Origin of the sequence: Rhodococcus sp. H29-C3 (genome assembly GCF_030063405.1) — a bacterium.
GTDB lineage: Bacteria > Actinomycetota > Actinomycetes > Mycobacteriales > Mycobacteriaceae > Rhodococcoides.
In genome coordinates this window covers 115209-172075 of the sequence record NZ_JASITC010000006.1, presented here as the reverse complement: position 1 = coordinate 172075, position 56867 = coordinate 115209, and the positions used below count along the sequence as shown (strand labels likewise).

General features: G+C 62.0%; 53 protein-coding genes, 1 pseudogene and 1 riboswitch (2 of these 55 cut by a window edge). Of the genes and pseudogenes, 28 read left to right on the top strand and 26 right to left on the bottom strand.

Features of this window, described 5'->3' with window-relative positions; genetic code table 11:
- The 3 genes from QMK32_RS15995 to QMK32_RS15985 all read left to right on the top strand — a co-directional run.
- Positions 1–527, top strand: partial view of an NADPH-dependent F420 reductase gene (locus tag QMK32_RS15995; RefSeq protein WP_283476058.1) — the 3' portion only. 190 nt of this gene lie to the left of the window's left edge; only the last 527 of its 717 coding nucleotides appear in the window; the start codon falls outside the window, past its left edge; the stop codon is at positions 525–527.
- A gap of 68 nt (positions 528–595) precedes the next feature.
- The gene (locus QMK32_RS15990; RefSeq protein ID WP_283476056.1) at positions 596–1894 is read left to right on the top strand and encodes an ATP-binding protein; all 1299 of its coding nucleotides are present in this window, start codon (positions 596–598) and stop codon (positions 1892–1894) included.
- Positions 1891–2538 (top strand): response regulator, encoded by a 648-nt coding sequence (locus QMK32_RS15985; RefSeq protein ID WP_283476054.1) that lies wholly within the window; start codon positions 1891–1893, stop codon positions 2536–2538. Before QMK32_RS15990 ends, QMK32_RS15985 begins: the two co-directional genes overlap by 4 nt.
- Before the next feature lie 7 nt (positions 2539–2545).
- Here QMK32_RS15985 and QMK32_RS15980 read toward each other — a convergent pair whose 3' ends face one another.
- Positions 2546–3763, bottom strand: coding sequence for a serine/threonine-protein kinase (locus QMK32_RS15980; protein WP_269303045.1), 1218 nt, complete (start codon positions 3761–3763; stop codon positions 2546–2548).
- Positions 3764–4076: 313 nt separating this feature from the next.
- Between QMK32_RS15980 and imuA' the strand changes: the two genes are divergently transcribed.
- Genes imuA' through QMK32_RS15960 form a run of 4 tightly spaced genes read left to right on the top strand, consistent with a single transcriptional unit; the run spans position 4077 to position 7762 of the window.
- Positions 4077–4877 (top strand): DnaE2-dependent mutagenesis accessory factor ImuA', encoded by an 801-nt coding sequence (gene imuA', locus QMK32_RS15975; protein WP_283476149.1) that lies wholly within the window; start codon positions 4077–4079, stop codon positions 4875–4877.
- Positions 4874–6427, top strand: a complete 1554-nt coding sequence (locus QMK32_RS15970) for a DNA polymerase Y family protein (protein WP_283476052.1) — start codon at positions 4874–4876, stop codon at positions 6425–6427. The genes imuA' and QMK32_RS15970 overlap by 4 nt, the downstream gene beginning before the upstream one ends.
- A 31-nt stretch (positions 6428–6458) precedes the next feature.
- Positions 6459–7217, top strand: a complete 759-nt coding sequence (locus QMK32_RS15965) for an alpha/beta fold hydrolase (protein ID WP_502943638.1) — start codon at positions 6459–6461, stop codon at positions 7215–7217.
- A gap of 23 nt (positions 7218–7240) precedes the next feature.
- Positions 7241–7762, top strand: a complete 522-nt coding sequence (locus QMK32_RS15960; protein ID WP_283476050.1) for a hypothetical protein — start codon at positions 7241–7243, stop codon at positions 7760–7762.
- Here QMK32_RS15960 and QMK32_RS15955 read toward each other — a convergent pair.
- Together QMK32_RS15955 and QMK32_RS15950 are read right to left on the bottom strand one after the other, a co-directional pair.
- Positions 7753–9750: an SDR family oxidoreductase gene (locus QMK32_RS15955; RefSeq protein WP_283476048.1), complete on the bottom strand. Its 1998-nt coding sequence runs from the start codon at positions 9748–9750 to the stop codon at positions 7753–7755. The two genes, QMK32_RS15960 and QMK32_RS15955, sit on opposite strands and share 10 nt — an antisense overlap.
- Before the next feature lie 72 nt (positions 9751–9822).
- Entirely contained in the window at positions 9823–11952 is a 2130-nt protein-coding gene (locus QMK32_RS15950) for an MMPL family transporter (RefSeq protein ID WP_283476047.1), read from the bottom strand.
- 127 nt (positions 11953–12079) lie between these two features.
- On the opposite strand from QMK32_RS15950, the gene QMK32_RS15945 reads away from it, so the two are divergent.
- Both QMK32_RS15945 and QMK32_RS15940 read left to right on the top strand, forming a co-directional pair.
- Positions 12080–15364: an error-prone DNA polymerase gene (locus tag QMK32_RS15945; RefSeq protein WP_283476045.1), complete on the top strand. Its 3285-nt coding sequence runs from the start codon at positions 12080–12082 to the stop codon at positions 15362–15364.
- A gap of 51 nt (positions 15365–15415) precedes the next feature.
- A complete protein-coding gene (locus QMK32_RS15940; RefSeq protein ID WP_283476043.1) occupies positions 15416–15934 on the top strand; it encodes a metallophosphoesterase family protein in 519 nt (172 codons plus the stop codon).
- Here QMK32_RS15940 and QMK32_RS15935 read toward each other — a convergent pair.
- The 3 genes from QMK32_RS15935 to QMK32_RS15925 all read right to left on the bottom strand — a co-directional run bounded on the left by QMK32_RS15935 (position 15920) and on the right by QMK32_RS15925 (position 19340).
- Positions 15920–16867, bottom strand: a complete 948-nt coding sequence (locus tag QMK32_RS15935) for a HAMP domain-containing protein (RefSeq protein WP_269303068.1) — start codon at positions 16865–16867, stop codon at positions 15920–15922. The genes QMK32_RS15940 and QMK32_RS15935 overlap by 15 nt on opposite strands.
- A 94-nt stretch (positions 16868–16961) precedes the next feature.
- Positions 16962–18740, bottom strand: a complete 1779-nt coding sequence (ctaD, locus tag QMK32_RS15930; RefSeq protein ID WP_283476041.1) for an aa3-type cytochrome oxidase subunit I — start codon at positions 18738–18740, stop codon at positions 16962–16964.
- A 123-nt stretch (positions 18741–18863) separates the two neighbouring features.
- On the bottom strand, positions 18864–19340 hold the full coding sequence (locus tag QMK32_RS15925) for a DUF6764 family protein (protein WP_283476147.1): 477 nt from the start codon (positions 19338–19340) through the stop codon (positions 18864–18866).
- A 500-nt stretch (positions 19341–19840) separates the two neighbouring features.
- On the opposite strand from QMK32_RS15925, the pseudogene QMK32_RS15920 reads away from it, so the two are divergent.
- Positions 19841–20038 (top strand): annotated as a pseudogene (locus QMK32_RS15920) (DUF4349 domain-containing protein); the annotation flags it as partial.
- 206 nt (positions 20039–20244) lie between these two features.
- Here QMK32_RS15920 and QMK32_RS15915 read toward each other — a convergent pair.
- Complete coding sequence (locus QMK32_RS15915) at positions 20245–20709, bottom strand: tRNA (cytidine(34)-2'-O)-methyltransferase (RefSeq protein WP_283476039.1); 465 nt, start codon at positions 20707–20709, stop codon at positions 20245–20247.
- Between the two features lie 34 nt (positions 20710–20743).
- Between QMK32_RS15915 and QMK32_RS15910 the strand changes: the two genes are divergently transcribed.
- The 3 genes from QMK32_RS15910 to QMK32_RS15900 are packed head-to-tail and all read left to right on the top strand — an operon-like array spanning position 20744 to position 22558.
- Positions 20744–21352, top strand: coding sequence for a pentapeptide repeat-containing protein (locus tag QMK32_RS15910; protein WP_283476037.1), 609 nt, complete (start codon positions 20744–20746; stop codon positions 21350–21352).
- A 54-nt stretch (positions 21353–21406) separates the two neighbouring features.
- Positions 21407–22276, top strand: a complete 870-nt coding sequence (locus QMK32_RS15905; RefSeq protein WP_283476035.1) for a bifunctional methylenetetrahydrofolate dehydrogenase/methenyltetrahydrofolate cyclohydrolase — start codon at positions 21407–21409, stop codon at positions 22274–22276.
- Positions 22277–22282: 6 nt separating this feature from the next.
- Positions 22283–22558, top strand: a complete 276-nt coding sequence (locus QMK32_RS15900; RefSeq protein ID WP_283476034.1) for a DUF3017 domain-containing protein — start codon at positions 22283–22285, stop codon at positions 22556–22558.
- A gap of 20 nt (positions 22559–22578) precedes the next feature.
- On the opposite strand, the gene metX is transcribed toward QMK32_RS15900, so the two are convergent.
- Together metX and QMK32_RS15890 are read right to left on the bottom strand one after the other, a co-directional pair.
- Complete coding sequence (gene metX / locus QMK32_RS15895) at positions 22579–23733, bottom strand: homoserine O-acetyltransferase MetX (RefSeq protein WP_283476033.1); 1155 nt, start codon at positions 23731–23733, stop codon at positions 22579–22581.
- The gene (locus QMK32_RS15890; protein WP_283476032.1) at positions 23730–25067 is read right to left on the bottom strand and encodes a bifunctional o-acetylhomoserine/o-acetylserine sulfhydrylase; all 1338 of its coding nucleotides are present in this window, start codon (positions 25065–25067) and stop codon (positions 23730–23732) included. Before QMK32_RS15890 ends, metX begins: the two co-directional genes overlap by 4 nt.
- Positions 25068–25226: 159 nt before the next feature.
- A riboswitch (SAM riboswitch) is annotated at positions 25227–25353 on the bottom strand.
- Between the two features lie 345 nt (positions 25354–25698).
- Between QMK32_RS15890 and QMK32_RS15885 the strand changes: the two genes are divergently transcribed.
- From QMK32_RS15885 to QMK32_RS15865, 5 genes are all read left to right on the top strand, one after another.
- Positions 25699–26922, top strand: coding sequence for an NADP-dependent isocitrate dehydrogenase (locus tag QMK32_RS15885; RefSeq protein WP_283476031.1), 1224 nt, complete (start codon positions 25699–25701; stop codon positions 26920–26922).
- 174 nt (positions 26923–27096) lie between these two features.
- Positions 27097–28359, top strand: a complete 1263-nt coding sequence (locus tag QMK32_RS15880) for an MFS transporter (RefSeq protein WP_502943636.1) — start codon at positions 27097–27099, stop codon at positions 28357–28359.
- A gap of 101 nt (positions 28360–28460) precedes the next feature.
- Positions 28461–29135, top strand: a complete 675-nt coding sequence (locus tag QMK32_RS15875) for a response regulator transcription factor (protein WP_283476030.1) — start codon at positions 28461–28463, stop codon at positions 29133–29135.
- Entirely contained in the window at positions 29132–30133 is a 1002-nt protein-coding gene (locus tag QMK32_RS15870) for a HAMP domain-containing sensor histidine kinase (RefSeq protein ID WP_283476029.1), read from the top strand. Before QMK32_RS15875 ends, QMK32_RS15870 begins: the two co-directional genes overlap by 4 nt.
- 53 nt (positions 30134–30186) lie before the next feature.
- Positions 30187–31692 (top strand): DUF4153 domain-containing protein, encoded by a 1506-nt coding sequence (locus QMK32_RS15865; protein WP_283476027.1) that lies wholly within the window; start codon positions 30187–30189, stop codon positions 31690–31692.
- A 268-nt stretch (positions 31693–31960) separates the two neighbouring features.
- Here QMK32_RS15865 and QMK32_RS15860 read toward each other — a convergent pair whose 3' ends face one another.
- Together QMK32_RS15860 and QMK32_RS15855 are read right to left on the bottom strand one after the other, a co-directional pair.
- Positions 31961–32245 carry a hypothetical protein gene (locus QMK32_RS15860; protein WP_283476026.1) on the bottom strand — a complete coding sequence of 95 codons (285 nt, stop codon included), beginning with the start codon at positions 32243–32245 and terminating at the stop codon, positions 31961–31963.
- A 276-nt stretch (positions 32246–32521) separates the two neighbouring features.
- A complete protein-coding gene (locus QMK32_RS15855) occupies positions 32522–32863 on the bottom strand; it encodes a DUF2200 domain-containing protein (protein ID WP_283476025.1) in 342 nt (113 codons plus the stop codon).
- A 125-nt stretch (positions 32864–32988) separates the two neighbouring features.
- Here QMK32_RS15855 and QMK32_RS15850 point away from each other — a divergent pair, with 125 nt between their 5' ends.
- The 6 genes from QMK32_RS15850 to yhjD all read left to right on the top strand — a co-directional run bounded on the left by QMK32_RS15850 (position 32989) and on the right by yhjD (position 38350).
- Positions 32989–33276, top strand: a complete 288-nt coding sequence (locus QMK32_RS15850; protein WP_283476024.1) for a DUF6412 domain-containing protein — start codon at positions 32989–32991, stop codon at positions 33274–33276.
- Positions 33277–33337: 61 nt separating this feature from the next.
- Positions 33338–33964 (top strand): ABC transporter ATP-binding protein, encoded by a 627-nt coding sequence (locus tag QMK32_RS15845; RefSeq protein WP_283476023.1) that lies wholly within the window; start codon positions 33338–33340, stop codon positions 33962–33964.
- Positions 33952–35334: a DUF6297 family protein gene (locus tag QMK32_RS15840; RefSeq protein WP_283476022.1), complete on the top strand. Its 1383-nt coding sequence runs from the start codon at positions 33952–33954 to the stop codon at positions 35332–35334. The genes QMK32_RS15845 and QMK32_RS15840 overlap by 13 nt, the downstream gene beginning before the upstream one ends.
- 113 nt (positions 35335–35447) lie before the next feature.
- Positions 35448–36194, top strand: coding sequence for an exodeoxyribonuclease III (locus QMK32_RS15835; RefSeq protein WP_502943647.1), 747 nt, complete (start codon positions 35448–35450; stop codon positions 36192–36194).
- A gap of 45 nt (positions 36195–36239) precedes the next feature.
- Positions 36240–37280 (top strand): tryptophan--tRNA ligase, encoded by a 1041-nt coding sequence (gene trpS, locus QMK32_RS15830; RefSeq protein WP_283476020.1) that lies wholly within the window; start codon positions 36240–36242, stop codon positions 37278–37280.
- A 41-nt stretch (positions 37281–37321) separates the two neighbouring features.
- Positions 37322–38350: an inner membrane protein YhjD gene (yhjD, locus tag QMK32_RS15825; RefSeq protein ID WP_283476019.1), complete on the top strand. Its 1029-nt coding sequence runs from the start codon at positions 37322–37324 to the stop codon at positions 38348–38350.
- Positions 38351–38359: 9 nt separating this feature from the next.
- Here the strand turns inward: yhjD and QMK32_RS15820 are convergent, their stop codons facing one another.
- The 6 genes from QMK32_RS15820 to QMK32_RS15795 form a co-directional block, all read right to left on the bottom strand.
- Entirely contained in the window at positions 38360–39661 is a 1302-nt protein-coding gene (locus tag QMK32_RS15820) for a D-alanyl-D-alanine carboxypeptidase family protein (RefSeq protein ID WP_283476018.1), read from the bottom strand.
- 90 nt (positions 39662–39751) lie between these two features.
- Positions 39752–41704 carry a 3D-(3,5/4)-trihydroxycyclohexane-1,2-dione acylhydrolase (decyclizing) gene (iolD, locus tag QMK32_RS15815; protein ID WP_283476144.1) on the bottom strand — a complete coding sequence of 651 codons (1953 nt, stop codon included), beginning with the start codon at positions 41702–41704 and terminating at the stop codon, positions 39752–39754.
- Between the two features lie 2 nt (positions 41705–41706).
- Entirely contained in the window at positions 41707–42603 is an 897-nt protein-coding gene (iolB, locus tag QMK32_RS15810; RefSeq protein ID WP_283476016.1) for a 5-deoxy-glucuronate isomerase, read from the bottom strand.
- An 88-nt stretch (positions 42604–42691) separates the two neighbouring features.
- Entirely contained in the window at positions 42692–43681 is a 990-nt protein-coding gene (gene iolC / locus QMK32_RS15805; RefSeq protein WP_283476014.1) for a 5-dehydro-2-deoxygluconokinase, read from the bottom strand.
- Positions 43678–44598: a sugar phosphate isomerase/epimerase family protein gene (locus tag QMK32_RS15800; protein WP_283476143.1), complete on the bottom strand. Its 921-nt coding sequence runs from the start codon at positions 44596–44598 to the stop codon at positions 43678–43680. Before QMK32_RS15800 ends, iolC begins: the two co-directional genes overlap by 4 nt.
- Before the next feature lie 11 nt (positions 44599–44609).
- Positions 44610–45617 carry a Gfo/Idh/MocA family protein gene (locus tag QMK32_RS15795; protein WP_283476012.1) on the bottom strand — a complete coding sequence of 336 codons (1008 nt, stop codon included), beginning with the start codon at positions 45615–45617 and terminating at the stop codon, positions 44610–44612.
- Between the two features lie 230 nt (positions 45618–45847).
- Between QMK32_RS15795 and QMK32_RS15790 the strand changes: the two genes are divergently transcribed.
- Positions 45848–47053 carry an acyl-CoA dehydrogenase family protein gene (locus tag QMK32_RS15790; RefSeq protein ID WP_283476010.1) on the top strand — a complete coding sequence of 402 codons (1206 nt, stop codon included), beginning with the start codon at positions 45848–45850 and terminating at the stop codon, positions 47051–47053.
- 71 nt (positions 47054–47124) lie between these two features.
- Here QMK32_RS15790 and QMK32_RS15785 read toward each other — a convergent pair whose 3' ends face one another.
- From QMK32_RS15785 to sdhC, 4 genes are read right to left on the bottom strand one after another with little or no spacing between them, the layout of a single operon-like run.
- Positions 47125–47904 carry a succinate dehydrogenase iron-sulfur subunit gene (locus tag QMK32_RS15785; RefSeq protein ID WP_269303113.1) on the bottom strand — a complete coding sequence of 260 codons (780 nt, stop codon included), beginning with the start codon at positions 47902–47904 and terminating at the stop codon, positions 47125–47127.
- 1 nt (position 47905) lies between these two features.
- Positions 47906–49657 carry a succinate dehydrogenase flavoprotein subunit gene (gene sdhA, locus QMK32_RS15780; RefSeq protein WP_269303114.1) on the bottom strand — a complete coding sequence of 584 codons (1752 nt, stop codon included), beginning with the start codon at positions 49655–49657 and terminating at the stop codon, positions 47906–47908.
- A gap of 16 nt (positions 49658–49673) precedes the next feature.
- Positions 49674–50129: a succinate dehydrogenase hydrophobic membrane anchor subunit gene (locus QMK32_RS15775; RefSeq protein WP_283476005.1), complete on the bottom strand. Its 456-nt coding sequence runs from the start codon at positions 50127–50129 to the stop codon at positions 49674–49676.
- Entirely contained in the window at positions 50129–50539 is a 411-nt protein-coding gene (gene sdhC, locus QMK32_RS15770) for a succinate dehydrogenase, cytochrome b556 subunit (protein WP_283476004.1), read from the bottom strand. Before sdhC ends, QMK32_RS15775 begins: the two co-directional genes overlap by 1 nt.
- Before the next feature lie 262 nt (positions 50540–50801).
- Here sdhC and QMK32_RS15765 point away from each other — a divergent pair, with 262 nt between their 5' ends.
- The 3 genes from QMK32_RS15765 (at position 50802) to QMK32_RS15755 (ending at position 53661) form a co-directional block, all read left to right on the top strand.
- Entirely contained in the window at positions 50802–51215 is a 414-nt protein-coding gene (locus tag QMK32_RS15765; protein ID WP_283476141.1) for a cytidine deaminase, read from the top strand.
- A complete protein-coding gene (locus QMK32_RS15760) occupies positions 51208–52491 on the top strand; it encodes a thymidine phosphorylase (protein WP_283476002.1) in 1284 nt (427 codons plus the stop codon). Before QMK32_RS15765 ends, QMK32_RS15760 begins: the two co-directional genes overlap by 8 nt.
- An 87-nt stretch (positions 52492–52578) precedes the next feature.
- Positions 52579–53661: an adenosine deaminase gene (locus QMK32_RS15755; protein WP_502943645.1), complete on the top strand. Its 1083-nt coding sequence runs from the start codon at positions 52579–52581 to the stop codon at positions 53659–53661.
- Between the two features lie 7 nt (positions 53662–53668).
- Here QMK32_RS15755 and QMK32_RS15750 read toward each other — a convergent pair whose 3' ends face one another.
- The 5 genes in view from QMK32_RS15750 to QMK32_RS15730 are tightly spaced (at most 15 nt apart) and all read right to left on the bottom strand, a layout consistent with a single transcriptional unit that may run on beyond the window.
- Positions 53669–54925, bottom strand: a complete 1257-nt coding sequence (locus QMK32_RS15750) for a SatS C-terminal domain-containing protein (RefSeq protein ID WP_283475998.1) — start codon at positions 54923–54925, stop codon at positions 53669–53671.
- Between the two features lie 15 nt (positions 54926–54940).
- Positions 54941–55246: a YbaB/EbfC family nucleoid-associated protein gene (locus tag QMK32_RS15745; RefSeq protein ID WP_283475996.1), complete on the bottom strand. Its 306-nt coding sequence runs from the start codon at positions 55244–55246 to the stop codon at positions 54941–54943.
- Entirely contained in the window at positions 55243–55566 is a 324-nt protein-coding gene (locus QMK32_RS15740) for a hypothetical protein (protein ID WP_283475994.1), read from the bottom strand. Before QMK32_RS15740 ends, QMK32_RS15745 begins: the two co-directional genes overlap by 4 nt.
- Positions 55563–56741, bottom strand: coding sequence for a C40 family peptidase (locus QMK32_RS15735; protein ID WP_283475992.1), 1179 nt, complete (start codon positions 56739–56741; stop codon positions 55563–55565). Before QMK32_RS15735 ends, QMK32_RS15740 begins: the two co-directional genes overlap by 4 nt.
- Positions 56738–56867, bottom strand: partial view of a type VII secretion target gene (locus tag QMK32_RS15730; protein ID WP_283475990.1) — the 3' portion only. The gene runs 170 nt beyond the window's last position; only the last 130 of its 300 coding nucleotides appear in the window; its start codon lies off the right edge, out of view; it ends in the stop codon at positions 56738–56740. Before QMK32_RS15730 ends, QMK32_RS15735 begins: the two co-directional genes overlap by 4 nt.

Below are 56867 nucleotides of genomic sequence, written 5' to 3'. Positions count from 1 at the left end.
GTTCCGAAGCGGCCTTCGATGCCGATCTGGTGATCGTGAGTATCCCGCAGAAGAACGTTCCCGACCTGCCCGCAGGCATCCTCGACGCCGCCAAAGACGGTGCCCCGATCATCGAGACCAACAACTACTACCCTCAGCAACGTGACGGCCTCATCGCCGACATCGAGAACGGCAAGCCGGAAAGCGTCTGGGTAGCAGAACATCTCGGCTCGCTCGGTGCCGATGTCATCAAGGTGTTCAACGGAATCTACTGGAAGCACCTACTGGAGAAGGGGCAGCCGAAGAGTACAGCCAGTCGGATCGCGCTCCCTGTTGCCGGTGCAGACGGACCCGGCAAGGCCTTGGTGTTCGACGTCGTCGATCAGCTGGGCTTCGACCCTGTCGACGGCGGCACGCTAGCGGATTCGTGGCGTCAGCAGCCCGGTACTCCCGTGTACGGAAAGGACTTCGATGCGGACGGCGTGAAGGTAGCGCTGGCGGAAGCCACAACGGATCGCGCACCGGAATGGCGCGCTGAATCTGCATAGAAAGATCTGCATAGAGATCAGGGGAGACCCTGATGCGCGGGATGGTCGTTTCGTGCCAGGATCGAATCGTGCACCCTGTCGACCCGCTCGCTTCCGCCAGAAGCTACGAACCCGCCAAGTTCCATCGGCGTGGCGGTGGACGCATAGTGGGCGGAGTCGCCGGCGGTGTTGCCGACCATCTCGGTGTGGACGTGTTCAAAGTCCGCGTTGCATTTGCATTGCTGGCGATCATGGCGGGGGCGGGAATCCTCGCGTACGGCCTCCTGTGGATTTTCAGTCCGGTCGGAACGGACGTGGATCGTCCGAGTAGCGCCGAACGACAGCGGGCTCTAGGGCTCGCCGCCATCGGGCTCGGTTTGGCTGCCGGGTTGGCGTGGCTGCTCGACGGAACTGCTGCGTCGGTCCTTGCCCCGATAGTGGTCGTCGTTGTCGGCGCAGCGCTGGTCTGGCGCGAATTCGATTCCGAGGGACCGCGTTCGATTCTCGGTATGCCGAAGAAGCCGACGGTGCTCAGTTGGGCACGTGTGGTCGGCGGCGCGACGCTGATCGTCCTCGGACTCGGTGTCGTCGTTTTGGCTCGGGTCGACTTGGCCTCGTTGCGTTCGTCGTTGCTGGCAGTGATCGTCACGCTGGTCGGTGCCGCGTTGTTGACGGTTCCGGTCTGGCTGCGAATGTGGCGGGCGCTGAACGCCGAGCGGTCTGCTCGCATCCGCAACGACGAGCGCGAAGAAATCGCTTCTCATCTGCACGACTCGGTGTTGCAGACGCTGGCGCTGATACAGAAGCAGTCCGATCATCCGCAGGAAGTAATGCGATTGGCACGCGGGCAGGAGCGTGAACTGCGCAAGTGGTTGTTCGAAGATCGCGACTCCGACCACACGAGCCTCGCCGAGGCATTGAAGACGATCTCGGGTGAGGTCGAGGACCAGTACGGCGTCACGGTGCGTCCCATCACCGTCGGCGATGTGCAGCTGGAGCTCGAAGATTCCGATTCCGGTTTGCCCCGAGAGCATTTCACCGCGCTGCTCGGCGCGACTCGCGAGGCGCTGGTCAATGCGGCGAAACATTCGGGCGAAATCAACATCGATTTGTTCGCCGAAACCGAGCCCCACCGAGTGACCGTGTTCGTTCGTGATCGCGGCAGCGGATTCGACGAGAACCTCGTACCGATGGGCCGTCAGGGACTCGCCAAGTCGATTCGGGGGAGAATCGAGCGACGCGGCGGCGAAGTCTCGATACGCTCCACTGTGGGAAAGGGAACCGAAGTTCGGATCTTGATGCCCCGCGAGCACACCTCGACGACTTCTCCGAACAACGACCGGACCGAGCCGACAAGCCAATCGATACCGCAGGAGCAGCCCAGGTGACCGACACCTTTCGTGTCTTTCTCGTCGACGATCATGCAGTTTTTCGTTCCGGAGTTCGCACCGAGTTGGGTCGCGAAAGTGACATCGAGGTCGTGGGGGAAGCGGGCGGAGTGGCCGACGCGGTTGCCGGTATCGAGTCGACGAAGCCCGATGTCGTGCTGCTCGACGTCCACATGCCCGACGGCGGCGGCGTCGCCGTTCTCGAACGCATCACCACCGGTCCTGTCTGTCTGGCGTTGTCGGTCTCCGACGCGGCCGAAGACGTCATCGCCGTCATCCGTGCAGGTGCGCGGGGTTACGTCACGAAGACGATCTCAGGGTCCGAACTCGCCGACGGGGTACGACGCGTTGCCGGTGGGGACGCCGTGTTCTCCCCGCGTCTCGCAGGCTTCGTGCTCGACTCGTTCACGGGTAAGTCGAATGTCCCCGAACCGCCACTCGATCCCGAACTCGATTCACTCACCCCTCGTGAACTCGAAGTTCTGCGTCTGCTTGCGCGCGGTTATACCTACCGTGAGATCGCCGAGGACCTGTTCATCTCGGTGAAGACCGTCGAGACGCATGCTTCGAACGTGCTACGTAAGACGCAGCAGTCCAATCGCAATGCGTTGACCAGGTGGGCTCACAAGCGTCGTATCGATTGATCATTTCTCAGAGTAGGGCGATGATCAGCACGATCACGAGTCCCACAGTGACGATCAGTGCAGCGAGGACGGCCTCGGGCGGGACGTCGATCCGGTCGTCGACTATGTGATCTATTCGATCGAGTACCACCTCGAGTGGATTCTTCTTCCGCGGAGGATCGAACGGTGGTGGAGCATACGGGGTCGGCGTCTCACCTTCGGTTCGATCGCTGAACCGAACGGCAGGAAGGCCGGCAATCGTGTTTCCGAATTCTCGCGAAGGGCGTCGCGATTCCGATACCGGGGTGGAGCGATGAGCCCAGGCCGGAACGACCCCGCTGGCCGATGTCACCGGGACTCCACGTAATTGGGTGATGTTTGCTCGGCCGCTGATCGCATGTCGAATGATCTCGTCGCGTGCCTGAGCCATGGTCGGTCTGCGAGCAGGATCGGGTTCGAGCATGTGCAGCAGTGGCTCGGTCAGGTCACCGCATCGAGTGGGCGGAATTATTTGGCCCCTGGCGACGCGATGCAGCAGTGCGATGGAGTCCTGGTCGATGTCGAACGGCGGTTTTCCTTCGATCGCGGTATAAAGCGTCGCCCCGAGAGAGAAGACGTCACTTGCTTCGGTGGGATCCTGTCCCCGGGCCACTTCTGGAGCGAAATAGGCAGGAGTTCCGGTGATGACACTCGAATCCGATTCCTCGACATCACCTTTGGCGCGCGAAATACCGAAGTCGCTGATCTTGACGACACCGAGGGTGCGTCCACGATCGGCGATCAGGATGTTGCCCGGTTTGATGTCGCGATGGACGATACCTGCCTCGTGTGCTTCGGTGAGTGCGTCGGCGACTTGAGCGCCGATCTGCGCAACTTCGTACGGTGGCAGTGTTTCGGCGGTGTTGAGTGCCTGCGCGAGGCTCCTCGACGGCATGTATTCCATCACGAGCCAGGGCTCGCCGTCTTCGATCGCGACGTCGTGCATGGAGATGGCGTGCAGACTCGACAATCGCGCTGCGATCCTGCCTTCACGCATGGCTCGATTGCGCACTTCGCGTGCGGCGCGATCACTGAGGCGTGCAGTGGACGTGACTTGTTTGACAGCCACTTTCCGGTCTAGCAGCGTGTCCTGAGCAAGCCAGACCGCGCCCATTCCGCCCCCACCCAGCTTGTACGCGAGTCGGTACCTGCCTGCGAGTAGGAAGTCGGGTCCGACGACCCTGACGGTGCGCTGCTTCTCGGTCACGATCACAGGTTAGTTGACTATCGACGTCCGTGCCGACAGCACTGTCGGCAGTCCGTTGTCGACCCCTCCACCTGGGCTTTCGCGTCCGTCTTGACGTGGATCGCCGCAGCGGCTTTACTGGATAGGAATTCGAAAATGTGTTCGAAGGGTAAGACTTCCCCGCTGCCCCGAGAGCTGGTTCGAGTGTACTTTTTTCGCCAATTTCCGGGGAGTACGCATGACTTTTTCTACCGGTGCTTCCATGAGTGCTACCGACTCCTCATCAGAGTTGTCCCAGTCTGAGGTGTCCCAGTCCGAAGCGTCCCTGACGGAAATGACGTTGTCCGAACGCGTCGAGCATCTGAGGCGACGCATGGCATCGGTTCCAGCACGTGGTGAGACCCGCTCCGTCAGGCAACCTATCGAACCCGTCATCCGGCCCCGCGTCGAGCCGGCAACATCCGCCCCGCGGGGGGTTGACCCTGTGCGAAGCAAAGCGGTACTGGCGGTCCCTCCTGCACTGGCGGCCATGCTTCCTTACGGCGGCTTGGCACGCGGGTCCGTCGCCGCGGTCTCGGGCGCAGGTTCGCTGCTGCTCGGCATGGTGGCGGCGGTCACCGCGTCGGGTGGGCATGTCGCAGTGGTGGGGCAACCGCGGTTCGGTTTGCTCGCAGCTGTCGAAATGGGTGCAGAACTACGGAGATTGGCCGTCGTACCCGATCCGGGGGATGACCCGGTCGAGGTAGCGGCAATTCTGTTGGACGGGCTCGATCTCGTCGTGCTCGGTCTCGGCGGTCGTTCGGTGCCTCCTTCGCGTGCGCGTGCGGTTGTCGCACGGGCGCGCAGCAAAGGGGCGACGCTTCTGGTCACCGACGGCCACTGGGACGGTGTGGAGTTACGTTTGGATGCGGAGGTGCGCAGCTACAACGGATTCGGCACCGGAGTTCGCTCGGGGCGTGGGCGTTTACGGAATCTACAGTTGGAGGTACGTGCGCAGGGCAAAGCGATGCGGCCGCGTAGTACGTGCTTCGATCTTCGTCTCGAGCGCGGCCGTATCGAATGGTCGGTCGCAGCGCAGGTAGACAGTACGACAGACAACGGAAGTACCGAGACGGATCTTGCGGTCCTGGCATGAGCCGCGTCGTAGCGCTGTGGTGTCCGGACTGGCCTGCCGTCGCAGCTGCGGCGGTGGCCGATCTGCCGGCGACTCATCCTGTGGTGGTCACCTCGGCCAATCGGGTGATTGCATGCTCGGCACCGGCACGGGCGGCAGGGGTCCGCCGAGGCTTACGTCGTCGTGAGGCACAGGCGCGATGTCCGGATGTGTATGTGGCGACGGCAGATTCGGATAGGGATGGGCGCTTGTTCGAGCCGGTCGCGGCGGCCATCGATGCTGTCGCGCCAGGTGTGGAGGTGTTGCGTCCGGGTTTGTTGATTCTGAGTGCGCGTGGGGTGAGCAGATATTTCGGGTCGGAGCACAAGGCTGCCGAAAGATTGATCGATCAGGCTTCGGGTGCGGGGGTTGAATGCCAGATCGGAATCGCCGACGAGTTGACGACGGCCGTCATTGCAGCTCGTCATGCTGCAGTCGTCCCTCGGGGCGGTGCTGCGCGTTTTCTCTCTCCACTCCCGGTTGCCGAGCTTGCAGCGGAGCCGAGCCTTGCCGCAGCGGACCGTGGAGAGTTGATAGACCTGTTGCGTCGCTTGGGTTTACGAACTATCGGTGATTTTGCGGCGCTCATGCCAGGGGAGGTGGCATCCCGGTTCGGGTCCGATGCGGTTCTCGCTCACCGCAGTGCGCGAGGTGAGCCGGAGCGTCCACCGTCGGCGCGTGCGTTGCCGCCCGATCTGAACGTGGAACACCGCTGCGACCCGCCCATCGATCGCGTCGACGCCGCTGCGTTCGCCGGCCGAGGTATGGCCGAAAAGCTACACCGCACGCTTGCCGCGGCGGCTGTGGCCTGCACCCGACTCCTCGTTCATGCATCCACCGGAAACGGTGAGAATCTGTCGCGTATCTGGCGGTGCGCCGAGCCGCTGACTCCGGAAGGAACCGCAGATCGGGTGCGGTGGCAATTGGACGGGTGGCTGACCGGGCGCAGCGAGAGTCGTCCGACGGCAGGAATCATTCTTCTGAGGCTCGAACCGGTAGAGGTCGTTGCGGCAGGTGAGCTGCAGCTGGGCTTGTGGGGAAGTGTCGGTGACGAGGACGAGCGTGCTCGGCGGGCGCTGGTACGAGTACAAGGTCTCCTCGGTGGTGATGCGGTCAAGGTAGGGGTACTCAGCGGGGGACGTGGGCCGGTGGAGCGAGTGACGCTTCGTTCGCTCGGCGATGAGCTGGTCCCGCTGCTCGATCCCGCTGCCCCGTGGCCGGGCAGGTTGCCACATCCAGCTCCTGCGGCAGTAATGCAGACACGCCCAGAGGTCGCTCTGGAAGACGGCGGCGGCAACGGTGTACACGTCACCGATCGAGGTGGTTTCGACACGGCACCCGTGGGGCTTCGGTGGGGTAGCAAGAGGTGGACCCTGCACGGGTGGGCCGGCCCGTGGTCCCTCGACGAGCGTTGGTGGGATCCGGTCGTGGGTAGCCTCGGTGCGCGTGTGCAGGTGCTTCTCGAGGAGAACCGCGCTCTGCTGTTGGTGTACGAGAGAAGTGTTTGGCGAGTCGAAGGCATCTACGAATAAGGTGGAAGAGAGCGCGGCTACTCTCGGGACTGTGAGTATCGACGTGGAATTACTCGATGTGTCCGGCGTCGACATCGCCTACCGAGATTTCGGTGGAGCCGATCCTGTTCCTACCGTGTTGGTGCACGGCATGGGCGGTGACAGCAGCACCTGGGACCGTTTCGCCGGCGTACTCACCAGTGCGGGTCGTCGGGTAGTCACGGTCGATCTGCGCGGACACGGACGCAGTGCACACGCCGACGACTACTCGTTCGATGCTTTCGGCGGCGATGTTGCGGCTGTGCTCGACCATCTCGGGCTGGCGCAGGTAGATCTGGTCGGGCATTCATTAGGCGCATACGCAGTGTCGGTGGTGGCGCAGCAGCGCCCCGCATCGGTTCGGTCCCTCGTAGTCGAGGAGATGCCTATTCCGATTCGGCCGGGAGATGCGCCACCGTCGCTCACCGGCCGCCTGCCCACCATCACCGAACTCTGGCACGCGGGTTCCAGCATCGTCAGGCATCCGCGCGCTGTCTTCGCATTCGACCGTTCGATGACCAAACCTGCTCTTGCTCAGTTTCGCCGACCCAACGCTCAGTGGTGGTCCCGGTTGCCGGACATCACTGCCTCGACACTCGTGCTTCGCGGTGGCCCGGGCGGGATGGTCGATGCCGACAGGCTCGCCATGCTCACCGGTGAGATCCGCTCGTGTCAGGTTGTGGCATTCGAGACCGGTCACAGCATCCATCGTGACGACTACCAGTCATTCGAGAGCGTCGTGCTCCCATTCCTGATGCGTGATCGAATCTGATTCTCGCGCTCTAGTATCTGCAGATGGCACTTACGGCGCAGGATCGTCCACTCATCGCTTGGACGATGATATTCGCTGTCTCTCAAGCCAATATCCTGCGTCTGTTGGGGCCTGCGGGCCCTCGGGTTCTACAGATTCAGACTGCATGGTCGGCACTCCGATACCGGCAGATCCTCGACAGCATGGACGCAGCCGCCACTGCTCGATTTCGGAGTCACTACTATCCCGATTTCGTCCATCCGGTGATCTATGCGATGGCTTTGCGTGCCGGGGCTTCGCGTCTGGGCGAACTCACCGACCTGACACCCGCCACGGCGAAGGCACTGGCCATAGCTCCGATTCTGTCCGCGGCGGGTGACTACGTCGAGAACGTCGCGGGTCTGTATCTGCTCGATCACCGCGAACAGATCACCGATTCGGAGGTTCGAGCCACGACAGCGGTCAGCGTGACCAAATGGGTACTGGCACTGGGGACTCTCGCGTACCTCGCCGGCGGGTTCGGTCGAGCAATGACAGCTGTGGGTAGAACTGGACATCACCAGTAGGTGCCCGGCACCAACCGGCCGAGTCGGCGCGCCAACTTGCCTACTCGTGCACTCGGACGGGACGGGTCGTGCGGTGGCGAGGTCAGCGGTACGAGTGAAGGCTGTGTAGGTGCAACCTCGCCTTTGGATGCAGCGGACTCCGGGAAACGACGGTAGAACTGATGCATCGTACGGTCCTTGCTTTTGGGTGTGAAGATGCTGCCGAATTGACCGAGAGTGCCCAGCGGGGTGTCGATGCGCTTCGGCTTTCGGGCGAGTGCCCGGATCACCATCGCTGCTGCCTTCTCCGGTGATACCACCGGGCCGGCATTGCCGGAACCTGTCGGGGTGATCATCGGGGTGGCCACCAGCGGCATGTGGATCGTAGTGAATGTTATTCCGTCGGATAGTGTCTCGGCTGCGGCGACGTCAGCGAAACCGTCGAGTGCGGCCTTGCTGGCTACGTAGGCGGCGAATCGAGGAGCGTGACCGAGCACTGCTGCGCTACTGACGTTGACGACGTGCCCGAAGCGGCGTTCGCGCATATGCGGAAGCAGTGCCAGGACGAGGCGAACAGCACCGAAGTAGTTGACGGCCATGGTGCGCTCGAAGTCGTGCAGTCGATCGGTCGAGCGGTACAACGATCGACGGATGGACCGTCCGGCGTTGTTGACCAGCATGTCCACGTGATCATGTTCGCTCAGAATGGTTTTCACGGTCTGTTCGACCGACTCGGTGTCGGTGATGTCGCAGGTGTACCCGAAGGCATCACCACCCCGAGCGCGAATGTTCGCCACGACGGAGTCGAGTTGTTCGGTACCGCGGGCAAGCAGAATGACGGTCGCACCTTTGCGTGCTGCCGCTTCGGCACTGGCCTTTCCGATGCCGGAGGATCCACCGGTGATGATGATGTGTCGTCCGAAAAGCGGGCCGCGAGCATCGTCGCGCCGCGCGCGGTTCGGGTCCAGGTGCGCGCGCCAGTGCTGCCACAGACGGTCGGCGTAGGTCGCCAGCGGTGGTGGGGTGATTCCGCTGCCCGACAGTGCTTTCTGGGTCGCTGCCGAGTCGAAGGTCGTCGGGAAGGTGAGATGTTCGAGCACTACAGGTGGTATGCCGAACCTGTCCAGGAGAGTGTTGCGGCCGGTGCGGACGATGTTGGTCTTCGGTGCTACGACGGCGGCAGCAACGGCTCCGGGAATGTCGATGACCTTCGCTCTCGAACCTGCGGCGTTGGAGAATGCGCGATATACCTCGTGCATCGACTGCGGTTGCGTGTTGACGAGGTGGAACACTCGTTGACCGTCCTGGCCACGATGGATCAATTCCACGATCGCAGCGGCGACGTAGTCGACCGGCACCAGATTGGTGGCCCCGATCTTCGGAACCGTGATGGGAAGCGCGGTAGGCAGTGTGGCCAACGCGGCGAAGAGGGGGAAGAAGAAGTACGGGCCGTCGATCTTGTCGATCGCCCCGGTTTCGGAGTGCCCCAGCACGACCGACGGTCGATAGACGCGCCAATCGACCGAGGATTCGCGCACGATCTTCTCGGATTGGAACTTGGTGCGGTGGTACGGGGTTGGGAAGCCCTGTCCTTTGTCGAAGTCCTCTTCGGTGAACGTGCCTGCGTAATCTCCGGCAACGGCGATCGAGGAGATGTGGTGCAACCGGGCTCCGGTCCGCTCGGCCAGTGCCACCACCGCGCGGGTGCCCTCGACGTTGGTCGATGCTTGTTCGTCACCGGCGGTCATGTCGTAGATGGCGCCCAGGTGAACTATGTGGTCGATGCCGTCCGGGATGGCATCCAATCCGAGATCGGGTTCGGTGAGATCGCCGATCAACGGGTGAATCCGGGTCTTGTCGGCGAGCATGTCGACCTGCCGTTCGAGTTTCCCGAGTGACTTCTGGCGAACCAATACGTGAATGTCGGCCGCTGGGTCGCGCTCGAGCAACAGCGGGATCAGATTTTGCCCGAGGAAACCCGTACCGCCGGTGACAATGTAGTTCGACATGGACACAACTTACTCCGAAGTAAGTTGACGGGCCAGGTCGGTGGAACCCGCCAGGGTGACCGGCGGCGGCGCTCAGTGACCGATACCCACTTTCTCGTGCACCTTCTTCATCCACGCCGGAGCCCACCAGTTCGCTTCACCCATCAACTTCACCAGCGAGGGGACGAGCAGCATGCGGATGATCGTGGCATCGACGATGAGCGCGAGAATCATGCCGAACCCCAGGAACCGCATGATCGACAATTCGGAGATGGTGAACGCGCCGGTGACGATGATGAGGATGAGCGCGGCCGCTGTCACGATTCTTCCGGTGCGCTGGGCGCCGATGACGACCGCCTCCTCTGTCGATGCCCCGCCTGTGCGCGCCTCGACCATGCGCGACATCAAGAACACTTCGTAGTCGGTCGACAGGCCGAAGACCACAGCGAGGATGAGGACCACGAAGGTCGCCTCCAGCGGCGCGGGCGTCACCCCGAGAAGATCTGCGCCATGTCCTTCCTGGAATACCCAGGTGAGCACTCCGAAGGTCGCGCCCAGGCTGAGTCCCGCCATGAGGACTGCCTTGATCGGCAACACGATCGATCCGAATGCCAGGAAAAGCAAAATGAGGGTCGAGACGACCATGATCGCAATCATGACCGGAAGCCACGCGGCGATCGCCGCATTGCCGTCGTCGACAAGTGCCCGTGCGCCTCCGACGAGCAGCTCGGTGCCATCCGGTGGTGTCATCGCGCGCAGCCCCGCCACCGCAGCACTGGCTGCATCGGCTTCGGTGCGCCCGTCGCTCGGTTCACTGAAGCTTGCTTCCAGAGCGACGACATCGTCTGTGGATCCGATGAACGACACTCGAGCGATGCCGTCGACGGATTCTGCTCGACGGGTGATGTCGGCTATCGGCGCGCCCTGCGGTTTGGATCCATCGAGGCCCCGGAGTACGACCGTTGCGCTCTCACCCGAAGATTGGAACTCGCTGCCGAGGGTTTCGACGGCGACGCGAGCGGGATCGTCCTTGGGGAGCGCGGTGTAGTCGACTTCGCCGAGTGCGACCTTCAGTATCGGCGCCGACAGTACGAGCAGTCCCGCAATGATCACTGCCGCTACGATTCCCGGCTTGCGCATCACTCGGGTCACGACGCCGCCCCAGAACTTCTGGGCGCGCGCCTCACCTCGATCCGACGCCGTTCTGCTCCACGTCAAAGAATTGATGCGTGGTCCGAGGATCGCCAGCAACGCGGGCACTGCTGTCAACGACAGGATTGCGGCGCTGGCTACAGCGGCCATGGCCCCGAAACCCAGCGACTTGATGACCGGTTGCGGGAAGACGAGCATGCCGGCAAAGGCGCAGATCAACAGCAAGCCCGAGAAGACGATCGTTCGGCCTGCCGTCAGAACTGTACGAATCGCTGCATCGGCCGGTGTCGCACCGTCGCGCATTTCTTCTCGATATCGACTGACGATGAACAGCCCGTAGTCGATGGCGAGCCCGAGACCCAGAAGCGACGCGACGTTGATGGAAAACGAGCTGACTTCCGTGAACGAGGTAAGAACACGCAGAATTGCCAACGCGCTCAGGACGCTCAGGATGCCGACGAAGACCGGGACCGCGGCGGCGACGACGCCACCGAAGATCACGATCAGCAGAACGAGCGTGATGGGGATGGCGATGGCTTCCGAGCGAACCAGATCTTCCTGGAGCGTCTGGCTGAAGGAGACTCCGACCACGGAACCACCGGCGAACTGGGAGGTGACGCCCGGTACCTCGAGCTGCGGTGGGATCTCTCCGAACGTGGCGAAGGTGATGCCGGAGTCGGGGCCGAAGGTGACCGTCGCGAGTGCCTTGGTTCCGTCTTTCGAGACCAGGAATTGCTTCGTCCCGGTATCGGCTGTCCAGTAGGAGGTGACGTTCTCGACTGCGTACTTGTTCTGGAAGCCGTCGAGAACCGAGGTGACATCCGGGGCGATGTCGTCGATGTTCTTGCCTTCGGGCGCGGTGTAGATGGCGACGATATCGGGGGTTTGCTGCCCCAATCCTGCGACGAGCTCCGATACCTCCGCAGCTTCACTACCGGGGTCTATGAAACCGCCCTCGCTGAGCTTGCCGAAGACGCCGAGTCCCCATATGCCGCTCAGTGCTACGACCACCACAGCGATGAAGAGCACCCATCGCTTGTGGGAGACGACGAACGAGGCCCAACGATTCACATTCTTCTCCGGCTCTTTCGGCTGCTGTATGTCACGGCGAGCCTAACTGCCTCGTGAGACAGATTGATTTGTGTCGTAGCCGCGGGGTCTAATGGAACATATGTTCGAACGAAAGTGAGGTGTCGGTATGGGATGGAACGACGGTCCGCCGACGTGGTCGGAAATGGAACGGGTGTTGTCCGGCCGTCCCTCGCATCCGAAGGTCGTGGACATCGTCGGAGACGGTGGTGACAGTCCTGCGTGGTCGCGCAAGCGGGTGGCCTACGAGAAGACGATATCGAAACCTGCAACGACCACGGCGTACGCGGAGCTACACGCACATTCGGCTTTCAGCTTTCTTGACGGTGCCAGCCAACCGGAGGAGATGGTCGAAGAAGCAGTACGGCTCGGGCTCGAAGCCGTCGCCATCACCGACCACGATGGCTTCTACGGTGTCGTGCGCTTCGCCGAAGCAGCAAAGGCGCTGGGCATCAAGACCATTTTCGGCGCCGAGTTGTCGTTGGACACGACGACGTCGAGGACAGGTGCGTTGGATCCGGAGGGCACTCATCTGCTGGTTCTCGCTCGTGGGCAAGAGGGGTACCGACGGTTGTCGCGTGAAATTGCCGCAGCTCACCTTGCCGGGGGAGTCAAAGGAAAGCCACGTTACGATTTCGACGCCCTGTCCGAGGCTGCGGGTGGGCATTGGCAGATTCTCACCGGATGTCGAAAAGGGCATGTTCGACGGGCGTTGGACGCCGGTGGCGTCGAGGCAGCCGGTGCGGCTCTGGCGGATCTGATCGAGAGATTCGGTGCCGACCGAGTGACCGTGGAACTGACTCATCACGGCATACCGGAAGACGACGAGCGCAACGATACGCTCGCCGAATTGGCACGGAGATTCGGTCTTCCGATCGTTGCTACGACTGCGGCGCACTATGCGACTCCGCGGAGCGGGCGTTTGGCCATGGCGATGGCAGCGGTGCGTGCACGGAGCGGTCTGGACGACGCCGCGGGGTGGTTGGCGCCCACGGGAGGTACGTATCTGCGATCCGGCGCGGAGATGGCTCGATTGTTCGAGCATCATCCCGGTGCGGTTCGTGGTGCCGTCGAACTGGGTCGAGAGTGTGCTTTCGATCTGCACCTGATCGCCCCACGACTACCGCCGTTCGACGTGCCTGCGGGCCACACCGAAGCCAGCTATCTACGTGCCCTTACCTTCGACGGTGCTGCGCGCAGATACGGCACGCCCAGTACGCACCCGGCCGCCTACGCGCAGCTCGAATACGAACTCGACATCATCGAGCGGTTGAACTTTCCTGGGTACTTCCTCGTGGTGCACGACATCGTGGACTTCTGCAAGACACACGACATTCTCTGTCAGGGAAGAGGTTCGGCAGCGAACTCGGCTGTCTGTTACGCCATCGGAATCACGAACGTCGATCCGGTGGCGAACAAACTTCTTTTCGAGCGTTTCCTTGCTCCGGAACGAGACGGCCCTCCGGATATCGATGTCGACATCGAGTCCGACCGGCGCGAGGAAGCTATTCAGCACGTGTACGAGAAATACGGGCGTGCGTACGCGGCGCAGGTGGCGAACGTGATCACGTACCGAGGTAAGTCCTCGGTACGTGACATGGCACGTGCTCTCGGGTTCTCGCAGGGGCAGCAGGATGCCTGGAGCAAACAGGTCACCCGGTGGTCGGGAGTCGGAGATCAGGCAGACAGTGGCATTCCGAAGTCTGTTCTCGAACTTGCCCAGCAGATCGAAGGCTTCCCCCGGCATCTGGGTATCCACTCGGGCGGAATGGTGATCTGCGATCGCCCCATTGCCGATGTCTGCCCTGTCGAATGGGCAACGATGGCCAATCGTAGTGTATTGCAATGGGACAAAGATGATTGTGCTGCAGTAGGTTTGGTGAAATTCGACATGCTCGGTCTCGGTATGTTGTCAGCGTTGCACTACATGATCGATCTTCTCGTCGAGCACAAAGGGCAACGCATCGACCTCGCGGACATCGATTTGAGTGAGAAAGCCGTCTACGACATGCTGCAGCGGGCCGATTCGATCGGCGTGTTCCAAGTGGAGTCGCGGGCCCAGATGGCGACGTTGCCGCGGTTGAAGCCGAGTGAGTTCTACGACCTGGTGGTCGAGGTCGCACTCATTCGACCGGGTCCGATCCAGGGTGGATCCGTTCATCCGTACATCAAGCGCCGCAACGGACTCGAACCCGTCACCTTCGATCACCCGTCGTTGAAGAAGGCTCTCGACCGCACCCTCGGAGTGCCACTCTTTCAGGAACAATTGATGCAGATGGCCATCGATGTGGCTGGATTCAGCGCTGCCGACGCCGATCAACTTCGTCGTGCGATGGGGTCGAAGCGTTCGCCGGAGAAGATGAACCTGCTACGTGATCGCTTCTACGACGGAATGCGAGACTTGCACGGCATCACCGGTGACACGGCCGATCGAATCTACGAGAAGCTTTCTGCCTTCGCCAATTTCGGTTTCCCCGAAAGTCATTCGCAGAGCTTTGCCTCGCTGGTCTTCTATTCGTCGTGGTTCAAGCTTCACCATCCTGCCGCGTTCTGCGCCGGTCTCCTGCGTGCACAACCGATGGGGTTCTACTCTCCGCAGTCTCTGGTGGCGGATGCTCGACGGCATGGAGTGCGTGTGCACGGTCCAGATGTCAATGCCAGTTCCTGGTACGCGGATCTCACTGCCGAGGGTCTCGAGATTCGGATGGGACTCGCTGACGTGAAGTACATCGGGCGGGATCTTGCCGAACGCATCGTCGACGCACGCAAAGCAGGCGGTCCGTTCGTGTCGTTCCTCGATCTCACGGGACGAGTCGAACTGTCCACTACGCAAGCGGAATCACTTGCTACCGCAGGAGCATTGGGGTGTTTCGGGATCACCCGTCGGGAAGCGCTCTGGGCGGCAGGCGCAGCAGCAAGGGAGAGGCCGCATCTACTTCCCGGGCTCGGTGCATCCACTCGTGCGCCGGTATTGCCTGGGATGAGCGATCTCGATATGGCTTCGGCGGACGTCTGGGCAACTGGAGTCTCACCCGATTCGTACCCGACTCAGTTCTTTCGCGAACAGCTCGATGCGCTGGGGGTGATTACGGCGAATCGTCTACTGCAAGTTCCCGACGGGGACCGGGTCCTGGTCGGTGGTGCCGTGACGCATCGGCAGCGCCCGGCTACGGCTGCCGGGGTCACGTTCGTCAATCTCGAAGACGAAACGGGGATGGTCAACGTGGTGTGCTCGGTGGGAGTATGGGCCAAATACCGGAAGTTGGCGCTGACGGCTCCGGCATTGCTTATCCGCGGGAAGGTCCAGAACGCCGAAGGAGCTGCGACGGTGGTGGCCGATCATCTGCAGCTCATGGACCTACGGGTGATGTCGAAATCTCGAGACTTTCGTTAGAGACCGGGCAGGATAATCTGACGCGATGACAGCACCTGCGTTCGGTGAGATGTGAAACTGCTTCTGCTCGCGGACACCCATGTCCCCACTCGGGCTCGGATGCTGCCCGGGCAAGTGTGGACCGCCATCGACGACGCCGATGTGGTGATTCATGCCGGCGACTGGGTAGATGTGACCATGTTCGGGGAGATTTCTGCCAGGTCGAAGAGGCCGATCTCGTGCTGGGGCAACAACGATGGTGACGACCTCCGTGCCCGGATGCCCGAATGCGCACGAGTTACATTGGACGGGGTTCGGATTGCCGTCGTTCATGAGACGGGCAGCTCAGCCGGACGCGAACAGCGGATGGCAGCGAAGTACCCGAGCATCGATGTTTTGGTGTTCGGACACAGTCATATTCCGTGGGACACCGTGACGGATACCGGTGTTCGGCTGCTCAACCCGGGCTCACCGACCGACAGACGTAGGCAGCCATTCTGCACCTATATGACAGCCGAAATCAACGACGGGATTTTGCACGACGTCGAACTGCATCGGCTCGAGCCACGCCTTCGATCACGCGCTCGCTGACTCGGGGACGTCGCGCGCCTGATCCACCAGGTCGTGCACCAATCGGATGATGACGTCCATGTCCGACATGACTCCGGTACGCAACTCATCCTGCTCGGCAGGGGACAGGGCCGGTCCATCGTGTCCGTCGAGGGCCATCAGGACATCGATCTTTCCCCGAAGCGTATGCAGGGGGCCCATCAGTTCCTCTGCCGCGTCGGTGATCAGACGGTTTTGACGCGCGCCGGATTGGGCCAGGGCAGCAAGCATGTCGTTGAAGCTCGTCGCCAGTGATGCAAGCTCGTCGTCACCGGTAACGGCGATCGGTTGCAAATCACCGGTGCGGGCTACCCGTTCGGTGGCGTTGCGCAAGCGTTTGACCGGACGCAGTCCGGTCCGAGCTACTGCTGTTCCGGCGATCCCGGCCAAGACGATGAGAAGGGTCCCGATCGCGACAAGCGCAAGCGTCAACTTGCCGAGTAACGGCGCGTTGGACTGTAACGACTCTGCCACCATGACCGTTTCGCCCGATACGGTCCGTTTGGCCGACAGCATGTACCCGCGCACCTCGCGGAGCGATTGATCGGTCGAGCCGGTTGCGACCGACTGTTCGGCGGCATCGAGAGTGCCGTCAGTATTGGTGAACGGCCGCGATTCTGCGGTGAAGGTCACGAGTTCGCCGTCCGAGGTCACCAACGCAACTTTGATCGCGGGCCCGTCGGTCGTGCCGACTCCGAACCCGAAGAAGGTCGAGGGAACTCCGGACGTGGCACTTGCGATGAGCGCATCGGCATTTCGAGACACTCGATCGGCTACCTGGGAGCGCAATGCTTGTTCGGTGACCAGGTAGATGGCCAGCGCGCTCACGGCAACCGCGAGTGCGGCCAGACTGATGATGAGAACTCGGATCCGGCTGTGGAGCGAGAAGTTCAATTGCCGACCCCGAGGTGCCATCGCCGAACAGACGATGCCGTAGGCAGTGAACGCGACATCGCTGAAGTATTACCTCCAGTGCTGAGAACTGTCTGAGAGCAACTCGCCGCGGAGATCAGTCCCCAGAATGCTCGTCTTCGCCCGTTGCGATAGGTGCGCGGCGGGCCTTTTCGAGGACCTCGGTGGTCTGTCCGCCGTGACTGCCCGGTCCGACATGAGCCTCGGCGCGCATTCGCTCCACCATGTGTGGGTAGTGGAGTTCGAACGCTGGACGCTCGGAACGTATTCGCGGCAGTTCCGTGAAGTTGTGCCGCGGCGGTGGGCACGATGTGGCCCACTCCAGCGAGTTGCCGTAACCCCACGGGTCGTCCACAGTGACCACCTCGCCGTAGCGATAGGACTTGAAGACGTTCCACACGAACGGCAGTGTCGAGGCTCCGAGAACGAACGCGCTGATCGTGGAGATGATGTTGAGTGTGGTGAATCCATCGGAAGAGAGATAGTCGGCGTAGCGACGCGGCATGCCCTCGGCGCCGAGCCAGTGCTGGACCAGGAAGGTGCCGTGGAAGCCGAGGAATGTCAGCCAGAAGTGCCACTTGCCCAATCTCTCGTCCATCATTCGGCCGGTCATCTTCGGAAACCAGAAGTAGATGCCCGAGAACGTTGCGAACACCACCGTGCCGAAGACCACGTAGTGGAAGTGCGCCACCAGGAAGTAGGTGTCGGTGACGTGGAAGTCGATCGGCGGGCTGGCAAGCAGCACTCCGGAGAGGCCGCCGAAGAGGAAGGTGATCAAGAAGCCGATAGCGAAGAGCATCGGGGTCTCCAACGTCACCTGACCTCGCCACATCGTGCCGATCCAGTTGAAGATCTTCACACCGGTCGGTATCGCGATCAAGAACGTCATGAACGAGAAGAACGGCAACAGCACCGCGCCCGTGGCGTACATGTGGTGAGCCCACACCGCTACCGAGAGGGCACCGATAGCGATCGTTGCGTAGATCAAGGTGGTGTATCCGAACATCGGCTTACGCGAGAAGACCGGAATGACCTCGGAAATGATGCCGAAGAACGGCAACGCGATGATGTACACCTCGGGGTGGCCGAAGAACCAGAACAAGTGCTGCCACAACAACACTCCACCGGTCGCCGGGTCGAACAGATGCGCACCGAGATGTCGATCGGCCGCTACCCCCAACAGTGCCGCCGTCAACAACGGGAAAGCAAGAAGAATCAGAATGCTGGTGACCAGGATGTTCCACGTGAAAATGGGCATCCGGAACATCGTCATACCCGGCGCTCGCAAGCAGATGACCGTTGTGATCATGTTGACAGCGCCGAGAATGGTGCCGAGACCGGCGATCGCGAGACCCATGATCCACAGATCTGCACCGACACCCGGCGAATACACCGCACTCGAAAGCGGGGTGTACGCGGTCCAACCGAAGTCAGCTGCACCACCGGGGGTGATGAAACCGGATGTAGCGATTATCGCGCCGAACAGGTAGAGCCAATACGAGAAGGCGTTCAACCGCGGGAACGCCACGTCCGGCGCACCGATCTGCAGCGGCAGGATGTAGTTGGCGAAGCCGAACACGATCGGCGTCGCATACAGCAGCAGCATGATCGTGCCGTGCATGGTGAACAGCTGGTTGTACTGCTCCGTCGAGAGGAATTGCAAGCCCGGCACCGCGAGCTCGGCACGAATGAGCAACGCCATCAAGCCGCCGATGAGGAAGAACGAGATGGAAGTCGCGATGTACATGATCCCCAACACCTTGGGATCTGTCGTCGTCACCGCCTTGTGAATGAATGAACCTTTCGGTCCCATCCGCGGCGGGAAAGGCCTCACCGCCTCCACAGTGCCAGTGGGCTTGGGCTCAACAGCGGTCACTGATCCTCCTGACGATGGAAGTGACCATAATCATAAACCGCTGGAGGGGGAGTTACTACCTTTTGTCGTAGATCAGGTCCGGCCCGAGCGCGCCTCGTGCGGGTGCACGAGGCGCGCCAAGGGTCAACTTCCGAGGATGCAGAACTGTCCGGAAGCGAGGTTCAACGCGAGAGACAGTGGCCCGACGCAGTCGACGCCGGCAGCTTCGGCGGTTGCACCGGAACCCCAACCGGCGATCGCGATGGTGGTCGAACCTGCGTCCGCCCAGGAATGTGCGATGCCGCCGCCGATTGCGCCCGCGTAGGACGTGCCGCCCGCGCGTGACGCGCCGAGGGCCGTTCCGAATCCTGTCGCGTAGGTGTTCGAGGTGCCGCCGGTTTCGGCGACACTGACGGCCGTTCCACTATCTGCTGCCGTGGCGGTCGAACGCGATCCTTCCGCGGCCGTTGCCCCACAGCTCGCGGTTCCGTCGACGAGAATTTGATTGGCCGACGGTGGAGATACGCACGTCACCGGAGCTGCATTTGCGACGCCGGCTCCGGCGAATCCGGCAGCAACGACGCCGCTGGAAACGGCGAAAACTGCTGCGGTGCGGGACAATCGACTAGCCGACCGCGAAAGGCCCTGTGATGTCGAGGTGAACGATGCTGAGCGGACGAGCGAAGAAAAAGCGGAGAACAACAGGGGCTCCTTCAAGGAAACGAAATGGGTCGGTGCGGCACACCGTACCCCGGTTCTGCGCTGCGGTCATCAGTGAATTATCCCTACTCCATGTAACGATTCGGCACGACTTCGCGGGCCTCGTTCGCTGTCGATGAGTTGCCATACGATCCTTCGATGAAGGGCACTCTGCTCGTCGCATCGGCGGGGTCGTTCGTTCTCCTCGCGGGGCGCAGCGGGAGCAGTGGGGAAGGGTAGGTTCGAGCGTCGGATTCGACGTTCACTGCCCCAAGGGTTGGCGCGCGAACCGGAGTCCAGCGGATCGACACGGGGGCAGGCTCCGGAGTACATGGATCGTAAAGAGGTTGTGCCAGGACAGGTTTACATCACAGTGGACGATCCGAGCTGCGCGCGACGCTTAGGGGGATCGCCTGAAGGCCTTGATCTTGGGAGCGGTCACTACCGCGGATCTGCTCGAGGCGGAATCTGCTGTGTCGAGTAGGCGGGGAGAGCTGGACAGTCTGACCTCGCAGAGAAGCTGCGTCGCGGACCAGGTGGATCCATCAACGGTCACGGTCCCATCAGGCACCGAGGACCTCACGGCGTCACCGGGGCCGGACAACTTCTGGGACGGAATCGTCGCCGGATGGAATTCGCTTGTCGACACCGGGAGAGACGCGCTCGTGGCCCTCGGGCGGGCTATTGACGTGGCTGGGAACTCTCACAGTGGGTGCTCCGGTCGTCTACGTCATCGTCAGGATCGTCCGCCGCGGCACCATCGAGAGGGTCGAACCAGAGGGGCAAGTCAGGGGAGGATGTCGAAGACGCAGATCCGACGTGACCGTCACACGCTCCCAGCAAATCCGTGTTGGCGCCATGCCTCGTACATGACGACGGCTGCCGCGTTGGCAAGGTTGAGCGATCGTCGACCCTCGATCATCGGAATACGCAGTTGCTCGGTGACCAGCGGATCGCCGAGCACTTCCTCGGGGAGGCCGGTCGGTTCGGGACCGAAAAGCAATACATCACCCGGTAGATACGACACGTCCGCGTGAAACTTGCTCGCATGCGCGGTGTAGGCGAACACCCGTTCCGGCGCCAGTGCCTCCCAGGCGGCAGTCAGGTTTTCGTGGACGGTCACCGAGGCGAGATCGTGGTAGTCCAGGCCTGCTCGTTTGAGTTTGGGCTCGGACATGTCGAAGCCCAGCGGACCGACCAGGTGTAGTTCACATCCGGTGCCGGCGACGAGTCGGATCGCGTTTCCGGTGTTCTGGGGAATACGCGGCTGAAAGAACATGAGGCGAAACACCCGGCTCACTCTGCCATCAGCGCTACCGGGAACAATGGCAGAGGTGCACGAGAAACAGATTATCGGCGAGGACTACTCCGACGCGAGACTCGACCAACAGCAATGGGACGACCGTGAGTACGTGGCGTGCAACTTTCGAGACGCCGACCTCAGCGGCGTGAAGACCTCCGCGGTGGTCTTCACGGAATGTGATTTCACCGGCACGGATTTGACCGAATCAGTCCATGTCAACGCGGCTTTTCGCTCCTGCACCTTCGCGCGGACTAATTTGCAACACAGCGTTTTCCGTCATTCGACCATGATCGGCTCGACGTTCGTCGATTGTCGGATGCGCCCGTCGACTTTCGACGAGGTCGACTTCACGTTGGTAGGACTGGGGGGAGCCGACATGCGTGGGATGGACTTGACCAACTGCCGCATGGTCGAGGCGAACTTGGTGAACACCGACCTGCGCAAGGCCATCTTGCGTTCGGTGGATCTCAGTGGCGCACGAACCGTAGGCGCCAAGATGCAGGAAGCCGATCTTCGTGGGGCTCGGATCGACGCGCACCTCTGGATGTCTGCCACGGTGACCGGTGCCCGGATCGAGCTGACACAGGCAGTCGCCTACGCCCAGGCGCACGGGCTTTCAGTAGAGGGCTGACTACTTGCGGACCGGCGTCCGCTCCACCTGCCGACACCTGGAACAATGGTGACCGTGACTGCGACGATTCTGGACGGCAAAGCAACTCGCGACGAGATCTTCGTCGATCTCACTCAGCGAGTGACAAAGCTACGAGAACACGGGATCGTTCCCGGGCTCGGCACGGTGCTGGTGGGTGATGATCCCGGCTCGGCGGCGTACGTCCGCGGCAAGCACAACGACTGCGCCAAGGTCGGTATCACCTCGATTCGGCGTGATCTGCCTGCGGATATCTCACAGGCGGAACTCGACGCCGTGATCGACGAGCTCAACGCCAATCCCGAGTGCACCGGATACATCGTGCAGCTTCCGCTTCCGAAGCATCTCGACGAGAACGCTGCGCTCGAACGGATCGATCCATCCAAGGATGCCGATGGACTGCACCCGATCAACCTCGGCAGACTCGTCCTGGGCAAGCAGGCTGCGTTGCCTTGTACTCCACGTGGCATCGTCCACCTCCTCCGTCGCTACGACGTGGCGCTCGATGGGGCCCATGCTGTGGTCATCGGTCGAGGGGTGACGGTGGGCCGTCCTATCGGTCTGTTGCTCACTCGCAAGAGCGAGAACTCCACCGTCACTCTGTGCCATACCGGGACCAAGGACCTGGCCGCGGAGGTTCGCCGCGCCGACATCGTCATTGCGGCTGCGGGTGTTCCCGGGATCGTCACCGCGGACATGATCAAGCCCGGTGCCGCAGTGCTCGACGTCGGGGTTACTCGAACGGATGAGGGACTGCGCGGGGACGTTGCGCCCGAGGTGGCCGAAGTTGCCGGTTTTCTCTCGCCCAACCCGGGTGGAGTCGGGCCGTTGACGAGAGCGTTCCTCCTTTCGAACGTGGTCGAGCGGGCCGAGCAGGCCCTCGCAACCACCACAGAAGCGGTCTGACCTTCGATGTGGTCCCAGATTCGCAGGAACCTGCCGCTCGTCATCGTGCTCGTTATCATTGCGGCGGCGCTCGTTCTCGTTCTTGCGGATCGGTGGCGCCGCGGCGCCTTCGTATTCGGTGTGGCGACGATAGCGGCCGCAGGCTTCCGGTTGTGCATGCCGGAGAAGAGCGTCGGCCTGCTGCAGGTCCGAAGCAGAACCTTCGACGTCTCGGCTATGGCGCTGGTCGGGGGAGCCATCGTGTTGCTGTCGGCGTCGATCGATCCCCTCGGCACCGACTGAGTATTCGTCCGGTCGAATACTCAGCTGGTGCGACCCGTCGACATGCGCGCATGCTTCATCGTCTCGCCGAGCAGTGCGGATACTGCGCTGGCTTCGGTCAGAAATCCGTCGTGGCCATCACGTGACTGAATGACCTCGAGACCGCGGCATTCCGGGAGGCCGCGAGCGAGTTCCTTCTGTAGCCGCAATGGATAGAGCCGATCGGAGTCGACGCCGCCGACGATAGTCGGGACGGTGGCCATGGCCAAGGCAGCGTCGAATCCACCTCGCCCACGTCCGATGTCGTGCCGGTTCATGGCTTCGGTCAGCAATACGTAGGTGCTCGCGTCGAAACGGTCGACCAGCTTGCTCGCCTGGTGCTGTAGGTAGCTTTCGACCGAGTACCGTCCGCCCTGCCACGGATCTTCTTCGCCTTGACCGGAGTTGGCGAATCTCAGGTCGAGCTCGCTCTCGGTTCGGTAGGTCAAGTGTGCGATCCGGCGCGCTATGCCCAGTCCGACCCGTGGGGCCCGGCCGGTTCCGTGATAGTTGCCGCCCTGCCAGTCGGGGTCGGACTTGATCGCCTCGATCTGAGTTGTCTGCGTACCGATTTGGTCGGCAGTTGCGCGACCTCCGACCGCGAGCACCAGAGCTGACGCGACGCGGTCCGGGTATCCCACTATCCACTCGAGAGTGCGCATGCCTCCCATGGAGCCGCCGACAACGGCTGCACACCTTTCGATGCCGAGTACGTCGGCGAGAGCTATCTCCGCGGACACCTGGTCGCGGATCGAGATCTCCGGAAAGGCACTGCCGTACGGGACTCCGCTCGAATTCAGCGAAGACGGTCCTGTGGTCCCACCGCAACCACCGAGCACGTTGGAGGCGATGACACACCACTCGTCCGTGTCGATCGGAGCGCCGGGCCCGACCATCCCGTTCCACCATCCGGGCAGGGCATGAGCGCCTCCGGCAGGTCCGGACACATGCGAGTCCCCGGTCAACGCATGCTCGACGAGCACCACGTTGTCGCGATTCGGGGACAGCTCACCCCAGCGTTGAACGGCGATGGTCACCTGTGGCAGTGACGCGCCGTTCTCGAGGTCCAGCCGACCGATGTCGATGTAGCCGAGCCGTCCGTCCGGCGTAGGAAAACCTGCGGCCGAACGGACGTCGTGCACTGAGCCGATGGTCAAGACGCCGCCGCAGCGAATCCGCGCTCGAGATCAGCGACGATGTCGTCGATCCCTTCGATGCCCACCGCGAGGCGCACCAGTCCCGGAGTGACGCCCGCCGCGATCTGCTCCTCGGGTGACAACTGCGAGTGAGTTGTCGATGCGGGATGAATCACGAGGGAGCGCACATCACCGATGTTAGCGACATGGCTGTGCAGGCTCAGTGCGTCGACGAACTTCTTGCCGGCGTCGATGCCGCCCTTCAGTTCGAAAGCGACGATTGCGCCCTGCCCCTTCGGTGCCAATTCCTGGCCACGTTCGAACCACGGGGAGGACTTCAGGCCTGCGTAATTGACACTCACTACTTCGCTGCGGGCCTCGACGAAGGCCGCTACCTTCTGCGCGTTCTCGACGTGGCGTTCCATCCGAAGGCTCAGCGTCTCCAGTCCCTGGCTGATCAGGAATGCGTTGAACGGTGCGACTGCGGCCCCGATGTCTCGAAGCAGTTGGACCCGAGCCTTGAGGGCGAATGCCGGTGCACCGAGGTCCGCGAACACCACGCCGTGATAGCTCGGGTCGGGAATGGTGAAGTTGGTGTGGCGCCCTTGGGTCCAGTCGAAAGTGCCACCGTCGACTATGACGCCTGCGATAGCCGTGCCGTGGCCACCGAGGTACTTGGTGGCCGAATGGACGACGATGTCGGCGCCGTGCTTCAGCGGCTGGATGAGATACGGCGTCGCGACAGTGTTGTCGACGATGAGTGGAAGGCCGTTTTCGTGTGCGATCTTCGAAACTCCGGGAATGTCGAAGATGTCGTTCTTCGGGTTCGAGATCGTTTCGCCGTAGAACGCCTTCGTCTTCGGTGTGATCGCGGAGCGCCATTGCTCGAGATCGTCCGGATCGGAGACGAAGCTGACGGTGATACCCAGTTTCCGCAGCGTGTAGTGGAAAAGGTTGTACGTCCCGCCGTACAAGCGCGGGCTCGAGACTATGTGATCGCCTGCTTCGGCGATGTTCAGAATTGCGAGAGTCTCGGCAGCTTGTCCGGAGGCCAAGAGCAGCGCCGCGACGCCACCCTCCAGCGCTGCGATGCGCTGCTCCACGGCATCCTGCGTCGGGTTCATGATGCGGGTGTAGATGTTGCCGGGCTCGGTCAGTCCGAAGAGCGCGGCAGCGTGGTCGGTGCTGTCGAAGGTGTACGACGTCGTCTGGTAGATCGGTAGCGCGCGTGCGCGTGTGACACCGTCAGCGTTCTGGCCTACGTGGATTTGCTTGGTTTCGAAGCTCCACGACGCGGTGGGATCCTCGATGGGTGAGCCGGCGGCATCTACGACGTCGGGTGTGTTCTCGCTCATGGTGGGTAACTACTCCGTTTTCGATTCAAGAGTGCGATTCGGCTGGGGCTCGGCGTAGCGAGCCGGGCGGGGCGTATCGAAGCGACAACACATCGTGAACCTCCTAGGGGCTAGCAACCGAGCATGGTTGCGCTCGATTGTTGGGTTCGCCCCTGGGCGAACCCGCGCTTGTTCTCCGACTACGCGAACGCAGTCGACTAACCAGGTCTTCTCACCCGGGGCACCCCACCGCGGTTGGAGGGTTGCCGGCCAGCAAGCCGGGGCTTTGACGCTGGCACTCATGACCTTCGCAGAATCCTAGCGTGTCCTCCGACACGTCGAATAGCGACACCGTCGCGAGTGTCGATCGGGCTGCAACCAGGGCGCACAGTGGTCGGCGGTCGGAGCTACGACGAAAGGGCCACCGGCCATGCCTGAGCGGCCAAGCAGTACGCTTGTCTTGTTTCCTCGCACGCTCACGCACTGCGCGCGCGGCGTATACGTTCGAAGTCGAGTACACGCACTCGGCCCAGCAGTGAAGAGGCGTAACACGGGTGGGACCGCCGATCGACCCACAACCTCGGTTCTGCGGCAACACCGGCAGTTGAGGAAGACCACAACGGCATACTTCCCAGGAGGACGCGAACCCCACATGTCCAAGATCAAGGTCGAAGGCAAGGTCGTCGAACTCGACGGCGATGAGATGACACGCATCATCTGGCAGTTCATCAAGGACAAGCTCATCCATCCGTACCTCGATGTCGATCTCGAGTACTACGACTTGGGAATCGAATCCCGGGACAAGACCGATGACCGGGTCACCGTCGATGCTGCGAACGCAATCAAGAAGCACGGCGTCGGCGTCAAATGCGCGACGATCACTCCGGACGAGGCTCGCGTCGAGGAATTCGGCCTGAAGAAGATGTGGCGTTCGCCCAACGGGACTATTCGCAATATTCTCGGTGGCACCATCTTCCGCGCACCGATCATCATCTCCAACGTTCCGCGACTGGTTCCGGGCTGGACCAAGCCGATCATCATCGGCCGTCACGCCTTCGGCGACCAGTACCGCGCCATCGACTTCAAGGTCCCCGGACCCGGCACCGTGACCATCACCTACATCCCCGAGGACGGCAGTGAGCCGATCCAGCACGAGCTGGTCAGGTTCACCGAGGAGAGCCTCGGCGGCGTCGTGCAAGGTCAGTACAACTTCAACCAATCGATCATCGATTTCGCCCGTGCGTCGCTCAACTACGGTTTGCAGCAGAATTACCCGGTGTACTTGTCGACCAAGAACACGATCCTCAAGGCCTACGATGGCCAGTTCAAGGACACCTTCCAGGACATCTACGAAAAGGAATTCAAGACGGAGTTCGACGCTGCCGGACTGACGTACGAGCACCGTCTCATCGATGACATGGTCGCGTCGTCCATGAAATGGGAGGGCGGATACGTATGGGCCTGCAAGAACTACGACGGCGACGTCCAGTCGGACACCGTCGCGCAGGGCTTCGGTTCGCTCGGCCTCATGACGTCGGTACTGCTCACGCCGGACGGTAGGACCTGCGAAGCAGAGGCTGCGCACGGCACGGTGACTCGCCATTTCCGTCAGCACCAACAAGGCAAGCCGACATCGACCAACCCGATCGCATCGATCTTCGCGTGGACTCGAGGTCTCGAGCACCGCGGCAAGCTCGACAGCACTCCCGAGGTCATCGGCTTCGCTCAGGCCTTGGAGGACATTGTCATCAGGACCGTCGAAGGTGGCCAGATGACCAAGGATCTTGCCGCGCTCGTCGGAGGAGATCAGGGCTATCTCTCCACCGAAGAGTTCCTCGGCGCACTCGACGAAAACCTGCAGAGGGCTCTGAAGTAGCCACGTGAAACAGCTGAGCACCTGCTCGGGTGAGGACAATCACCGGGCATGGACTCGAAAATCGGGTGCACGCGGGATGAGAATCGAAGAAGGGGACGTTCCCTACGAGGGTCGTCCCTTTCTCGATGTCCGGCCGTGATCATGCTCCCATCTCGATGAAAAGGTTGTTCTGCTGTGAGTGTCACCGATTCGGCGTTCGCCAAGAATGTCACCGCTGTGCGCGAGCGGGTGTCGAACGGTCCGGTCGGCGGTCGCAGAACGTTGTCCACTCGGCGAAAATTCGCGATGCTTGCCCTGTCCATCGGCGGCTTCGGCATCGGCACCACAGAGTTCGTCTCCATGGGCCTGTTGCCCGAAATGGCGACGACCATGAACGTATCCGAGCCGAGCGCCGGACATCTCATCTCGGCCTACGCGCTCGGTGTGGTCATCGGAGCTCCCGTCATCGCAATACTGGCGGCACGGGTACCTCGCCGGGTGTTGCTGCTCGCCTTGATGGTCGCATTCACCCTCGGCAATCTCGGAACGGTCTTCGCTCCGAGTTTCTACGAGTTGATGGCGTCGCGTTTCGTTGCAGGCCTACCGCACGGCGCCTATTTCGGTGTCGCGGCGTTGGTCGCCGCGCACTTGGCGGAGCCGGGGAAGCGTGCCAAAGCGGTCGCCATGGTCATGATGGGTCTGTCGATCGCCAACGTCGTCGGGGTGCCTGTGGCGACCTGGGTCGGGCAGTCCTTCGGATGGCGCAGCGCCTTCGACATCGTCACGGTCATCGGTGCCTTGACCGTCGCTGCGATCGTTGCGTGGATGCCACGCCTGGACGGAATGCCCACCACGCGGGCGATAACCGAGCTCGGTGCCTTGGGGCGTCCGCAAGTGTGGATGACGCTGATTATCGCCGTCGTCGGTTTCGGCGGGATGTTCGCCGTGTACACCTACATCGCAACTACTCTCACCGACGTCTCGGGCCTGTCGAAGGCTTTCGTACCCGTTGCGCTGATGATCTACGGGCTGGGTATGGTCGCCGGCAACTATGCGGGTGGCCAGATTGCGGACCGAATGCTGATTCGGGGGATGTACATCTCGATGACCGCAATCGCCCTCAGTTTGTTCGGTTTCGTGTTCGCGGCACAGAACCCGTATACGGCCTTGCTGTTCGTGTTTCTGATCGGCGCATCCGGTTCGTCGATGGTGCCCGGTTTGCAGACCCGACTCATGGACGTCGCAGCCGATGCCCAGACTCTTGCCGCTTCGCTCAATCATGCCGCGTTCAACCTTGCCAACGCGATCGGAGCAGCCGTCGGTGGTGCAGTGATTGCTGCCGGCTTCGGATACACCGCTCCTGCGGCTGTCGGCGGTGTGTTGGCGCTCGGTGGCATGGTCGTGCTGACTGCTGCGGTCATGATGCAGAAGAAGTCCGACGCGAAAGCCGCGCTCTAGCCGCAACCCACCAGATGGGTTGTGATTGCGCGGAGCGATCTTCACTGAACCTCCACATTTCCCGTCGTTCCCCTCCATAGCCGACCTCTAGGGTCAGGGGCATGAACCGCACAGTCCTGGTCGTCGATGACGAACCGACTATCTCCGACGCTCTTGCCGCGCGCCTACGTGGTGAGGGCTTCGACGTCGTGACGGCTGCTGACGGTCCCACCGCAGTAGAGGTGTGCGCGAGAACTCGGCCCGATGTGGTGGTGCTCGATGTGATGCTTCCAGGCTTCGACGGGCTCGAGGTGTGTCGGCGAATTCAAGCACAGCGTTCGGTGCCGGTCCTGATGCTCACCGCGAAGTCCGACGAGACCGACATGTTGGTCGGCTTGGGTGTCGGTGCGGACGACTACTTGTCGAAGCCCTTCAGCATGCGCGAGCTGGTTGCCCGCGTTCACGCGCTCGTCCGGCGCTCGGAGCGCGTGATGGTCGATGGATCCGCTCCCACGCGTATCGGTTCCATTCGGATCGATCACGATGCACGCCGAGTATCGGGCGCCGACGGTGAAATTCATCTGACACGAACCGAATTCGACATTCTGACGTACCTTGCCTCTCGCCCCCGGACCGCCGTCGGTCGTGACACGCTGCTGGCAGAGTTGTGGGGATGGGAGGACTCGGCGAGTAGCCGTACCGTCGACAGTCATGTGAAGGCCCTGCGACGCAAGCTCGGTGGAGCCCTCATCAGAACCGTGCACGGCGTCGGGTACGCGTTGGAGGTGCCGCGATGACCTCCGTGGCCAACGCCTTGGCGTCGATGACACGTAGGTTGCCGCGCCCGCTCGATTCGCTTGGTTCGTTCAAGTTGAAGGTGTCCTTGATCGTGGGTTTGGTGCTGGCGGCGGCCAGTATCACGTTCTGGTTCGGGGCCGGGTGGCAGTTTCGTTATGCGTTGCTGGCAGCACTTTTCATCTCGCTGGTGGCGACGCAGGTTGTGGCACACGGGATGACGTCGCCGTTGCGAGAAATGACCGTGGCTGCGGGGGCGATGGCACGAGGAGACTATTCGAGACGGGTACGCGCTACCTCTCGGGACGAGATCGGGCAGCTCGCTACAGCCTTCAACACGATGTCGACAGATCTCGAAGCAGCCGAGAAGTATCGGCGAGAGCTGATCGGGAACGTCTCGCACGAGCTGAAAACCCCTATCGCAGCGTTGCGAGCGGTACTGGAAAACCTGGTCGACGGGGTCAGTGAACCCGATCCGGCAACCCTATCCGTTGCGCTGCGACAGACGGAGAAGCTCGGTGACCTCGTGACCGAGCTACTCGACCTGTCACGGTTGGAAGCAGGCGTACTCACCCTCCACGAGGAACTCTTCGGCGTGTACGACTTCCTGTCGGACACGACGAAGGGGCAGCCCCGCGTGCACATCGACGTGGTGCCGCCGACCCTGTCGATCGTTGCCGACAAAGCTCGACTGACCCAGGTCGTGAACAACCTGGTGGACAATGCCGTTCGGCACGCGTCGTCCGGAGCGGACGTTGCCCTCTCGGTTCGGCAGGTCGGTGGCAATCTTCTGTTCGACGTGGTCGACGACGGCCCGGGTATCGCACCCGAAGAACGATCGAGGGTGTTCGACCGGTTCACTCGCGGTGGTTCCACCGATGGTGGCACCGGGCTGGGTCTGACGATCGCCCGCTGGGCGACCGAATTACACGGCGGCACAATCGAAGTGCTCGATCGTAGCCCTGGATGTCATATCCGGGTATCCATTCCTTGTAACTGAAACGGACATCAACTCACCACCACCGCGGCTTACCCGTGCTGTGGAGCTCTGTCATGCCTGCAATAGAAAGAGGTCATCTCGTGATCATCGTAGACAAGACCGAAGGTGTTGTGAGAAAACAGAACTGGTCCCTGTGGCCGGGCCGAGTCTGGCCGGCACGACGTTACGCGGCAGCCCCGCGCAGTGTCTTGATCGGCGCGCTGGTCGTCGGGTGCATCGGTGCGGTCGTTCTCGGTGATCGCGGGGTCGGCTACCCCATCACTGCCGTAGCAATCATCTTTGCGGCACTACGTGCATCGAAGGGTGCACCGACGCGGTGGCAGCTGGTCGGTGCTGTGGGAGTCGTTGCCTTGAGTTCGATCGCCGCTTTCAGTGCTGCGGAGTGGCTAGTGACGCTCGCCGTCGTAATGGCCGTGCTCGTCGCTGGGGTCGTGCTATCCCGCTCGTGGACGTGGACAGGCGTCGCTCTCGGTGCACTGATTCCCTTGCTGGTGCCGGCCCGAGTACTGCGTTGGTGCACCCGCGGATCGCGAAGGATCGACATGAGGGGACTTGCGCCTGGTCGAGTGTTTCGCGTCGCAGCCACGACGGCCGTCCTATTCCTCGTCTTCGCAGGTCTTTTCGCCGGAGCTGACCCGCAGTTTGCCGACGTACTGTCCAGTGCGACACCGACAGTGCGACTCGACAGCGGGTTCACCCGGATTCTCCTCTTCGCACTGGTTGCCGCGGGGACACTTGCGGTGTCGTACGTCGTAGCCAATCCGCCCCGCTTCGATGCTCTGGCTCGGCCGAGTGCGGGATCACTCCGGCTGTGGGAGTGGACTGTCCCGCTGGGATCGTTGGTCGTTCTGTTCACGATGTTCGTCTTCGTTCAGCTCCGAACCCTGTTCGGTGGGCAAGCACACGTCAGGACCACAGACGGATTGACGAACGCCGAATATGCACGCCAGGGGTTCTGGCAGCTTCTCGCGGTGACGGTACTGACTTTGTTGGTGCTTGCGGTCACGATCCGAAAGGCGTCGCGCGTGTCCGGATCCGACCGCCTCGCACTGCGTCTGCTGCTCGGCGTGCTCTGCGCACTGTCCTTGGTGATCGTCGGATCGGCACTTCATCGCATGTCTCTGTACGAACAGCAGTACGGATACACGACGCTGCGGGTGTTCGTCACCGCGGCGGAACTGTGGCTCGGATCGGTGTTCGTTCTGTTGATGGCCACCGGAGTATCGATGTCCGGCCGATGGCTACCCCGAGCGGTTGTGGGAAGTGCAGTTCTGACCGTCCTTGCGTTGGCAGTGATCAGCCCCGACGCCTATATCGCCCGGCAGAACGTAGATCGATTCGAGCAGACGGGAAAGATCGACACGGCATATCTTTCACGTCTGTCCGCTGACGCCACCGAAGAACTCGACCGACTCGACGAGCCGTACCGCAGTTGCGCGATCGGCAACGCGGTAGGAGCGCAGCGGAGTTGGAACGAATGGAATCTGGCAGATGCCAAAGCCCGTCGCATACTGACCGAACAACCGCAACGACAGTGCACAGACCATGCAGTGCGGTGACATCTCGAAGCGTCGAACTACGCCCTGCGTGGTGAGGGCTTCGACGTACTGATAGCTGTTGACGGTTCCACTGCAGTAAAAGTGTGCGCGAGAGTTAGATCGCCAAGTCCCACGGCGCACAGCAACTATTTGCCCACCGCCGCTCCCACAGACGCCGGAGGATGTACTCCTGGCCAGAATGTGTGGCGGCAGTAATGTGTGGCGGCAGTCTGGCCACGTCTCATGGACTGTTCTCGAGAATAACCACCGAGGACCCGAGTTTCTCAGCTCAGATAGGCGCGATGTCCGCCACGCGTGCTCGTGGGCTGCCCTCGAGTGCAGGAGACTTGGCCGGATCCGGCCATACCTGAGTCTCCAGGAACTGCTGAAAGCGCTGCGCGGCTTCGACAGTGGCGAACTCGAGATCGATGAACACGTAGTGAGGGTCGTCGATGGGCTGCATTATTTTCTCGGCAAGTACGCCGCCGTCTTTGCGCCGCTCCGCGAACCGCCCGAAGGCGTCGTTCCAGGTGTCGAAGTCGGTGATGGAATGCTCGATACGCAGGGTAGCCATGGTACCTCCGTAATGTGCGTTGGGCGCTGCTCTCAATACTAACGCCGAAAAAACCCAGTCGTCGCCGATGTGGTGCCACCTGTCGAGCAGAACCGGTGAAAGAGACCTCGCTCCGCCAGGACCCGAAAAATGACAGCTGTCCCAGAGGAGTCGAGTTGGAACGAATGGAATCTGGCAGATGCCAAAGCCCGTCGCATACTGACCGAACAACCGCAACGACAGTGCACAGACCATGCAGTGCGGTGACATCTCGAAGCGTCGAACCAGCCCGGAGAGCTATGTCCGTAGAACCTTCGCCATCGCACGGCCCTTCGCCAACTCGTCGACCAACTTGTCGAGGAAACGGATCTTCTGCATCAGCGGATCTTCGACTTCTTCGACGCGCACCCCGCACACCTTGCCGGTGATCAGCGACGTACCAGGGTTCATCTCCGCGTCGGCGAAGAAGTCCTCGAACGTCGTTTCGGCGGCCAGATGAGCGTTCAACGCGGCTTCGTCGAAGCCGGTGAGCCACTCGATCACCTGATCGAGTTCGGCCTTGTTGCGCCCCTTGCGTTCCAACTTCTTCACATACAGCGGATACACGGACGCGAAGCTCATGGTGAAGATCCTGTGCATGTGTTCGAGTGTAGTTTTACGAGCTGTCATTGCGGGCTTCCGGAGATACCGTTGAGCAAGTTAAGGTCGAGACTCGCTTCTGCGATGCATCACTGTTTCACCACTGAACGAGGAAGGGGCGAGAAGTGAAGTTCGTCCACCTCGCTGCGACTTACCTCGTTCTACTCGTGGTACTTGCCACGGTCCAAGATTCGGTGTTCGCTGCCGCATTCGAACTCGTGCTCGCAGCCGTCGTCGTCACAGTCGTGGTGATCTCGGGCCGGCGTGGTCTCATTCTTCTACTTCCGCGGACCGATCGCGGCCCCGAGCACGAGCAACGTCGACTTCGGGGGTCGTTCCGTAGACAGTATCGGCCCGACGAGCCAGGTCGGCCTATGCCGCGAGCACCCGGTGCCGTGGTGGGGGCGCTCTGAGTCGTCGAGTTCTCCCACTCCTTCGCTTCTGCACTTGCGAGGAATCCACGGGAGAATTCATATGCTTGTCATTACGGACGCCACCAGGCGTTTCGGTTCGCTGACCGTATTCGGCGGCATCAATTTCAGGGTTGACGAAGGTAGCGCGTGCGCGATAGTCGGGTCCAACGGTTCCGGGAAGACGACCCTGCTGCGATGCATAGCAGGAGCGGACAGGCTCGACGAAGGCACGATTTCGCTCTTCGCGACGAATGTCGACGAGGCCTCCCAGATTTTTCGATCTCGGGTGGCGTCCGTTCTCGACGACCCGGGCACGTTTCCGCACCTGACGGTAAGCGAGCATCTTCAGCTCGTCGCGGCTGCACACGGGGCACTGAACTCGTACGAGATTGCGACGGAGGTTCTGGAGGGAGTGGGGCTCGGACGCGCCGCCGATCAGCTGCCCGCCACCTTGTCCAGCGGCCAGAGACGCAGGCTTGCACTGGGTTCGGTGTTCGTGCGCCCGCGCAAGATGCTCGTGCTGGACGAGCCCGAGCAACGCCTCGACACAGCAGGCAGGAAATGGCTCGCGGCCGCGCTCGTCCGGGAGAAGCAATCGGGTTGCATCGTCGTGATGGCCTCACACGATCGTGAACTCGTCTCCGCAGTTGCGGATACGACTCTGGACGGTGACGTGTGGCCACGATAGAGCTCGCTCGAACATATCCTTCCGCGCCGTCGATTCGCCGCCGGGTCCGCAAGTGGCGCCGAGAACGTCAGTCGGTCGACTTAGGCGATCACCTGACGGTGTGGGGATTGCCGATCTTCGTCGGTGCCGGGTTGCTCTGGTGGCTGATCGGGCAAAAATCGGGAGCAATGTTTCTCTCCGATGCGCTACCGGGTGGTGCGGCGAAAGTCGAGGTCGGGTTCGGTATCACGATGATCGCCTTCGCTGCGTTGATGAAGGCGATCTCGGAACTCGGTCCACTCGCGATCGGCCCTGCGAACAGGCATTGGCTCTACTCGTCGCCGGTCTCCCGCGGAGCGTTGTTGGCACCTCGATTCGCGATGGCCACCATATTCGGTGCGATCGGCGGGCTTGTTCTGGTACGAATGTCGACGCTGTTCACCACAATCCCGGTTCCGTGGTGGTGGTGTGGCCTGGTCGGTGCGGCGTTCGGCGCGGCATCAGTCGGATTCGGCGTCGTTCGACAGCAGGACAGGCGTGCCGCCTTGTTTTATCGAGTGGCAATTGCAGTGATTGCTTCGATCGGAGCGATCTGTTGTGCAGGAGTGTTCCTTCCGATCCCGAGGGTTTCGCCGCACGTTGTTTTCGCTCTCGCTGTCGGCGCGATCGTCGTAGCGGGGATCGGAGTAGCACTCGGGGCATATCGCCTGCGCCACCTGGACGCTGTCTCCCTGAGCGCTGGATCGGACCTGCTCACCGCCCTGCGTGTATCGACGACCATGATCGACGGCTCGATACTGTCGGACGAGTTGGCATCGAGGACGTGGCGGCTCATAGGGGCGTTTCGGTCACGCCGGTTTCGCTGGAACGGCACAAAAGTGCTGATCGAAGCGGACTTTCGCCGTGTGCACCGCGATCGTGGTGCGGTTCGCTTGCTCGCCTACATGTGTGTTCTGCCGTATGTGTTCGGTGCGACGGTGGGCGCAGCGGTGATCCCCGTCGTGGTGCTTCTGTCCGCGGTGGCAGTCGCCGGCCGGTTCGGGCGAGGGTTGAGAGATGTGAATGCGTCGAACACCTTTCGAGCAGTTTTCGGTGGTAGCGACGCCGGGATCAGGATGGCACACCTAGCGATGCCGGCTGCGGCAGTCTCGATCCTTTTCATGGTGTGCTTACCGATTCTCTGGCACGCTTCCGTGATCGCGGTGACGGTCATCCCGGTAGTTGCGCTGCTGGCGCTGTACAGATCGGCGAGTCGGCCGCCACTCGATTACGGTGGCCTGATCCTCACGACGCCGTTCGGCCAGATTCCGGTGGACATGATTCGTCAACTCGTGCGGGGACCGCTCGTCGTCGCTGCGGCAGCATTCCTGCAATTTGCCGTCGGTATGTGAAGCGATGGTGGCGGTGACGTGGAGTGTCGCAGGGCTCGGATACGGTGCCCCACGTGCCTATCACCGTATCCACAGTCAATGTCAACGGAATTCGTGCTGCCACGCGAAAAGGAATGTTGCCATGGTTGGAGGCGACCGAAGCCGACGTGATCTGCCTGCAGGAAACCCGTGCGAACGACGGCGAGTTGACCAAGGCGCTGGCACCAGCATTGGACAGTGGCTGGCATCTGGCGTCGGCAGAACCGTCGACCAAAGGCCGTAACGGTGTGGCCGTCCTCTCGCGTACCCCTCCGGACGCCGTTCGCGTCGGGATCGGCGCAGAGGAGTTCGCGGAGTCCGGCCGCTACATCGAAGCGGACTTTTCCGATGTGACGGTGGCAAGTCTGTACCTGCCGTCCGGTGAGGTCGGAACCGAGCGTCAGGACGAAAAGGAACGTTTCATGGCCGTCTTCGCGAAATATCTTGCGAAGACGGCGACGTCCGCGATCGCCGAGGACCGTGATGTCGTCGTATGCGGAGACTGGAACATCGCGCCCACCGAGCTCGATATCAAAGCGTGGAAGACCAACCGGAAGAAGTCCGGATTTCTGCCCGAAGAGCGCGAGTGGGTGGCTGCCCTCCTTACCCCGACGTCCCCGTGGACCGACGTCGTGCGCGAGCTCAACCCTGAGGTAGAAGGCCCGTACAGCTGGTGGTCGTATCGCGGCAAGGCCTTCGACAACGACGCGGGCTGGCGGATCGACTACCAGTTGGCAACGCCGTCGCTGGCCGAGCGCACCAAGGACGTTGTCACCGAACGAGCCGAGGCGTACGACCAGCGTTGGTCCGACCACGCCCCGGTCACCGTTCGCTACCGCTAGAACCTGCGCGAAATTCGGTTGTCACCACATGAAAAGATCGTGACCATGTCTGCCCCCGCCACCACCGATACACCGCAAGGTCCGCGACAGCGTGTCCTGTCCGGAATCCAGCCGACTGCCGATTCGTTCCACCTCGGCAACTACCTGGGGGCAGTACGTCAGTGGGTGGCGCTCCAAGACGATTACGACGCTTTTTACTTCATTCCGGATCTGCACGCCATCACCGTTCCGCAGGACCCGAAGGTGTTGCGCCAGCGGATTCGGATTGCTGCTGCGCAATTGTTGGCAGTGGGGATCGATCCGACGCGATCCACCTTGTTCGTGCAAAGTCAGGTGCCCGAGCACGCTCAGCTTGCGTGGGTACTCAATTGCATCACCGGTTTCGGTGAAGCCGGCCGAATGACTCAGTTCAAGGACAAGTCCGCCAAGCAGGGACGTGATCAGACGACTGTCGGATTGTTCACGTATCCGGTTCTCATGGCAGCCGACGTGCTGCTCTACCGACCCAATCTCGTTCCGGTAGGGGAGGATCAGCGTCAACACCTCGAACTGACGAGAGATCTGGCACAGCGTTTCAACACCCGGTTCAAGAAGACCTTCGTGGTGCCGGATGCTCACATCATCAAGGGCACGGCCAAGATCTTCGATTTGCAGGAACCGACGGCCAAGATGAGCAAGTCCGGTTCCAATCCTGCGGGCATCGTCAACATGCTCGACGACCCGGCTGTGTCGGCGAAGAAGATTCGTTCGGCAGTCACCGACAACGAGCGCGAGATCGCATTCGACCCGGAGAAGAAGGCCGGCGTCAGCAATTTGCTGGTCATTCAGTCAGCGCTGGGAGGTCGATCCGTGAACGACCTCGTGGAGAGTTACCAGGGCAAGGGCTACGGCGACCTGAAGTCGGATACGGCAGAAGTGCTCAGCGAGTTCGTCACGCCGCTTAAAGCTCGGGTCGATGGGTATATGTCCGATATTACCGAGTTGGACCGAATCCTCGCAGACGGCGCGGATCGGGCCAGGGAGGTAGCTTCACGGACATTGGCTCAGGTGTACGACCGAGTGGGGTTCCTGACTCCGCGCTCGTAACCGCTTCGGGAGCACCGAGCAGGTCAGAGACAGGCGAGAGGGTGATTGTCGTTCCCGACTTCACAGCAATACTGCAGGAACGCCGGGACAAGTGGCCGTGGCTCGACCATACGGTCAGGGCCGCACAGCGTTATCAAGCACAAATGGGTGACTACTATGCCGCCGGAATGACGTACTTCAGTGTGCTTGCGCTGTTCCCGCTGCTCATGGTTGCGTTCGCGATAGCCGGCTTCGTCCTCGTGGGGCATCCGGAGTGGCTGAACAGCATCAGTACTCAGATATCGGAGAGCATTCCGGGCAGCTTGGGCGAGACCATCAATTCGCTGATCGAGTCAGCCATCGAGTCGCGCGCAAGCGTCGGCATCATCGGTCTTCTGGGCGCGTTGTACGCGGGGCTGGGTTGGGTTGCGAAGCTTCGGGCTGCGCTGACTGCGATGTGGGAGAGTCAACGCGAGCAGGACGGTTTCGTCGCGACCAAGTTGAAAGATCTGGCGGCGCTCTTCGGTCTCGGTCTGGCTATCGTCGTCTCGCTCGGTTTGTCGGCGCTCAATGGCGGGTCGGTGATGCGTAGCCTGCTCGAGTTCTTCAAGCTCGACAGTGTGCCGGGTGTGGGAATCTTCTTACGGGTCGTGTCGGTGCTGTTGGCGCTCGTTGCGACGTGGGGCCTGTTCACCTGGGTTATCTCGCGTCTGCCACGGGAGCCGGTGCCGTTTCGTAGCGCCTTGATGGGCGGGCTGCTGGCTGCCATCGGTTTCGAGGTCTTCAAGCAGATTGCTGCCATTTACTTGGGTTCGATTACCAGTGGGCCTGCAGGCGTGGTGTTCGGTCCCATCATCGGCTTACTCGTATTCGTCTTCACGACGTCACGGTTCGTGTTGTTCGCGACAGCATTCTCGGCGACCACGAACGAAAGTATGGCTATGGCATTCGTGCCGCCGCCGGACCCGGCGGTCATCACCACCCGCGTCGAGGTCAACGATGGCCCGTCCCTCAAAGGCGGCATCGCCCTCGTCGGTGCGGGAGCACTCGCTGCAGTGGGTCTTACTGGATTGCTCGGCCGTCGTAAATGACGGCCGACATCATCTGCGTCGGTTGAGTTGACGCGCACCCAGCATCAGCCCGATCACCACGAGTAGACCGATCGCACCGATGCCGACCCGGACTGCCGTGTCCCCGCTCGCTTCCATAGCGGACGCACGGTTGATCGACCCAGCGTCCGCAGGGGGAGCAGCAAGCGCAGGGACGGGGGCGGTGGTTCGAGTGCTCGTGACGTCGCCGACCGAATCGGGCTCCACGAGAGTGCCGACACTCGTTCCTAGGGGGAGTGCGAATCCGTAGTCCAGCAGGCGCGCCGCTTGCTCCCAGGGCCGGATGGGCAGGACGTCGCCCTTCATTATCGTCACCGCCAACCGTCTCCCGTCCTTCTGTGCACCACCGACGAAAGTTTGCCGAGCGTCGTCGGTATAGCCGGCCTTGCCGCCGAGAGCGCCGTCGTAGTTGTAGAGAAGCTGATTGTCGTTGGACAGGATGAAACCCGGGCGGTCTTGATCGTCCGGGATGCTGGGGTCCTTGGGGAATCCTGGGAATTGAACGGTCTCGGTCGAGATGAGCGAAGCGAAGATCGGATTCTCCAGTGCGGCACGGAAAAATAAGGTGAGGTCGTAGGCCGAACTCGACATCCCCGGCGCGTCGAGACCGGACGGGGTTGCAGTGTGGGTGTCCAGCGCACCAAGGGACTCGGCGAGAGCGTTCATCTTTCCCACCGCCGCGGCGTCGCCACCCAGTTGGGTCGCCAGAGCGTGGGCCGCGTCGTTGCCCGAGGCCATCACGAGACCTTGCATCAGCTGAAAGTTGCTGTAGACGCCGTCTTTGCCGATTCCGACTGCGCTACCTTCGGCATTGGCGTCCTCGGCTGTCGCGACGACGACCTTGTCGAGGTCGAGTTCGTCCAGCGCCACCAGTGCCAACAGGATTTTGATGGTGCTCGCGGGACGATAGCGGCCGTGTGGGTCCTTCGCGGCGATGACGTCGCCGGAATCGAGATCCGAGAGCACCCACCCGGTTGCGGAAATATCGGCGGGAAGCGGCGGAGCGTCGTCCGGGGTGATCGTTCCACATCGGCTCAGTTGTGAGCCACCGACCGGGTCGGCAGGGACGGGTCGCGGGGCGGGAACAGTCTCACCTGGCTTCGGTACCTCGGAGAGGTCGATTGCCGGAGGCGGTGACGTGGCAAACGGGCAGTCGTCGGTGCTCGGCGTCGCGAACGGAGTAGTCGTGACGGCCGGAGGCTCGCCGACAGGCTGCGCGAGGGCAGGGCTGCTCGTGGCGAACAGGGCAGCGGTCGTGGCGAGGGCAGCGGTCACCCGGAGGATCGTTCTCATCGCGAACCACCGTATGCGCTGCGATCGGCGAATCTCCGCCGACCCACCGAATGCCTCGCACGTCTTCACTGCTGTATCGATTGCGCCGGGTCAGTCTCCTGATGGTCGGAGGAAAGGGCGCTGGATTTTCTTCCATTTCTCGTAGGTTGCATATGCGAGACGAGTCGACTCGAGCGTCGAAGCGGCACCGACCGGAACATCCCACCAGGATTCGGAATCGGGGGAGGCGACAAGTGGGTCGGTCTCGACATGGATGACGCTGGTTCTCTTGCCTGCCTTCGCTGCCTCGATCGCGTCGGAGAATTGGGCGGCGTTGCCCGCACGCGTCACCTCGACGCCCAAGCTCGCCGCGTTCGCCGCGAGATCCACCGGGAGGACACCGCCCTCGAGACGCCCGCGTTCGTCGCGATAGCGATACGCGGTCCCGAATCGCTGAGAGCCGAGCGATTCCGACAACGAACCGATGGACGCAAACCCATGATTCTGCACCAGGATCACGATGATCTTGATGCCCTCCTGAACGGCGGTGACCAACTCGGTTGCCATCATCAGGTACGAACCGTCACCGACCATGACGAAGACGTCGCGGTTCGGTTCAGCCATTTTTGCTCCGATACCGCCGGCGATCTCGTAACCCATGCACGAGAAGCCGTATTCCACGTGGTACCCCTTGGGGTCGCGGACGCGCCAAAGCTTGTGCAGATCGCCGGGTATAGAGCCTGCGGCACAGACGACCACATCCGAAGGTCCGGACGATGCGTTCATCAGACCGATGACCTGACTCTGGTTCAACGGTGCGGTCGGATCGTCGATCCGGTAGGCCGAATCGACCGTTGCGTTCCATTCCTCGTTCAACGTGGTTGTTCGAGTGCGATATTCGCTCGTCACCTCGTAGTCGGCCAGCGCACCGGTGAGGGCTTCGAGTGCTTCGCGGGCGTCGGAGACCACCGAGAGTGCGCCCTGTTTGACCGAGTCCATGGATGCAACGTTGATGTTGACGAAGGAGACATTCGGATTGTTGAACGCGGTTCGCGACGCGCTCGTGAAATCGCTGTACCGGGTGCCGATTCCGATGACCACGTCAGCGTCGGTGGCCAACGTGTTGGCGGCGGTCGTGCCGGTGGACCCGATGGCGCCGACGGACTGTGGGTGGTTGTACCGCAACGACCCTTTACCTGCTTGGCTCTGGCCCACCGGGATACCGGTCTGCTCGCAGAATGCAGCGAGCGCGTTGGTTGCCCCGGAGTAGACGACGCCGCCGCCGGCCACGATCAACGGTCTCTCGGCCGTGCGGATCAGCTCGGCGGCGCGGGCGATGACCGACACTTCCGGCAATGGTCGTCGGATGTGCCAGGTGCGCGGCGCAAACAGAGACTCGGGCCAATCGAACGCCTCGGCCGCAACGTCTTGTGGAATAGCAACGGTGGCTGCACCTGTCTCGACCGGATCGGTGAGTACCCGCATCGCGCCGAGCAGTGCGCTCGGCAACTGCTCCGGTCGCCAGACTCGGTCGAAGTATCGAGACAGTGGTTTGAATGCGTCGTTGACGGTGATGTCACCGCTGGACGGGAGTTCAAGCTCCTGCAGTACCGGCGCGCTGACCCGTGTTGCGAAAGTGTCTGCGGGGAGCAGCAATACGGGAAGTCGATTGATCGTCGCGAGAGCAGCCCCGGTGAGCATGTTGGTCGAACCCGGCCCGACGCTGGCGGTGACGGCCCACGTTTGCAGGCGGTCCTTCTGGCGTGCGTAGGCGACGGCGCTGTGCACCATGGCCTGCTCGTTTCGGCCGAGGACGTAGGGTAGTTCCGATTCGGTTCCGGCTTCGGCGGCTTCGATCTCGGCTTGCAGCAATGCCTGTCCGAGCCCGGCGACGTTGCCGTGCCCGAAAATGCCGAACGCGCCTGCGAAGAATCTGGTGCGGTGGCCGTCGCGCTCGACGAACTGGTTCACCAGGAACTTCACCACGGCCTGGCTCACCGTGAGACGAACCGTCCCTTCGGTGTTGTCACACTTGTTCGCGGAGATCGGCGCAGTGGGCACCACGGTCATGCTCCTTCGGATGCGGTGCGGGGTGTCAGGCTTGGCAGTGGGAGGCGACTGTCGACGGCTCGGTCGGCCCAGGTGCCTCGGATCCACGCGTGCTCGGGATCGTCGACGATGTTCCAGGCACGCTCGACACCTGCCCCGGCCATGACGTTGAGGTAGTACATGGCGTAGCCCGGCGCAGCGACCGACGGGCCGTGGTATCCGTGCGGTACCAACACGACATCACCGGTGCGAACCTCTTCGAGGACCTCGATCGGACGATCGGTGGTGCCGTAGACGCGGTGGTAGCCGAATCCTTTACTGCCGCTCAGACCTTCGGCGATTTCGAAGTAGTAGATCTCTTCCAGAGCAGACTCTTCGGCGGTGTTCTCATCGTGCTTGTGGCCCGGGTACGAGGACCAGTTCCCGCCCGGAGTGATGACCTCGCACGCAATGATCGAATCAGCATCGAAGGCCTCCACCGTGCCGAAATTGTGCACCTGACGGCTGCAGTTTCCGGCCCCGCGCAGTTCCACCGGAACCTCCGCCGCGGGAACGTAGCGAAACGGCAGCTTGTACGCGGCACGCGCGCCGCACAGTGCAAAACGCCCACCATCGACGGTGGAGACGGAGTACGAGGAGCCGATGCCGACGTAGACGAAATCTGTGGGCCCGTCGAACACCGAACGTCGGCCCCGCAGCTCGAATGTGGTGCCGTCACTGGTCACTGCGGCCGAACCTGCCAGCGGCACTATCAATATCTCGTCGCGCTCGGACAGCAGTTCCACGGATCGTCCTGCAGCGAGATTCAAGATCCACAGACTGGACTCCGTCCACCCCGCAGATTTCGGTGTCACGACGACATCGAAGTCACCGTGGCCGCCGGTGCCCGCGGCGATGTAGTACTCGGAATTCATATGTCATCTCACCACTATCAGTGCGCGAGTATCGCTGACCACCGCATATGTAGTGGCGGTAGATATCGAACCGGGGGACCGGACGCGCTCAGACATCGAGAGACTCGGTGGCAGCGGCTACCTCGGCGAGCGCAGCGACCTCAATCGCGGTGGGCATCGCGGTGGAGCATTCGAGACGCGAAGCGACGATAGCTCCGGCCGCGTTGGCATAGCGAAGAATCTTCTGCACCGGCCAGCCTGCGAGGAGCCCGTGGCAGAGTGACCCGCCGAAACTGTCACCGGCGCCGAGACCGTTGACGACGTCGACGAAGTACGGCGGAACTCTCACCGTCTGCGACTTGGTCTTGCCGAGAACGCCCTTGGGCCCCTGCTTGACGACGGCCAATTCGACACCGAAGTCGAGCAGTGCATCCGCCGCCTTGTGCGGATCGGTTTCGCCGACGGCGATCTCGCACTCTTCGGTGTTGCCGACGGCAACCGTGACCTGGAGGAGCGCTCGCTGTACCTGCTCGGTTGCTGCCGCGGGTGACTCCCAGAACATCGGTCGATAGTCGAGATCGAGGACCGTCAACGGTGCCCGACCTCGTGCCTCGAAAGCGGTGAAGTGTGCACTGCGGCTGGGCTCTTCGGCCAGGCCGGTCACGGTGGACCAGAAGAGACGTGCATTCGCCACGACGGCACAGTCGATGTCCCCGGGCCGGATTTGCAGGTCCGGGGCCGAGGGTTTGCGATAGAAATACAGCGGAAAATTCTCGGGAGGGAAGATCTCACAGAACGTCACCGGGGTGGCGAGCAGGTGGTCGGTGACGACGTAGCGATTGTCGACGCCCAAACGAGCAAGTTCAGCGGAGACGAACCGTCCGAAGGGATCGTTGCCGACTCCGGAGATGAGCGCAGTTGTCGAACCCAGACGCGCGGCCGCAACCGAGACGTTCGCGGCGCTACCACCGAGAAATTTACCGAACGTCTCGACGTGCTCGAGGCCGACTCCGGTTTGCAACGGGTAGAGGTCCACACCGCAGCGTCCGATGGCGAGCACGTCGAAGGCCCAGGTCTCCTCATCGGTCGAGCTGGTCAAGATCCTGCTCCCGCGCGGTATGCGACACGGTGACTGGGCCGCCTGCGCGAGTCGACGATGCCCCGCAGATACCGGACGCCGGCGATCACTTCGGAGACCGGACCGGCATCGGTAGGTTCGGACGCGAGGATGGTGTCCTGCTCCAGCACGAACCAGCCTTCGTATTCGGCGTCGAGCAAGCAGTTGACGACTCCGGCGATATCGACGTCACCGGTACCCAACCGGGTGTATATCCCCTCGGCGACAGCGTCGGTATAGGTGAGCTCACCGCCGCGGACCCGAGCCGCGAGTGCGGAGTCGACATCCTTGAGGTGGGCATGCGTGATGCGGTTCGTATGCTGCTCGACGAGTTCGAGGGGATCTATGCCACCGATCAGAAGGTGACCTGTGTCGAGGCACAACGGAATCGCCGAGCCTTCCAACACCCGGTGGACTTCCTCGCGCTTCTCGACGACCGTGCCCACATGCGGATGCAGAACGACACGAACCCCGCGCTCGGCACCCGCTTCTTGCATACGGTCGAGGTTTTCGAGCAATGTGTCCCACTGCGCATCATCGAGCTCAGGGCGCGAGTCGTAGCCGTCCATGCCGGTCGCGGCAGCCAAGACGAGTACCTCGGCGCGGGAGGCGACGAACGCATCGAGCAGCGGGGTAATCCCAGGAACCGGGTCGTGCTGAGCGTGATGCAGAAACACCGGTGCGAATCCACCGACGCACTCGAGATGATGTCGTTCCAGTGTCGCCGAAAGTTCACCTGGGTCCATTGGCAGAAAACCTTCGGGCCCGACCTCGGTTGCGGTCAGCCCGGCGTCGCGCATCTCGCGTAGAACTTGCTCGGCGGCCATTTGGTAACCCCAGCCGGGTACCTCGCAGACGCCCCACGAAATCGGTGCTCCGGCAATACGAATGTTGGCGATGTCGCTCGTGGTCACAGGCGGACCTCGTCTATTCGCACCGGGCGGTGCTGCTGTAGGGACAGGGTTGCGGCCTCCGCGATGAAAGCCACTTCGAGTGCATCGCTTGCGGTGCAGGGTGATTCGCGGCGGCCCTCGATCACGTCGACGAACGCGGTGAGTTCTGCCTGATACGCCGTCGCGAATCGGTCCATGAAGGAGGTATGGGGGATACCGTTGGGGAATCTCACGCCTACTTCCAGGTTGCGGACCGGAACCTGCTCATCCCAACCAGCGACGACGGAGTCTGTCGATCCGTGTACTTCGAGTCGGCAGTCGTAACCGCGGGCGTTGTAGCGGGTGTTGGACACGACACCGATCGTGCCGTTGTCGAAAGTGAGGATGGTCGTGGCAGTGTCGACGTCACCGGCGACGGTGAACCGTGCATCACCTTGGTTGGCTCCTGCCGAGTACACCTCGGTGACTTCGCGGCCGACGATCCACCGGACGATGTCGAAGTCGTGCACGCTGCAGTCGCGGAAGATGCCGCCGGAAACCGCGATGTACTCCATCGGCGGGGGCGCTGGGTCCAACGTCGTGGAACGGACGGTGTGCAGCCAACCAAGGTCACCTGCGACCACGGCGTCTTTGGCAGCGATGAACGCGGGTGCGAACCTTCGGTTGTAACCGACCTGCACCGGGACGGAAGACATCGAGATTCTCTCCAGGATGGCACGGCATTCACCGGGTGTCGCGGCAAGGGGCTTTTCGCAGAACACCGGAATTCCGGCGTCGACGCACTCGATTACCAGTGATGCGTGCGACGGCGTGGCTGCGGCAACGACCACGCCGTCGACCCCCGATGCCAGGAGCTCCTGTGCGGAATCGACGGGCCGTGCGCCGAACTTCGCGGCGACAGTTGCCGTGACGTCAGCCCGTGTGTCGGTAACCACGAGGCCGTCGACTCCGTCGAGTGTGCTCAGAGTGTCGGTGTGAAATGCGCCGATCCGGCCGAGGCCGATCACACCGACTGTTACGCCCATGACTGGCCTTCCTTGGAAAGTGATCATTCGGGTCCGACTGCTCTTGTCGAAAGTATCAACTCGGCGAGAGATCTGCTCGGAGACGAACGGACCGCCAGGCCGACGCGTACCTGAAAACCATGGTGCCGCCTACATGGTCCGGTGCGCCGCGTAGTCGAACCGACTTCGAGACTAGGCGTCCGTGAAACGGGTATCCGCGTTCGGACAACGAAGACAAGGGAGTTCATCCGATGAGCAAGCACGATCCACTCGAACCGCTCTCACCCGACCATCTGGCAGCCGATCTTTTCGGCTACCAAAGTGTCCTGACCGACGAAGAGACGAAGATCGTGATGAAGGTGCGCGACTTTCTGACCGCGGAGGTTGCACCGCGTGCCAACGAGTTCTGGGAGAAAGGCGAGTCTCCCGTCCATCTGCTGCCCAAGATCGCCGAACTGGACATCACCGGCCTGGGATACGAATTCGACGGACGCATACCTGCCCGAAAAGTACTCACGGGCTGGTTGGGGCTCGAGTTTGCCCGGGTGGACCCGTCGACGTCGACGATGTTCAGCGTGCACAGCGGCCTCGCCATGAGTAGCATCTCGATTCTCGGATCGGAGGAACAGCGGCAGCGTTGGTTACCCTCGATGCGCACGATGGACAAGATCGGTGCGTTCGGACTATCCGAGCCCCACGGTGGTTCGGACGTCTCCGGTGGGCTCGAGACCACGGCAAGGCTCGAGGGTGACCACTGGATCCTCGATGGCAGCAAACGCTGGATCGGCAACGCAACCTTTGCCGACCTGATCATCGTCTTCGCAAAAGACGAAGCCGACGACGAGGTCAAGGGATTCGTCGTGGAGAAGGACTTCGACGGTTTCCGGGCCGAGAAGATCGAGGGTAAGTACTCACTCCGCGCAGTCGAGAACGCCGACATCTACTTCGAGAACTGCCGCGTGCCAGTTGCGAACAAACTCGAAAACGCAAACTCGTTCGTCGATACCTCCAAGGTGCTCCGACTGACGCGTGGGGGAGTGGCCTGGGCAGCCGTCGGGGTCATGATCGGCGCCTACGAGCGTGCAGTCGCCTATGCCCGAGAGCGCGTGCAATTCGGTCGACCTATCGCATCGTTTCAGCTCATATCGGACCTCATTGCGCGCATGGCCGGAAATATCACAGCCAGTCTCGGTATGGCACTGCGCGTTTCGCAGCTTCAGGACGAGGGAATCCACTACGACGAGCACGCTGCGCTCTCCAAGACATACTGCACGACACGTCTTCGTGAGGTAGTCGGTTGGGCGCGCGAGATCATGGGAGGCAACGGCATTCTGCTCGACTACGACGTGATCCGATACTTTGCCGACGCCGAGGCCCTCTACTCCTACGAGGGCACCTCGCAGATGAACAACCTCATCGTCGGCAGGGGAGTGACGGGGTACAGCGCGTTCGTCTGACCCTCAACCGCGTGAGAGGCGCATTCATACGATCGAATCGTATGAATGCGCCTCTCACGCGGTTGCAAGAACTAGCGAGCGAAGAGCAGAGCCCGCTTGACTTCCTGGATAGCCTTGGTCACCTGAATGCCGCGAGGGCAAGCATCGGTGCAGTTGAAGGTGGTGCGGCAACGCCACACGCCTTCGACGTCGTTGAGGATGTCCAGACGCTCGGACGCACCTTCGTCGCGGCTGTCGAAGATGAACCGGTGCGCGTTGACGATGGCGGCGGGTCCGAAGTAGCTGCCGTCGCTCCAGAACACGGGGCACGAGGTGGTGCAGCAAGCGCACAGGATGCACTTGGTGGTGTCGTCGAACCGAGCACGGTCGGCGGCTGACTGGATCCGCTCACGCGTCGGCTCGTTGCCCGTAGTCATCAAGAACGGCTTGACGGCACGGAACGCATCGAAGAACGGCTCCATGTCGACGATCAGATCCTTCTCGACCGGCAAACCTCTGATGGGCTCGATGGTTATGTTCAGGGTCTTCGACGAGTCCTTGGGCAGCATGTCACGCATCAGCACCTTGCAGGCGAGACGGTTGACGCCGTTGATACGCATCGCGTCGCTGCCGCAGACGCCGTGTGCGCAGGAGCGTCGGAACGTCAGTGTTCCGTCCAAGTAGCCCTTGACATACAGCAGCAGGTTGAGCAACCGGTCGGTGGACAGAGTGGGAACCTGGAAGGTGTCCCAGCGCTGACCGTCACCGTTCTCGGGATCGAAGCGCGCGATCTTGAGGTTGACCATCACTGCACCCTCAGGGACGGGAGGCAGTTCTCTCTGGTCGGATTTGTCCAGTGTGGGTGTACTCATATCAGTACTTCCGCTCCATCGGCTCGTAGCGGGTCTGCACTACCGGCTTGTAGTCCAGACGGATATCGGTCAGCAGACCTTCGCCGACTTTGTAGGCCATGGTGTGCTGCATGTATTCGGCGTCGTTGCGATCAGGGAAGTCCTCGCGAGCGTGGCCGCCACGCGATTCCTTGCGGTTGAGTGCACCGACGACGGTGACCTCCGCCATTTCGAGCAGGAAGCCGAGTTCCACAGCTTCGAGCAGATCGCTGTTGAAGCGCTTGCCCTTGTCCTCGACGGTGATGTGGTTGTACCGCTCCTTGAGGGCGCGTACATCCTTCAATGCATTGGTCAGACGCTCCTCGGTGCGGAACACCGAAGCGTTGTTGTCCATCGACTGCTGCAGTTCGCTCCGGATGTCGGCCACACGTTCGTGGCCGTGATCGGACAACACAAGTGCAAGCCACTCTTCGACCATCTTCGACGGCTCTTCGGGAAGAGGCGTGAAGTCGACCGAGTTGGCGTACAGAGCGGCAGCGATCCCGGCACGGCGCCCGAACACGTTGATGTCCAGCAGGGAGTTGGTGCCGAGTCGGTTGGCGCCGTGCACCGAGACACATGCACACTCTCCGGCGGCGTACAGGCCGGGAACGTGGTCGTCGTTGGTGCGCAGTACTTCTCCGCTGATCTTGGTGGGGATACCACCCATGACGTAGTGACACGTCGGGTAGACCGGCACGGGTTCCTTGACTGGATCCACGCCGAGGTAGGTGCGGGAGAACTCCATGATGTCGGGGAGCTTCTCGTCGAGAACTTCCTCGGGGATGTGCGTGACGTCGATATAGACGTAATCCTTGTTGGGACCGCCACCGCGTCCTTCGAGAACTTCTAGAACCATCGACCGCGCAACGATGTCGCGGGGTGCGAGATCCTTGATGGTCGGGGCGTAGCGCTCCATGAAGCGCTCACCGGATTCGTTACGAAGGATGCCTCCCTCACCGCGAACGGCTTCGGAGATCAGGATCCCCAGACCGGCGAGGCCTGTCGGATGGAACTGATGGAACTCCATGTCTTCCAGAGGCAGTCCCTTACGGAAGACGATGCCCATGCCGTCACCGGTGAGGGTGTGTGCGTTGGACGTCGTCTTGTACATACGTCCCGAGCCGCCGGTGGCGAAAATGATCGACTTGGCGTGGAAGATGTGCAGCTCGCCGGTGGAAAGCTCGTACGCGACGATGCCGGTGGCAACAGGCCCGTTGTCGGTCTCGGTCAGGCATAGATCGAGCGCGTAGAACTCGTTGAAGAACTCGACGTCGTGCTTGACACACTGCTGATAGAGCGTCTGCAGGATCATGTGACCCGTGCGGTCGGCGGCGTAACAGGACCGGCGGACGGGTGCCTTGCCGTGATCACGGGTGTGACCACCGAAGCGTCGCTGATCGATCTTGCCCTCGGGCGTGCGGTTGAACGGCAGGCCCATTTTCTCGAGGTCGAGAACGGCGTCGATCGCTTCCTTGGCCATGATCTCCACCGCGTCCTGGTCGGCGAGGTAGTCGCCGCCCTTGACGGTGTCGAATGTGTGCCACTCCCAGTTGTCTTCCTCGACATTGGCGAGTGCGGCACACATTCCGCCCTGAGCTGCACCTGTGTGCGAGCGGGTGGGGTAGAGCTTGGTCAGAACTGCCGTGCGGGCGCGGGGCCCGGCTTCGATAGCTGCTCGCATACCTGCGCCACCGGCGCCGACGATGAGCACGTCATAACGATGTTCCTGCATGAATGCTTCAGTTCCCTTAGCTCGCCGAAATGTTCGGATCGAAGGTGAAGATGACGTAGGTGCCCAAGCCCATGATCAGAAGCATGGAGAGTACGAGCAGCGACGTCAGCCAGAATCGCGTCGAATCCTTGCGTGAATAGTCCGCGATGATCGTCCGCAGGCCGTTGCCCCCATGCAACTGAGCGAGCCAGAGCATGGAGAGGTCCCAGAACTGCCAGAACGGGCTGGACCAGCGGCCCGCTACGAATGCGAAGTTGATGCGGTGCACACCCTCGTCGAGCATCAGCATGATGAACATGTGGCCAAGTACGAGGACGACGAGAGCAAGTCCGGAGAATCGCATGAACAACCACGCATACATCTCGAAGTTGCCCTTGGCCTTACGCCGAGGAGAACGGGGGTTGTCCAGGCTCGCCGGACGGTCGTACAGCCTGCCGAGGGACTTGGCCTCGGGTCCGTGTGTCATTGCCATCAGTGCCCGCTCGCTGTGAACATGTTGTAGAAGATTCTTCCTGCTCCCGGGACCATGACCACGATCCATACTGCTGCGATTGCCCACAGCATCGGCTTCTGGTACTTCGGTCCCTTGGACCAGAAGTCCACCAGCATGACGCGGATGCCGTTGAGTGCGTGATAGAGCACCGCAGCGACGAGACCGAGCTCCATCAACCCCACGAGTGGTGTCTTGTAGGTGTCGATGATCGCGTCGTACGTTTCGGGGTTGACACGAACCATTGCCGTGTCCAAGACGTGGACGAACAGGAAGAAGAACGTCAACACGCCCGTGATTCGGTGTAAGACCCAGGACCACATTCCCGGATCACCGCGGTACAGAGACCGCTTTCGCTCCTTGGCCGGAGCGGCTTCCGTCGTGCTACTCATCGAGTGCAATGCCTCCAACGTCATTGATGGACGCATCGAGCCTGGGCCCTGGACTGCGACTGGCTCGATTTGTCTTACTCCGGCTCAACGGTTACGGAAGAGCCTCTGTCTTCGAACTGTAATCCCCATGGAAACACGGAACTAATTCGACTCGAGGTTCGTACCTAACCCAAAATCTTTGTTAGGTATGCCTTCCCAATTTTACGTGATCCGTTCAGTAGCGAAGCTGCGCGCGTCGGTTGTTCGTGATTTGATTGCATGTATGCCGGAAGTCGACTGGAAAACGTTGCGAGACAATGCTCATCGAGTAATGAGGCAAGCCTATGCACCGTATTCGAATTACCCCGTGGGTGCGGCCGCACTCGTAGACGATGACCGAATCGTGACGGGATGCAATGTGGAGAATGTCTCATATGGTTTGGGCCTGTGCGCAGAGTGCGGATTGGTCTCGAACTTGCATTCCACCGGTGGCGGACGTCTGATCGCCTTCACCTGCTGTGACAGTCGCGGTGCAAAGCTGATGCCGTGCGGTCGATGTAGGCAACTTTTGTTCGAGTTCGGTGGCGCGCAGTTGATCGTCGACACCGACGCCGGCCCGGTGCCGCTGGGCGATCTACTGCCCTCCGCATTCGGCCCCGACGATCTCGCAGTGGGACGGGAGGGCAAGCATGTCTGACGCCGTATCGATCATCGCCGCCAAGCGCGACGGTCACATACTGACAAAGCGGCAGATCGACTGGGTCATCGACGGGTTCACTCGCGGCACCGTCGCCGACGAGCAGATGTCCGCACTCGCTATGGCCATTGTGTGGCGCGGTCTGGACCGGAGAGAGCTGAGCGACTGGACGGCCGCGATGGTCAGCTCGGGCAGCAGGATGGACTTTTCCGATATAGCTCGACCGACCGTCGACAAGCACTCGACCGGAGGCGTCGGCGACAAGATCACCCTGCCCTTGGCTCCGCTCGTCGCCGCATGTGGAGCGGCGGTCCCGCAGCTGTCCGGTCGGGGACTCGGCCATACCGGCGGTACCCTCGACAAACTCGAGTCCATTTCAGGGTGGCGCGCAGACCTGAGTGCAGAAAAGATCCACTCGATTCTGTCCGATTCCGCTGTGGGCGCCGTGGTGTGCGCAGCGGGCGCAGACCTAGCGCCCGCAGACAAGAGGCTGTACGCACTTCGCGACGTCACCGGAACCGTCGAATCCATTCCCCTGATCGCCAGCTCGATCATGAGCAAGAAGATCGCCGAGGGAACCAGCGGACTGGTGCTCGATGTCAAGGTCGGGGCAGGTGCCTTCATGAAGAACATCGACGATGCTCGCGAACTCGCTACGGCCATGGTTGCTCTCGGCTCCGATGCCGGGGTGCGCACGGTCGCTCTTCTTACCGCGATGGATGCCCCGCTGGGGATGACTGCGGGCAATGCTCTCGAAGTCGAGGAAGCGCTGGAAGTGCTGAGCGGAGGCGGACCGGCAGACATCGTCGAGCTGACGATCGCGCTGGCCCGAACCATGCTGACCGTAGCCGGTATCGAGGGAATCGACCCCGCGGACAAGCTTGCCGACGGCTCCGCGATGGATCGGTGGCGAGCGATGGTGGCCGCCCAGGGTGGCGATCCGGATGCACAGCTTCCGGTGGCGAAGGAATCTCGGACCGTCACCGCCGAGCAGGACGGTTTCATCACCGAACTCGACGCCATGGCAGTGGGCGTCGCGGCCTGGAGGTTGGGTGCCGGACGTGAGCGCCAGGATGAGCCCGTTCAGGCCGGTGCGGGGGTACGCCTGTATGCCAAGCCGGGGGATCGGGTTGTCGCCGGCCAGCAGCTCGCCACGCTCTATACCGACACGCCGGAGAAGTTCGACTATGCAATCGAGGCGATCAGTGCGGCGTGGAGCATCGGTGACTCGGCGGCCTGCATATCGCCGATCGTGCTCGATCGCGTGGGACGGTAGGTCGAGCCCAGGACAGCTCGGTCTCGGCGGGCTACCGTTCACAGTATGAGTACCGCCGAGATTTCGTCGACACTTTCCGGCGGCGCGATGCCGCTCGACTCCAATTCCATCAAGACTGCTCCGAAAGCGTTGCTGCACGATCATCTCGATGGTGGATTGCGCCCACAGACGGTTCTCGAACTCGCCGATCAGTGCGGATACGACGATCTTCCAGCGACCGATGGAGCAGCGCTGGGGGAGTGGTTCCGCAATGCCGCCGACAGCGGTTCGCTCGAGCGGTATCTCGAGACTTTTGCCCACACCGTTGCGGTGATGCAGACGCCCGAGGGTCTTTCGCGGGTAGCCCAGGAGTGCGCCGAGGATCTGGCCGACGACTCGGTCGTCTACGCCGAGGTTCGATTCGCACCAGAACAGCATCTCGAGCGGGGACTCTCGCTGGACGAGGTCGTCGAACATGTACTTGCGGGCTTTCGTGCCGGAGAATCGGCAGCGCAAGTGAAAGGCAAGCGAATTCGGGTGGGGTGCCTGCTCACCGCCATGCGGCATGCCGCACGCTCGCGGGAGATCGCCGAACTGGCCGTACGGTTCCGTGACCGCGGCGTCGTAGGCTTCGACATCGCCGGTGCCGAAGCAGGGTTCCCGCCGAGTCGTCACCTTGCCGCGTTCGAGTACATGCGAGCAGCCAACGCACACTTCACTATTCACGCCGGCGAGGCGTTCGGCCTGCCCTCCATTCAAGAGGCTGTTGCCTTCTGCGGCACGGATCGGCTCGGTCACGGAGTCCGGATCACCGACGACATCACCGTCGCGCCCGACGGCACGACATCACTCGGACTACTTGCCGCCTATGTTCGGGATACGCGGATGCCCCTCGAATTGTGTCCGAGTTCGAACGTGCAGACCGGAGCCGTGGACAGCCTGCAGAAGCATCCGTTCGATCTGCTTGCCAGACTCCGGTTCCGTGTCACGGTGAACACCGACAATCGGCTCATGAGCGACACCTCGATGAGCCGAGAAATGCACAAGCTGGTCGCCACATTCGGATACGGCTGGACCGATCTCGAGCGCTTCACCATCAATGCCATGAAGTCGGCATTCATCCCGTTCGACGAGCGTCTCGAGATCATCGACGACATCGTCAAGCCCGGCTACGCAGTATTGATCGGCTAGCGGAACCTCACTCCTTGCGCAGGCGCCCCTCGAACTCGCGCTCGAGCTCACGCCACGCCTCCGACTCGACATGGAACGGGGCACTGGGCGCGAGCCTGTTCGGGTCGGGCTCGAGCGTGTAGGACACGAACCAGCCCAGTGGGGTGGAACTTGCCAGCGCCGTTTCGACGGAATCGTCTTCCGCGAAGTCCGCTGCGTCGGTGAACAACTCCACTGCGAGATCGAGCTGATCCGCATCGACGGCCGTGGGCCCGTCGGCCAGATCGTCCGCCAGTCCGGGAAGGACGTACACGTTCTCGTCGGTCACCTCGATACGGAGCGATCCGTCCACCGCGGCGGTCTGTACTTCGACGTACGTACTCACCTTCGCCAGTTCGTGGTCATGGTCGTCGGCGAGGTAGCGAGCCAGCGCGCGTTCGGATCCGAAGACAGTGATGGCGCCGGCGCGACCGAGGAAGATCGGATCGTCGTCGATGTAGCAGCGCAGTGTGTACAGCGTTTCGTCCGAGGTGATGATCCGGATCGGGTCGATGCCGACAGTGGTCCAGAAGCTCTCCTCCGCGGCTGCGTCGGCGATGGGATCCGGAGTTTCGTCGTCGGTCTCGTCGTCGTCGTCATCGGATTCTTCGTCGTTCGATACATCGTCGACGTCGACGATGTTCTCCGCGGCCGCGAGCAGTTCCGCTTCGGCCACGTCGACGGCCGCGCTGTCGACATCGGGTGTCGTCACGACCGAGTCGATGGCGTCGATCACCGCACCCCAACTCTTCGCGATCGAGGTGCCGATCCGATCCCAGAGGTCCTGACCGTCCTTGCCCAGGTATGCCTCCACGCCCATTCCCACTGATCCCAGATGTGGGTTACCGGCGAAAAATGCGGTGACCGTGCTCAGTTCACAGACATCACCGAGGGTCTGGACCATTTCGAAGGTTGCCGCGAGCTCGCCGAGGACATCGGAGTCGGGATCCTCGGCGACCAGTTCGGGAACACCGACGAGGTCGAAACGGTGAAGATCATCGGGTTCGAGTTCATTGGCTGCGAGAGCCGAGACCACGGTCCACGAGGGGTGGTCGACGAGGTCGTTGTCGCTGTCGTTTCTGATGAACGCCGCGAGGTGCGCGACGGCCTCGAATCCGTAGAGGTCCTCGTCGCGTCCGAGGAATGCTTCCCACTCGTCGTCTCCTTCGTGCCACTCCGGAGCCCAGAGGGTGACGAAGTTGCCGCGGGTGAGACAGAGTTCGATCGGGATGATGTCGCCAGCCATGGCCGGAAGCCTATCTCAGGTCGCCGATAGTGAACTTCGCATCCGTTCGAGGATCCGCCGACGCTGGTCGAGTGCGTCGCGAGCAGCCGCGGCGGCGACTCCGGTGATGGACTCGGTGAGTTTTCGTGCGGACTGTCGAGAGAGATCTTCGGCCAATTCCAGACCCACCATCGCCCCGGTGCTGTCGACCGTCACACCGACCAGCCCATCTGCCGAATGCCTGGTGATACGCAGGTGTGCGAGCCCCTCCGAGGCGAGGTGCATGGTGTCCAGGGCGAGGTCGGCTCGGGACACAAGTGCTTCGACGACGTTGTCGGTCATACCGACCTCAGCCAGCTCGTCGGTGCAGTTTCTACGTCCAACCGCTGATTCTCTTCATCGGCTACCGTCGATGCCTTCGGCAGCCCGAGGCGATCGAGAATATGGGCATCCATACCGTCGTTTTCGAGAAGGGTGCGGCGCTCGGCTTGCGCGAGTTCGGTGGCACGCGCGCACAAGTGCAGGATTGTTCGGGCCAATTCTGTTCCACCGTAGTGTAATTCGCTTCGATCGACATGGATTTCCGTCGGGGTCCCACTTTCGGTGGCTCGGACGCGAACCGAATCCGAGCGCGTGGCAGCAGTAGCCGAGATCTCGATCATTCGGTCGGCCTGTAGAAACCTTTGAAGCCCATACCGCTGTTGGTCGTTCGGATATCGCTGACCTGCACTGGATCTCCAGCTTCGACGAATTGTCCGTTACCGATCACCATGGCGACATGGCCGTCCCAGATTGCAAGATCTCCGGGCATGACCTCGTCCTGGGTCACCGGGGTGCCGATATCTTGCTCCTGCGCCAGGCGGGGGAGCTCGACCCCCTGCTCCGCGTAGGCCCACTGAGTGAGGCCGCTGCAGTCGAGGCCGCGGCCCGGTTCGGTGCCGCCCCACACGTACGGCGTGCCTTGTTGGCTCAGTGCGTTTCGGACCGCGCCTGCTGCCTGTTCGTTCGGAGCCGTCACGACGCTTCCGTCAGGTAGCGCGACCTCGACACCAGTGCCCTTCGCACCGACGTCACCGGGCTCTCGTGGTGTTGCGCCGCTGTACATCGCCGGCCCCTGATTCGGCATCGTTGCGGTGGGTGACGTCGTTGCGTTGGGTGAGGAAAGCAGGTTCGAGGCGCTGTCCGGGGTCATCGACGACGGGGGAGCGGACACCGATTGAGCGAAATTGCGCACGAACTGGCCTGCAGGATCCGAACTCGCGGGTGCTGTCGGTGCAGGCCCGGCCGGTGGCGCTGCGGCAGGTGGTGTCGAAGCTTCGGTGCCTGCAGGGGCAGGTACCGAGGGCGGCGCGAGATAACGCCCGACCTCGGCTGCGTGCACTGCAAGCTCGGCTCGAACCCGCGCCACGACGGCAAGGGCGCGTTCCAAGTGCTCGATGGCTGCCGCGATGACCATCGACTGACCGGCAGGGGTGAACAGGACTGGGGCTGCCGCGACGGCAATGGACACGAACGACTGAAGTATTCCGTTCAGTTCGAGAATTCCGGTCTGGACCTTCTCACACGCTCGATCCACGACCGCAGCGATCTCGTTGCCGTGGTCGGCAAGTGCGACGACGCTCATGTGGGCGGCCCCGGCCAGCTCGATTGCCGCTACTGCTGCGGGCCCGCTCCACGAACCGGACAGCTCGGCCACAGCGTTCACCCCGATCCGCTCGACCGTATCCAATGCGGAGGAGGACGAACGAATGACGTCGGCGGGCCCACCGGTGGGAATTTCACCCGATCCGAAGGCGCCGAGGAGATCGATGATCGGGCGAGTCAGAACATCGATCACAGTAGGCGCCCGGCTGCCGCTGCGTCGGTTGCCTGATAACCGGCAGCCGAACCAGCGGCTGCGCTACCGATGCTGCCCAGTACTTCGGACAGACGTGCCATCGCAGCGGTGTGGGCGGTGTGGGTG

What these genes read in the sequence shown, in the direction of transcription:
- imuA' (WP_283476149.1), top strand. Translation starts at nt 4,077, where the DNA reads ATGACGTTGTCCGAACGCGTCGAGCATCTGAGGCGACGCATGGCATCG.
- QMK32_RS15970 (WP_283476052.1), top strand. Translation starts at nt 4,874, where the DNA reads ATGAGCCGCGTCGTAGCGCTGTGGTGTCCGGACTGGCCTGCCGTCGCA.
- QMK32_RS15960 (WP_283476050.1), top strand. Translation starts at nt 7,241, where the DNA reads ATGGCACTTACGGCGCAGGATCGTCCACTCATCGCTTGGACGATGATA.
- QMK32_RS15955 (WP_283476048.1), bottom strand. Translation starts at nt 9,750, where the DNA reads ATGTCGAACTACATTGTCACCGGCGGTACGGGTTTCCTCGGGCAAAAT.
- QMK32_RS15945 (WP_283476045.1), top strand. Translation starts at nt 12,080, where the DNA reads ATGGGATGGAACGACGGTCCGCCGACGTGGTCGGAAATGGAACGGGTG.
- QMK32_RS15935 (WP_269303068.1), bottom strand. Translation starts at nt 16,867, where the DNA reads ATGGCACCTCGGGGTCGGCAATTGAACTTCTCGCTCCACAGCCGGATC.
- QMK32_RS15910 (WP_283476037.1), top strand. Translation starts at nt 20,744, where the DNA reads ATGGCAGAGGTGCACGAGAAACAGATTATCGGCGAGGACTACTCCGAC.
- QMK32_RS15900 (WP_283476034.1), top strand. Translation starts at nt 22,283, where the DNA reads ATGTGGTCCCAGATTCGCAGGAACCTGCCGCTCGTCATCGTGCTCGTT.
- QMK32_RS15890 (WP_283476032.1), bottom strand. Translation starts at nt 25,067, where the DNA reads ATGAGCGAGAACACACCCGACGTCGTAGATGCCGCCGGCTCACCCATC.
- QMK32_RS15885 (WP_283476031.1), top strand. Translation starts at nt 25,699, where the DNA reads ATGTCCAAGATCAAGGTCGAAGGCAAGGTCGTCGAACTCGACGGCGAT.
- QMK32_RS15875 (WP_283476030.1), top strand. Translation starts at nt 28,461, where the DNA reads ATGAACCGCACAGTCCTGGTCGTCGATGACGAACCGACTATCTCCGAC.
- QMK32_RS15870 (WP_283476029.1), top strand. Translation starts at nt 29,132, where the DNA reads ATGACCTCCGTGGCCAACGCCTTGGCGTCGATGACACGTAGGTTGCCG.
- QMK32_RS15865 (WP_283476027.1), top strand. Translation starts at nt 30,187, where the DNA reads ATGCCTGCAATAGAAAGAGGTCATCTCGTGATCATCGTAGACAAGACC.
- QMK32_RS15860 (WP_283476026.1), bottom strand. Translation starts at nt 32,245, where the DNA reads ATGGCTACCCTGCGTATCGAGCATTCCATCACCGACTTCGACACCTGG.
- QMK32_RS15855 (WP_283476025.1), bottom strand. Translation starts at nt 32,863, where the DNA reads ATGCACAGGATCTTCACCATGAGCTTCGCGTCCGTGTATCCGCTGTAT.
- QMK32_RS15845 (WP_283476023.1), top strand. Translation starts at nt 33,338, where the DNA reads ATGCTTGTCATTACGGACGCCACCAGGCGTTTCGGTTCGCTGACCGTA.
- QMK32_RS15835 (WP_502943647.1), top strand. Translation starts at nt 35,448, where the DNA reads ATGTTGCCATGGTTGGAGGCGACCGAAGCCGACGTGATCTGCCTGCAG.
- trpS (WP_283476020.1), top strand. Translation starts at nt 36,240, where the DNA reads ATGTCTGCCCCCGCCACCACCGATACACCGCAAGGTCCGCGACAGCGT.
- QMK32_RS15820 (WP_283476018.1), bottom strand. Translation starts at nt 39,661, where the DNA reads ATGAGAACGATCCTCCGGGTGACCGCTGCCCTCGCCACGACCGCTGCC.
- iolB (WP_283476016.1), bottom strand. Translation starts at nt 42,603, where the DNA reads ATGAATTCCGAGTACTACATCGCCGCGGGCACCGGCGGCCACGGTGAC.
- QMK32_RS15795 (WP_283476012.1), bottom strand. Translation starts at nt 45,617, where the DNA reads ATGGGCGTAACAGTCGGTGTGATCGGCCTCGGCCGGATCGGCGCATTT.
- QMK32_RS15790 (WP_283476010.1), top strand. Translation starts at nt 45,848, where the DNA reads ATGAGCAAGCACGATCCACTCGAACCGCTCTCACCCGACCATCTGGCA.
- QMK32_RS15785 (WP_269303113.1), bottom strand. Translation starts at nt 47,904, where the DNA reads ATGAGTACACCCACACTGGACAAATCCGACCAGAGAGAACTGCCTCCC.
- sdhA (WP_269303114.1), bottom strand. Translation starts at nt 49,657, where the DNA reads ATGCAGGAACATCGTTATGACGTGCTCATCGTCGGCGCCGGTGGCGCA.
- QMK32_RS15775 (WP_283476005.1), bottom strand. Translation starts at nt 50,129, where the DNA reads ATGGCAATGACACACGGACCCGAGGCCAAGTCCCTCGGCAGGCTGTAC.
- sdhC (WP_283476004.1), bottom strand. Translation starts at nt 50,539, where the DNA reads ATGAGTAGCACGACGGAAGCCGCTCCGGCCAAGGAGCGAAAGCGGTCT.
- QMK32_RS15765 (WP_283476141.1), top strand. Translation starts at nt 50,802, where the DNA reads ATGCCGGAAGTCGACTGGAAAACGTTGCGAGACAATGCTCATCGAGTA.
- QMK32_RS15760 (WP_283476002.1), top strand. Translation starts at nt 51,208, where the DNA reads ATGTCTGACGCCGTATCGATCATCGCCGCCAAGCGCGACGGTCACATA.
- QMK32_RS15755 (WP_502943645.1), top strand. Translation starts at nt 52,579, where the DNA reads ATGCCGCTCGACTCCAATTCCATCAAGACTGCTCCGAAAGCGTTGCTG.
- QMK32_RS15750 (WP_283475998.1), bottom strand. Translation starts at nt 54,925, where the DNA reads ATGGCTGGCGACATCATCCCGATCGAACTCTGTCTCACCCGCGGCAAC.
- QMK32_RS15745 (WP_283475996.1), bottom strand. Translation starts at nt 55,246, where the DNA reads ATGACCGACAACGTCGTCGAAGCACTTGTGTCCCGAGCCGACCTCGCC.
- QMK32_RS15740 (WP_283475994.1), bottom strand. Translation starts at nt 55,566, where the DNA reads ATGATCGAGATCTCGGCTACTGCTGCCACGCGCTCGGATTCGGTTCGC.